The organism is Arthrobacter sp. UYEF21 (genome assembly GCF_040546085.1).
Lineage (GTDB): Bacteria > Actinomycetota > Actinomycetes > Actinomycetales > Micrococcaceae > Arthrobacter.
This window is the reverse complement of record NZ_JBEPNF010000018.1, coordinates 1-55,895: the sequence shown is the minus strand read 5'-3', so window position 1 is coordinate 55,895 and position 55,895 is coordinate 1. Positions and strand designations below refer to the sequence as shown.

The 55,895-nt window shown below is 65.1% G+C and carries 53 protein-coding genes and 5 pseudogenes (1 of these 58 running past the window's edge); 21 read left to right on the top strand and 37 right to left on the bottom strand.

Annotated elements, in window-relative coordinates:
• The 3 genes from ABIB27_RS16525 to ABIB27_RS16515 all read left to right on the top strand — a co-directional run.
• Positions 1-754, top strand: the 3' portion of a protein-coding gene (locus tag ABIB27_RS16525) for a DEAD/DEAH box helicase (protein WP_354217013.1). The gene continues 1,790 nt to the left of window position 1, outside the view; the window shows 754 of its 2,544 coding nt (coding positions 1,791-2,544); the start codon falls outside the window, past its left edge; its stop codon occupies positions 752-754.
• Between the two features lie 21 nt (positions 755-775).
• Positions 776-1,276, top strand: coding sequence for a GNAT family N-acetyltransferase (locus ABIB27_RS16520; RefSeq protein WP_354217014.1), 501 nt, complete (start codon positions 776-778; stop codon positions 1,274-1,276).
• A gap of 79 nt (positions 1,277-1,355) precedes the next feature.
• Positions 1,356-2,654, top strand: coding sequence for an alpha/beta fold hydrolase (locus ABIB27_RS16515; RefSeq protein WP_354217078.1), 1,299 nt, complete (start codon positions 1,356-1,358; stop codon positions 2,652-2,654).
• Here ABIB27_RS16515 and ABIB27_RS16510 read toward each other — a convergent pair.
• From ABIB27_RS16510 to coaE, 4 genes are all read right to left on the bottom strand, one after another.
• Positions 2,640-4,058, bottom strand: a complete 1,419-nt coding sequence (locus tag ABIB27_RS16510) for an MFS transporter (RefSeq protein WP_354217015.1) — start codon at positions 4,056-4,058, stop codon at positions 2,640-2,642. The two genes, ABIB27_RS16515 and ABIB27_RS16510, sit on opposite strands and share 15 nt — an antisense overlap.
• A 99-nt stretch (positions 4,059-4,157) precedes the next feature.
• Positions 4,158-5,186, bottom strand: a complete 1,029-nt coding sequence (locus ABIB27_RS16505; RefSeq protein WP_354217016.1) for a TerC family protein — start codon at positions 5,184-5,186, stop codon at positions 4,158-4,160.
• Between the two features lie 172 nt (positions 5,187-5,358).
• Complete coding sequence (gene uvrB, locus ABIB27_RS16500) at positions 5,359-7,458, bottom strand: excinuclease ABC subunit UvrB (protein WP_354254291.1); 2,100 nt, start codon at positions 7,456-7,458, stop codon at positions 5,359-5,361.
• A gap of 79 nt (positions 7,459-7,537) precedes the next feature.
• Positions 7,538-8,752, bottom strand: a complete 1,215-nt coding sequence (gene coaE / locus ABIB27_RS16495) for a dephospho-CoA kinase (RefSeq protein ID WP_354217018.1) — start codon at positions 8,750-8,752, stop codon at positions 7,538-7,540.
• A gap of 33 nt (positions 8,753-8,785) precedes the next feature.
• Here coaE and ABIB27_RS16490 point away from each other — a divergent pair, with 33 nt between their 5' ends.
• Positions 8,786-9,475, top strand: a complete 690-nt coding sequence (locus tag ABIB27_RS16490; RefSeq protein ID WP_354217019.1) for an IMPACT family protein — start codon at positions 8,786-8,788, stop codon at positions 9,473-9,475.
• Entirely contained in the window at positions 9,459-9,971 is a 513-nt protein-coding gene (locus ABIB27_RS16485; protein ID WP_354217020.1) for a GNAT family N-acetyltransferase, read from the top strand. Before ABIB27_RS16490 ends, ABIB27_RS16485 begins: the two co-directional genes overlap by 17 nt.
• Before the next feature lie 121 nt (positions 9,972-10,092).
• On the opposite strand, the gene rpsA is transcribed toward ABIB27_RS16485, so the two are convergent.
• The 4 genes from rpsA to polA form a co-directional block, all read right to left on the bottom strand.
• Entirely contained in the window at positions 10,093-11,571 is a 1,479-nt protein-coding gene (rpsA, locus tag ABIB27_RS16480; protein WP_050687814.1) for a 30S ribosomal protein S1, read from the bottom strand.
• A gap of 198 nt (positions 11,572-11,769) precedes the next feature.
• Positions 11,770-12,609 carry a polysaccharide deacetylase family protein gene (locus ABIB27_RS16475; RefSeq protein ID WP_354254289.1) on the bottom strand — a complete coding sequence of 280 codons (840 nt, stop codon included), beginning with the start codon at positions 12,607-12,609 and terminating at the stop codon, positions 11,770-11,772.
• Between the two features lie 118 nt (positions 12,610-12,727).
• A complete protein-coding gene (locus ABIB27_RS16470; RefSeq protein WP_354217080.1) occupies positions 12,728-14,017 on the bottom strand; it encodes a GNAT family N-acetyltransferase in 1,290 nt (429 codons plus the stop codon).
• Between the two features lie 74 nt (positions 14,018-14,091).
• On the bottom strand, positions 14,092-16,911 hold the full coding sequence (gene polA, locus ABIB27_RS16465; RefSeq protein ID WP_354217022.1) for a DNA polymerase I: 2,820 nt from the start codon (positions 16,909-16,911) through the stop codon (positions 14,092-14,094).
• A gap of 19 nt (positions 16,912-16,930) precedes the next feature.
• Between polA and ABIB27_RS16460 the strand changes: the two genes are divergently transcribed.
• Entirely contained in the window at positions 16,931-17,410 is a 480-nt protein-coding gene (locus ABIB27_RS16460) for a hotdog fold thioesterase (RefSeq protein WP_354217081.1), read from the top strand.
• 16 nt (positions 17,411-17,426) lie between these two features.
• Here ABIB27_RS16460 and ABIB27_RS16455 read toward each other — a convergent pair whose 3' ends face one another.
• The 7 genes and pseudogenes from ABIB27_RS16455 to ABIB27_RS16425 form a co-directional block, all read right to left on the bottom strand.
• Positions 17,427-17,984, bottom strand: coding sequence for a dihydrofolate reductase family protein (locus tag ABIB27_RS16455; RefSeq protein ID WP_354217023.1), 558 nt, complete (start codon positions 17,982-17,984; stop codon positions 17,427-17,429).
• A gap of 23 nt (positions 17,985-18,007) precedes the next feature.
• Positions 18,008-18,229 (bottom strand): hypothetical protein, encoded by a 222-nt coding sequence (locus tag ABIB27_RS16450; protein ID WP_354217024.1) that lies wholly within the window; start codon positions 18,227-18,229, stop codon positions 18,008-18,010.
• Positions 18,226-19,485: an inorganic phosphate transporter gene (locus tag ABIB27_RS16445; protein WP_354217025.1), complete on the bottom strand. Its 1,260-nt coding sequence runs from the start codon at positions 19,483-19,485 to the stop codon at positions 18,226-18,228. The genes ABIB27_RS16450 and ABIB27_RS16445 overlap by 4 nt, the downstream gene beginning before the upstream one ends.
• A 153-nt stretch (positions 19,486-19,638) precedes the next feature.
• The gene (locus tag ABIB27_RS16440; protein ID WP_354217026.1) at positions 19,639-20,154 is read right to left on the bottom strand and encodes an HAD domain-containing protein; all 516 of its coding nucleotides are present in this window, start codon (positions 20,152-20,154) and stop codon (positions 19,639-19,641) included.
• A gap of 128 nt (positions 20,155-20,282) precedes the next feature.
• Positions 20,283-20,720 (bottom strand): annotated as a pseudogene (locus ABIB27_RS16435) (FAD-dependent monooxygenase); the annotation flags it as partial.
• Between the two features lie 13 nt (positions 20,721-20,733).
• A complete protein-coding gene (locus tag ABIB27_RS16430; RefSeq protein WP_354217027.1) occupies positions 20,734-21,159 on the bottom strand; it encodes a VOC family protein in 426 nt (141 codons plus the stop codon).
• Positions 21,160-21,231: 72 nt separating this feature from the next.
• Positions 21,232-21,711 (bottom strand): hypothetical protein, encoded by a 480-nt coding sequence (locus ABIB27_RS16425; RefSeq protein ID WP_354254287.1) that lies wholly within the window; start codon positions 21,709-21,711, stop codon positions 21,232-21,234.
• Between ABIB27_RS16425 and ABIB27_RS16420 the strand changes: the two genes are divergently transcribed.
• Positions 21,688-22,308: an L-threonylcarbamoyladenylate synthase gene (locus tag ABIB27_RS16420; RefSeq protein WP_354217029.1), complete on the top strand. Its 621-nt coding sequence runs from the start codon at positions 21,688-21,690 to the stop codon at positions 22,306-22,308. The two genes, ABIB27_RS16425 and ABIB27_RS16420, sit on opposite strands and share 24 nt — an antisense overlap.
• A 6-nt stretch (positions 22,309-22,314) precedes the next feature.
• Here the strand turns inward: ABIB27_RS16420 and ligD are convergent, their stop codons facing one another.
• Positions 22,315-23,337 (bottom strand): non-homologous end-joining DNA ligase, encoded by a 1,023-nt coding sequence (gene ligD / locus ABIB27_RS16415; RefSeq protein ID WP_354217030.1) that lies wholly within the window; start codon positions 23,335-23,337, stop codon positions 22,315-22,317.
• A gap of 77 nt (positions 23,338-23,414) precedes the next feature.
• Here ligD and ABIB27_RS16410 point away from each other — a divergent pair, with 77 nt between their 5' ends.
• Complete coding sequence (locus tag ABIB27_RS16410; protein ID WP_354254285.1) at positions 23,415-24,092, top strand: alpha/beta hydrolase family protein; 678 nt, start codon at positions 23,415-23,417, stop codon at positions 24,090-24,092.
• 340 nt (positions 24,093-24,432) lie between these two features.
• Here ABIB27_RS16410 and hrpB read toward each other — a convergent pair whose 3' ends face one another.
• Positions 24,433-27,153 (bottom strand): ATP-dependent helicase HrpB, encoded by a 2,721-nt coding sequence (gene hrpB / locus ABIB27_RS16405; protein WP_354254283.1) that lies wholly within the window; start codon positions 27,151-27,153, stop codon positions 24,433-24,435.
• Between the two features lie 94 nt (positions 27,154-27,247).
• Here hrpB and ABIB27_RS16400 point away from each other — a divergent pair, with 94 nt between their 5' ends.
• Positions 27,248-27,508, top strand: a complete 261-nt coding sequence (locus tag ABIB27_RS16400) for a hypothetical protein (RefSeq protein WP_354217033.1) — start codon at positions 27,248-27,250, stop codon at positions 27,506-27,508.
• A gap of 6 nt (positions 27,509-27,514) precedes the next feature.
• Here ABIB27_RS16400 and ABIB27_RS16395 read toward each other — a convergent pair whose 3' ends face one another.
• The 4 genes from ABIB27_RS16395 to ABIB27_RS16380 all read right to left on the bottom strand — a co-directional run bounded on the left by ABIB27_RS16395 (position 27,515) and on the right by ABIB27_RS16380 (position 33,983).
• Positions 27,515-29,368, bottom strand: a complete 1,854-nt coding sequence (locus ABIB27_RS16395; protein WP_354217034.1) for a gamma-glutamyltransferase family protein — start codon at positions 29,366-29,368, stop codon at positions 27,515-27,517.
• A gap of 197 nt (positions 29,369-29,565) precedes the next feature.
• Entirely contained in the window at positions 29,566-30,321 is a 756-nt protein-coding gene (locus tag ABIB27_RS16390) for a polysaccharide deacetylase family protein (protein ID WP_354217035.1), read from the bottom strand.
• Between the two features lie 235 nt (positions 30,322-30,556).
• Entirely contained in the window at positions 30,557-31,813 is a 1,257-nt protein-coding gene (locus ABIB27_RS16385) for an MFS transporter (RefSeq protein WP_354217036.1), read from the bottom strand.
• A gap of 13 nt (positions 31,814-31,826) precedes the next feature.
• Positions 31,827-33,983, bottom strand: a complete 2,157-nt coding sequence (locus ABIB27_RS16380) for an elongation factor G-like protein EF-G2 (RefSeq protein ID WP_354217037.1) — start codon at positions 33,981-33,983, stop codon at positions 31,827-31,829.
• 150 nt (positions 33,984-34,133) lie between these two features.
• Between ABIB27_RS16380 and ABIB27_RS16375 the strand changes: the two genes are divergently transcribed.
• Complete coding sequence (locus tag ABIB27_RS16375; protein ID WP_354217038.1) at positions 34,134-34,715, top strand: hypothetical protein; 582 nt, start codon at positions 34,134-34,136, stop codon at positions 34,713-34,715.
• Positions 34,716-34,837: 122 nt separating this feature from the next.
• Positions 34,838-35,017, top strand: coding sequence for a DUF1540 domain-containing protein (locus ABIB27_RS16370; RefSeq protein WP_354217039.1), 180 nt, complete (start codon positions 34,838-34,840; stop codon positions 35,015-35,017).
• A gap of 100 nt (positions 35,018-35,117) precedes the next feature.
• Here ABIB27_RS16370 and ABIB27_RS16365 read toward each other — a convergent pair whose 3' ends face one another.
• A complete protein-coding gene (locus tag ABIB27_RS16365; RefSeq protein WP_354217040.1) occupies positions 35,118-36,056 on the bottom strand; it encodes a 5'-3' exonuclease in 939 nt (312 codons plus the stop codon).
• A 311-nt stretch (positions 36,057-36,367) separates the two neighbouring features.
• Here ABIB27_RS16365 and ABIB27_RS16360 point away from each other — a divergent pair, with 311 nt between their 5' ends.
• A complete protein-coding gene (locus ABIB27_RS16360; RefSeq protein ID WP_354217041.1) occupies positions 36,368-36,493 on the top strand; it encodes a hypothetical protein in 126 nt (41 codons plus the stop codon).
• Between the two features lie 99 nt (positions 36,494-36,592).
• Here ABIB27_RS16360 and ABIB27_RS16355 read toward each other — a convergent pair whose 3' ends face one another.
• The 5 genes and pseudogenes from ABIB27_RS16355 to ABIB27_RS16335 form a co-directional block, all read right to left on the bottom strand.
• Positions 36,593-36,898, bottom strand: a complete 306-nt coding sequence (locus tag ABIB27_RS16355; RefSeq protein WP_354217042.1) for a putative quinol monooxygenase — start codon at positions 36,896-36,898, stop codon at positions 36,593-36,595.
• Positions 36,899-37,010: 112 nt separating this feature from the next.
• Positions 37,011-37,259: a hypothetical protein gene (locus tag ABIB27_RS16350; protein WP_354217044.1), complete on the bottom strand. Its 249-nt coding sequence runs from the start codon at positions 37,257-37,259 to the stop codon at positions 37,011-37,013.
• 330 nt (positions 37,260-37,589) lie between these two features.
• Positions 37,590-38,435 (bottom strand): anti-sigma factor domain-containing protein, encoded by an 846-nt coding sequence (locus tag ABIB27_RS16345; protein WP_354217045.1) that lies wholly within the window; start codon positions 38,433-38,435, stop codon positions 37,590-37,592.
• Positions 38,422-39,000 (bottom strand): RNA polymerase sigma factor, encoded by a 579-nt coding sequence (locus ABIB27_RS16340; RefSeq protein ID WP_354217046.1) that lies wholly within the window; start codon positions 38,998-39,000, stop codon positions 38,422-38,424. The genes ABIB27_RS16345 and ABIB27_RS16340 overlap by 14 nt, the downstream gene beginning before the upstream one ends.
• 457 nt (positions 39,001-39,457) lie before the next feature.
• Positions 39,458-39,974, bottom strand: a pseudogene (locus tag ABIB27_RS16335) (ZIP family metal transporter); the annotation flags it as partial.
• Positions 39,975-40,090: 116 nt separating this feature from the next.
• Between ABIB27_RS16335 and arfB the strand changes: the two are divergent.
• Entirely contained in the window at positions 40,091-40,513 is a 423-nt protein-coding gene (arfB, locus tag ABIB27_RS16330; RefSeq protein WP_354217047.1) for an alternative ribosome rescue aminoacyl-tRNA hydrolase ArfB, read from the top strand.
• A 27-nt stretch (positions 40,514-40,540) separates the two neighbouring features.
• The gene (locus ABIB27_RS16325) at positions 40,541-41,041 is read left to right on the top strand and encodes a DUF5129 domain-containing protein (protein WP_354217048.1); all 501 of its coding nucleotides are present in this window, start codon (positions 40,541-40,543) and stop codon (positions 41,039-41,041) included.
• Positions 41,042-41,062: 21 nt separating this feature from the next.
• On the opposite strand, the gene ABIB27_RS16320 is transcribed toward ABIB27_RS16325, so the two are convergent.
• The 3 genes from ABIB27_RS16320 to ABIB27_RS16310 all read right to left on the bottom strand — a co-directional run bounded on the left by ABIB27_RS16320 (position 41,063) and on the right by ABIB27_RS16310 (position 42,644).
• Positions 41,063-41,596, bottom strand: coding sequence for a hypothetical protein (locus tag ABIB27_RS16320; protein ID WP_354217049.1), 534 nt, complete (start codon positions 41,594-41,596; stop codon positions 41,063-41,065).
• 230 nt (positions 41,597-41,826) lie between these two features.
• Positions 41,827-42,273: a MarR family winged helix-turn-helix transcriptional regulator gene (locus tag ABIB27_RS16315; protein WP_354217050.1), complete on the bottom strand. Its 447-nt coding sequence runs from the start codon at positions 42,271-42,273 to the stop codon at positions 41,827-41,829.
• Positions 42,270-42,644: an SDR family NAD(P)-dependent oxidoreductase gene (locus ABIB27_RS16310; RefSeq protein WP_354217051.1), complete on the bottom strand. Its 375-nt coding sequence runs from the start codon at positions 42,642-42,644 to the stop codon at positions 42,270-42,272. Before ABIB27_RS16310 ends, ABIB27_RS16315 begins: the two co-directional genes overlap by 4 nt.
• Positions 42,645-42,702: 58 nt before the next feature.
• Here ABIB27_RS16310 and ABIB27_RS16305 point away from each other — a divergent pair, with 58 nt between their 5' ends.
• Both ABIB27_RS16305 and ABIB27_RS16300 read left to right on the top strand, forming a co-directional pair.
• Positions 42,703-43,713 (top strand): DUF4158 domain-containing protein, encoded by a 1,011-nt coding sequence (locus ABIB27_RS16305; protein ID WP_354217052.1) that lies wholly within the window; start codon positions 42,703-42,705, stop codon positions 43,711-43,713.
• 52 nt (positions 43,714-43,765) lie between these two features.
• Positions 43,766-43,930, top strand: a complete 165-nt coding sequence (locus tag ABIB27_RS16300) for a hypothetical protein (protein ID WP_354254281.1) — start codon at positions 43,766-43,768, stop codon at positions 43,928-43,930.
• A gap of 656 nt (positions 43,931-44,586) precedes the next feature.
• On the opposite strand, the gene ABIB27_RS16290 is transcribed toward ABIB27_RS16300, so the two are convergent.
• The gene (locus ABIB27_RS16290; protein WP_354217053.1) at positions 44,587-44,733 is read right to left on the bottom strand and encodes a hypothetical protein; all 147 of its coding nucleotides are present in this window, start codon (positions 44,731-44,733) and stop codon (positions 44,587-44,589) included.
• Positions 44,734-44,791: 58 nt separating this feature from the next.
• Here ABIB27_RS16290 and ABIB27_RS16285 point away from each other — a divergent pair, with 58 nt between their 5' ends.
• Both ABIB27_RS16285 and ABIB27_RS16280 read left to right on the top strand, forming a co-directional pair.
• Entirely contained in the window at positions 44,792-45,016 is a 225-nt protein-coding gene (locus tag ABIB27_RS16285) for a hypothetical protein (RefSeq protein ID WP_354217054.1), read from the top strand.
• Positions 45,017-45,224: 208 nt separating this feature from the next.
• The gene (locus ABIB27_RS16280) at positions 45,225-45,476 is read left to right on the top strand and encodes a hypothetical protein (RefSeq protein WP_354217055.1); all 252 of its coding nucleotides are present in this window, start codon (positions 45,225-45,227) and stop codon (positions 45,474-45,476) included.
• A 26-nt stretch (positions 45,477-45,502) separates the two neighbouring features.
• On the opposite strand, the gene ABIB27_RS16275 is transcribed toward ABIB27_RS16280, so the two are convergent.
• Positions 45,503-46,000, bottom strand: a complete 498-nt coding sequence (locus ABIB27_RS16275) for a bacterial transcriptional activator domain-containing protein (RefSeq protein WP_354217056.1) — start codon at positions 45,998-46,000, stop codon at positions 45,503-45,505.
• Positions 46,001-46,694: 694 nt separating this feature from the next.
• On the opposite strand from ABIB27_RS16275, the gene ABIB27_RS16270 reads away from it, so the two are divergent.
• Positions 46,695-46,886 carry a Rossmann-fold NAD(P)-binding domain-containing protein gene (locus ABIB27_RS16270; RefSeq protein ID WP_354217057.1) on the top strand — a complete coding sequence of 64 codons (192 nt, stop codon included), beginning with the start codon at positions 46,695-46,697 and terminating at the stop codon, positions 46,884-46,886.
• 358 nt (positions 46,887-47,244) lie between these two features.
• On the opposite strand, the pseudogene ABIB27_RS16265 reads toward ABIB27_RS16270, so the two are convergent.
• The 3 genes and pseudogenes from ABIB27_RS16265 to ABIB27_RS16255 form a co-directional block, all read right to left on the bottom strand.
• Positions 47,245-47,624: pseudogene (locus ABIB27_RS16265) on the bottom strand (VOC family protein).
• Positions 47,625-48,029: 405 nt separating this feature from the next.
• A pseudogene (locus tag ABIB27_RS16260) lies at positions 48,030-49,720 on the bottom strand (UvrA family protein); the annotation flags it as partial.
• A gap of 478 nt (positions 49,721-50,198) precedes the next feature.
• On the bottom strand, positions 50,199-50,663 hold the full coding sequence (locus ABIB27_RS16255) for a DUF8821 family protein (RefSeq protein ID WP_354217058.1): 465 nt from the start codon (positions 50,661-50,663) through the stop codon (positions 50,199-50,201).
• Between the two features lie 170 nt (positions 50,664-50,833).
• Here ABIB27_RS16255 and ABIB27_RS16250 point away from each other — a divergent pair, with 170 nt between their 5' ends.
• Positions 50,834-51,376, top strand: a complete 543-nt coding sequence (locus ABIB27_RS16250) for a PadR family transcriptional regulator (protein ID WP_354217059.1) — start codon at positions 50,834-50,836, stop codon at positions 51,374-51,376.
• A gap of 5 nt (positions 51,377-51,381) precedes the next feature.
• Positions 51,382-53,094 (top strand): ABC1 kinase family protein, encoded by a 1,713-nt coding sequence (locus tag ABIB27_RS16245; protein ID WP_354217060.1) that lies wholly within the window; start codon positions 51,382-51,384, stop codon positions 53,092-53,094.
• A 282-nt stretch (positions 53,095-53,376) separates the two neighbouring features.
• Here the strand turns inward: ABIB27_RS16245 and ABIB27_RS16240 are convergent, their stop codons facing one another.
• Together ABIB27_RS16240 and ABIB27_RS16235 are read right to left on the bottom strand one after the other, a co-directional pair.
• On the bottom strand, positions 53,377-54,450 hold the full coding sequence (locus ABIB27_RS16240) for a DNA polymerase IV (RefSeq protein ID WP_502909250.1): 1,074 nt from the start codon (positions 54,448-54,450) through the stop codon (positions 53,377-53,379).
• 443 nt (positions 54,451-54,893) lie between these two features.
• Positions 54,894-55,555, bottom strand: a pseudogene (locus tag ABIB27_RS16235) (DUF4397 domain-containing protein).
• Positions 55,556-55,895 lie beyond the last annotated feature (340 nt).

Here is a 55,895-nt window from a genome sequence, read left to right as displayed (position 1 = left end):
AACGTACCCGCAGCCGCTCGCGGAGCTGCTGGGCGAAGCATTCGAGGTCTACCGCAAGGCGGCGCCCTGGGTGGGCGACTTTGAACTGGCGCCCAAGTCAGTGGTCCGGGACATGTACGAGCGTGCCATGAACTTCGGCGAGTTCGTCCAGTTCTACGGACTGGCCCGCTCTGAAGGCATCGTGCTGCGGTACCTGGCAGACTGCTTTAAAGCACTGCGCCAGACGGTGCCGCAGGACATGCTCCGGGAGGACCTTGAGGACCTCATCGCCTGGCTCGGCGAGCTGGTGCGGCAGGTGGACTCCAGCCTCCTGGACGAATGGGAGGAGCTGACGTCCGGCGCGGCACCCACGCCGCACGACGCCCCGCCTCCCCCGCCGCCGTCGCTGACGGCCAACATCCGGGCCTTCCGCGTGATGGTCCGCAACGAGATGTTCCGCCGGGTGGAGCTGTTCGCCGACGAAAATGCGGCAGCGCTGGGAGAGCTCGACGGCGGTGCGGGCTGGGATTCCGATCGTTGGGAAGACGTCCTGGACGACTACTTCGATGAACACAACGACATCGGCACCGGCCCCGACGCCCGCGGTCCAGGGCTCCTCATCATCACCGAAGATCCGGGGCTTTGGAAGGTCCGGCAGATCTTCGATGATCCGGCGCGCAACCATGACTGGGGGATCTCCGCCGAAGTGGATCTGGCGGCCTCGGACGAAACCGGCACGGCAGTTGTCCGGGTCACCGACGTCAACCGCCTCTAAGGGCCCCTGTAAACTCGAGCCATGAGTGTAATCCGCCCCGCCACCCGGCAAGACGTCCCCGCCATCCTGCAGATGATCCACGAACTGGCCATCTACGAGAAGGAACCTGAGGCCGTCCGCAACACCCCGGAGATGCTGGCTGAGGTCCTCTTTGACGATAATCCTCGGGTGTTTGCCACCATGGCGGAAAATGCCGTGGGCGAGGTCCAGGGGTTCGCGCTCTGGTTCCTGAACTACTCCACATGGGAAGGCGTCCATGGCCTCTACCTGGAGGACCTCTACGTCAGCCCGCACGCCCGCGGCGAAGGCCACGGCAAGGCGCTCCTGAAGCACCTGGCCGCCACCGCCGTCGAAAACGGCTACGCCCGGGTGGAATGGAGCGTTTTGGACTGGAACGAACCGTCCATCAACTTCTACCGGAGCCTCGGCGCCCGTCCCATGGACGGCTGGTCAACGTTCCGGCTGACCGGCGATGCGCTGGCGGCCTTTGGCGCTGACATCCCGGCAGCGGCCCGTGCCTGAGCAGGCGACATCCCTCGAAGCCGCCCGAACGCAACACCCTGTCCGGCATACGGTCAAGGCCCGCCACGAATTCCGGGGCATGCGGACGGCCGAGCACTACTTCACCGTGCCGCTGGACCACTTTGCCCCGGCGTCAGCCGGCAGCAGCACCGCGCCGGACACCATCACTGTGTTCGCCCGTGAATATGTCTCGTCAGATCACACCGAGGCTGAGGCCCAGGACCTCCCCTGGCTGCTGTACTTACAGGGCGGCCCGGGCGGCCGCGGCAACAGGCTGGCGACGCTGGGCGGCTGGAGCAAGGCAGCGGCCAGGGGCTTCCGGATCCTGATGCTGGACCAGCGCGGCACCGGCCTGTCCACCCCCATCGACCGGAACACCCTTCCGTCGCTGGGGACGGCGGAGGCACAGGCCGCCTACCTTGAACACTTCCGTGCGGATTCCATCGTGGCCGACGCGGAACTCGTCCGGTCAGCGCTCGGCTCCCGCCCGTGGAGCATCTACGGGCAAAGCTACGGCGGATTCTGCGCCCTGACTTACCTGTCCTTCGCCCCCGCAGGGGTGAAGGAAGCCCTCATCACCGGCGGTCTGGCGCCGCTCGCAGGTCATGCCGACGACGTCTACCGCGCCACCTTCGCCCGTGTCGCGGCACGCAATACCGAGTACTTCGCGTGGTATCCGGAGGACCGCCGGACGGTGGACCGGATCGCCAAGCACCTTCGGCAGACAGAAGAGTTCCTGCCCGACGGCGGCCGGCTCACTGTGGAACGGTTCCAGATGGTGGGCGCGTTCCTGGGCGGAAACACCCGGGTGGACGGCCTGCACTACCTGCTCGAAGACGCCTTCACCGGCACTCCGCAGGGGACCCGGCTCTCCGATGCCTTCCTGGCGCAGGTTCAGGGAATCGTGTCCCGCCTGGCCAACCCGCTGTATGCCCTGATGCACGAGTCGATCTACGGCCAGGGTCAGGCGAGCAACTGGGCTGCCTGGCGCGTCCTGGCCGAATACCCGGAGTTCCGTCCGGCGGCCGAGCCGCTGCTGTTGACCGGCGAGATGGTGTATCCGTGGTACTTCGAGCAGGATCCCGCGTTGAGACCGCTGCAGGGGGTAGCTCAGCTGCTCGCTGCCAAGACCGACTGGAAGCCGCTGTACGACGCTGTGCAGCTGGCCGCCAACAGCGTGCCCGTTGCCGCTGCCGTCTACCGGGACGACATCTACGTGGACCGCGATCTGTCCCTGGAAACGGCGGCTTCCGTCCGGGGACTCCAGGTCTGGGAGACTGCGGACTTCCATCATGACGGAATAGCCGACGACGGCGAGGCAATTTTTGGCCGTCTGCTGGGGATGGTGCGCTCTGCCGGCAGTTCAGCCGCCAACTGAGCCAGCGGATTCACTGCGCCGCCGTGCCACCAGGGCCACGAATGCAACGGTCAGTACGACGGCTCCCACGAGGGCTCCTGCCATGTTCAGCCCCAGGTAACCGGCCCAGCTGAGGATCAGCCCGGCGCTGGCTCCGCCAACCGCCCCGGCTGCGCCCATCAGCATGTCCGACACGCCCTGGACCACCACGCGGGACTCCTGGCCTACGCTCTCCGCCAGTAGGGTAGAGGCGGAAATCGTGGCCGCGGACCAGCCCATGCCCAGCAGGACCAGTCCCACAGCTACGGCTACGGTGGATGCCTGGCCAAATCCTGCGACGGCAACAGCGGCGAGCAGCGTGGAGAAGCCGATCATAATGGTCTCCGTCCGGCCTGCCTTGTCCGTCAGCCAGCCCATGACCGGTGACAGGGCGAACATGCCCGCGATATGCAGTGAAATAGTAAAACCGATGATCACCAGTACATCGCCGGAGGCAGCATGCCCGGCATGGGTGGCGCCGGGCCCGGCGACCAGCTCCTGCAGATGCAGCGGGGTCATGGACATCACCCCCACCATTACCGCATTCGCTCCGACGACGGCGGCTAACGCCAGGAGCGCCGGTTTAGACTGGCGGACCGCCCGCAGCCCGCGCACCAGCGTCCCCCCGCGCGCACTGCGGGGGGTCATGCCCTGATGAGCGACTGCGGTGGCCGGAGTCCCCTGATCGGCTCCGGCTGGCTGGCCGGCGAGGTCCCCCGCAGCCAGTCCCCCACCAGCCAGGTCCATGGCGGCGATCTCCCGGGCGAACAGAAGGGGGTCCGGCCTGAGGCCGGTGAAGATCAGCACGATGGCCAGCAGGAGACCGGCCGCGGAGATCACGAATGGTCCGGCAACGGGCGGCAGTCCGAGAGCCTGCCCTACGACCGTGCCGGGCTGAATCAGGTTGGGTCCCGCTACGGCGCCTACCGTCACAGCCCACACGACGGCGGACAATGCCCTGCCGCGGTGTTCGGCGTCCGCAAGGTCAACAGCGGCAAAGCGCGCCTGCAGGCTGGCCGCGGTGCCCACTCCGATGCCCAACGCCCCGAGCACCAGCAGCACGAATAAGCCGGAGACCACGGCCAGCACGATCAGCACCGTGCCCGCCAAGGCAGCGGAAAGCCCCGTGACCTGGCCGATCCGGCGGCCGCGGCGGTCTGCCAGCGACGCCAGTGGCAGGGCGGCCAGGGCGGCGCCCAAAGTCATGAGAGTGGCCACGGCCCCCGCCCAGACACCGGAACCTGAGAGCTCCACGGCCAGGATCGAACCGATGGATACGGTGGCTCCGGTTCCGATGCCACCGAAGATCTGGGCCACACTCAGCAGCACAATGGTGCGCCGCTGCACCTGGCGTACGCCGCTGTCCGTCATGAGGATGCGGGTCATGGTCCGAGCATAGTCCCCCGCTCCCGGAGGGGGAATTAAGCCCAGCAATCCCGGCCACTGCGGCCGGGATTGCTGGGACAAACAGGGTTTAGCGAACGCCTACTCGCTTTCGCTGAAGCTCTTCTTGGCGTCTTCCTCGAGGCGGGTGTCCAGGTGGGCCGTCTGTGCCTTGGAGCTCATGAGGCTGGCGATCACGGCGACGATGATGGTACCCACAATCACGGCCAGGGAGACGAAGGTCGGAATCTCCGGGGCCCATTCAATGTGGTTGCCACCGTTGATGAACGGCAGTTCGTTGACGTGCATGGCGTGCAGCACCAGCTTCACCCCGATGAACGCCAGGATGAAGGACAGCGCATGCTTCAAGTAGATGAGGCGGTTCATGAGGCCGCCCAGCAGGAAGTACAGCTGGCGCAGGCCCATGAGGGCGAACAGGTTGGCGGTGAACACGATGAACGGGCTCTGCGTCAGGCCGAAGATGGCTGGAATCGAGTCAACTGCGAAGAGGAGGTCCGTCAGGCCGATGGTGATGAACACGATCAGCATGGGCGTGAAGACCTTTTTGCCGTTCAGGGTGGTGCGCAGCTTGCCCTCATCGAACTTCTCCGACATGGGGATGATCTTGCGGATGCGAGCGATCAGCGGGTTTTCCTTGTCCTCTTCGTCCTCACCTTCATCCTGGGCCTGCTTCCACGCAGTCCAGAGCAGGAACGCGCCGAAGATGTAGAACACCCAGCTGAACTGCTCGATCACGATGGCGCCGAGCAGGATGAAGATGCCGCGCAGGATCAGCGCGATGATGATGCCCACCATGAGGACTTCCTGCTGATACTTCCGCGGTACGGAGAACCTGGCCATGATGATGATGAAGACAAACAGGTTGTCGATGCTCAGGCTGTATTCCGTCACCCAGCCGGCGACGAACTGGCCACCGAATTCAGGACCGGTGAAGGCAAACATGGCACCGGCGAACACCAGGGCGAGGGTCACGTAGAACGCCACCCACAAGCCGGCTTCCTTCATGGAAGGTTCGTGGGGGCGTCGGACAACCATCAGAAGGTCGAGGAGAATTATCAGGCCGAGGACGACAAGGGAGCCGACCTCGAACCACACGGGCAAATCGAGCACGGGGTAACCTTTCGCAGGGCACAGAGAAGTGGTGTAAGTCTCTCCGGCCAGCCTGCGCACTTGGTGCTGAATTGGCGACCCGCTACGCCCGGCCAGGCAACTGTGCCTGGCGTGTTGACGATCGTAGCGCTTGGGATACTCCCCTACGTGACATTAACTGTACAGCAGGCAGCTAAGCGTGCCCGGCCGCCTGCATCTGGCGGAGTTCCTTCTTGAGTTCGCCGACTTCGTCGCGGATCCTCGCGGCCACCTCGAACTGCAGCTCGGCGGCTGCGCCGTGCATCTGTTCGGTGAGCTGTTCGATAAGACCTACCAGGTCTTCCGCCGGCGCCGCCGCGAGGCCGTCCTTGCGCACCTGTGCTGCGCCCTTGGCCGCCGACTTGCCACGCTTGCCGCCCTTCGCCAGCCGGTTGTTGTTCAGCAGCTCCTGGGTGTCGGCATCTTCTTTGGCCAGCTGGTCGGTAATGTCAGCAATCTTCTTCCGCAACGGTTGCGGATCAATGCCCTTTTCCGTGTTGTAAGCCACCTGGATGGCTCGGCGCCGGTTGGTTTCATCGATGGCGTGGGCCATCGAATCTGTGATGCGGTCGGCATACATGTGAACCTGTCCCGAGACGTTCCGGGCCGCGCGGCCGATGGTCTGGATCAGCGAGGTGGAAGACCGCAGGAAGCCTTCCTTGTCCGCATCCAGGATGCTCACCAGTGAGACTTCGGGGAGGTCAAGGCCCTCGCGGAGCAGGTTAATGCCTACCAGGACATCAAAGACACCCATCCGGAGTTCACGGAGGAGTTCCACCCGGCGGAGGGTGTCGACGTCGGAATGCAGGTACTCCACCTTGATGCCGTGGCCCACGAGGTAGTCGGTGAGGTCCTCCGCCATCCGCTTGGTGAGCGTGGTGACCAGGACGCGTTCGTTCTTCGCTGACCGTGTCTTGATCTCACCCAGGAGGTCATCGATCTGGCCCTTGGTGGGCTTGACCACCACTTCGGGGTCGATCAGGCCGGTGGGCCGGATGATCTGCTGCACGAAGCCGTCGGCCTTGCCCAGTTCGTACTTGCCGGGCGTGGCCGACAGGTAGACGGTCTGGCCCGTGCGGTCGAGGAATTCGTCCCATTTGAGCGGGCGGTTGTCCATGGCCGACGGCAGGCGGAAGCCGAAGTCCACCAGGTTGCGCTTGCGGGACATATCTCCCTCGTACATGGCGCCGATCTGCGGCACGGTGACGTGGGATTCATCGATCACCAGCAGGAAGTCGTCCGGGAAGTAGTCAATGAGGCAGTGCGGGGCGGTCCCCAGTGCACGGCCGTCAATGTGCGACGAGTAGTTCTCGATGCCGTTGCAGAAGCCCATCTGCTGCATCATTTCAAGGTCGTAGGTGGTGCGCATCCGGAGCCGCTGGGCTTCCACCAGCTTGTTCTGGCTTTCCAGGACCTGCAGCCGTTCGGCCAGTTCGTCCTCGATCCGCTTGATGGCCCGGGCCATCCGCTCGGGGCCGGCCACATAGTGCGAGGCCGGGAAGACGTACATTTCCTCTTCGTCCCGGATCACCTCGCCGGTCAGCGGGTGGAGAGTATGGATGTTCTCAATCTCATCCCCAAAGAACTCGATCCGGATGGCAAGCTCCTCGTACATCGGGATGATTTCCACGGTGTCGCCGCGGACCCGGAACGTCCCGCGGTGAAAGTCCATGTCGTTTCTCGCATATTGCATGGAGACGAATTTCCGGAGCAGGTCATCGCGGTTCATCTCCGCCCCCTTGCGGAGCGTGACCATCCCGGCAATGTACTCTTCAGGGGTGCCCAGGCCGTAGATGCAGGACACCGTGGCGACGACGATGACGTCCCGCCTTGTCAGCAGGGCGTTGGTGGCGGAGTGGCGGAGCCTTTCGACTTCCTCGTTGATGGAGGAGTCCTTCTCTATGAAGGTGTCCGTCTGAGCCACGTACGCTTCGGGCTGGTAGTAGTCGTAGTAGGAGACGAAGTACTCCACCGCGTTGTTGGGCAGCAGCTCACGGAATTCGTTGGCGAGCTGGGCTGCCAGGGTCTTGTTCTGGACCATGACCAGGGTGGGCCGCTGGATCTGTTCTATCAGCCAGGCGGTAGTGGCGCTCTTGCCGGTGCCCGTGGCACCCAGCAGGACTACGTCTTTTTCGCCGTTCCTGATGCGCTCCGTCAGTTCGGCGATGGCAGCTGGCTGGTCACCGGCGGGCTGGAATTCACTAATGACCTCGAAGGGCGCGACTACACGGTTGATATCCTGCGCAAGGCTCATGCATCTAATCTACAACCGGGGACCGACAGTCCGGCCGGTATCCGTTACCGGCGAACAGTCCCGCCCACGGATGGCGGGATCAAGGGACGTACGACGGCGGCTGCCAGCCCGTGCGCGCCGCCCAGCCGTCCATGCGTGGCCAGGCGACGTCGGTGAACCATGGCTCTTTCGCTTCCGCATACGCCCGGGTGCCCCGGGTGCCGGCAAACTGTTCGGTCAAAGCGCGCTTATGGTCCGCATACAAGGTGGCGGCTTCCGGGTCCTTCCTGAGCCAGTCGCGGAACAGCAGCGCGTAGCGCCAACCGGCCGATCCGGCTGACCGGACGTGCACGTTCACATCACGGCCAGGGTCCGCGTTGGCGTGGAAGCGCTTCTGCCACTGCGTCGGGTCGGGGTCCGTCGGTTTCGGGGTGTCGAAGCCGGCGCCCGGCACCACTGGGAAGCCCGCGGCCGCTAACTGCAATGCAATCCTGTCCGCGGCATTAAGGTCCGCCACCGTGACCTGGAGGTCTATTACGTCTTTTGCTGCGAGGCCGGGCACTGCGGTGGACCCAATGTGGTCTACTGCCAGAACGTCACCAGGTACTGCGGCGCAGATCCGGGAGCCCAGCCGGGCGGCCTGCGCCGCCCAGTCCTCCCGCGGCGCCGACAAGACTGCGGTGCCTCCCCTGGCCGCTCTCACGCCACGCCGGATATTGTCCGCAAAAGGCACCAGCCGGCCAGCCCAGAGCCGGTTTACCTGCGCCAGCAGCGAGTCCATGGACCCGGAATTGTCCAGGACCACGTCCGCCGCGGCCAGCCGGTCGGCACGTGCGGCCTGCGCCGCCATGCGTGACGCCGCTTCCTCCCGCGTCATCCCGCGGTGGATGAGCATGCGGGCGATCCGGACGTCGTCGGGTGCGTCCACCACCAGCACCAGATGGAAGTTGCCGGCCTGCCCCGTCTCCACCAGCAACGGGATGTCCTGCACCACGACGGCGCCGTCCGGAGCCTGCGCGATGATCCCGGCCGCCGCTTCGCGGACCAGCGGATGCACAATGCCATTGAGCACAGCCAGCTGGGTGGGATTGCCAAACACCACCGCGCCCAGCCTGGCGCGATCCAGCCGGCCGCCGGCGTCAAGCACGTCCACCCCAAACGCTGCCACCACGCTGGCCAGTCCGGGCGTGCCGGGCTCAACTACCTCCCGCGCCAGTGCGTCGGCGTCCACCAGCACCGCACCGAGCTCCCTCAGGCGTGAAGCAACCACGGACTTCCCTGAGGCGATGCCGCCCGTCAAACCGATTTTCAGCACCCCACCAGCCTAGTCCGGCAATAGACTTGGGCGGTGCAAGAGCAAGAGAGCCGGGCCACGTCCTACACCACGCTCGCGGCAGGACCGGACTTCCGCCACGAGATGGAGATCAAACGGTCCAGGTTCATCACGGTGCTTCGCCGTGCCGACAGTGAGGAGACCGCACGAGATCTTGTGTCCGGTCTGCGGCGCGAGTTCCACGACGCACGCCACCACTGCTCGGCCTTCGTCATCGGGCCTGACCGGCACAGTCAGCGTTCCAATGACGACGGCGAACCCTCAGGCACCGCCGGCATTCCCATGCTGGAGGCGATCCTTAAACGGGAGGCCGTAGCAGGAGTGACGGACCTCAGCGACGTCAGCGCCGTCGTCGTACGCTATTTCGGCGGCATCCTGCTGGGCGCGGGTGGATTGGTGCGCGCTTATTCGGAATCGGTGTCCGCCGCCCTCGAACGCGCACCGCTGGTCCGGCGCCGCCGGCTGCGGATCTTTGAGGCGGCCGTTCCGCATGGCGCCGCCGGCCGGCTCGAAAATGACCTCCGCGCGGCCGGCTTTGTGATGGCGGAAACCAGCTACGGCGCACAGGAGACGGTCCTCCGCGTTGCCATCCCGGATGATCCTGCCGAGATCAGCGCTGCCTCGGACCGCGTCCTGTCCCTGACAGCCGGGAAGGCAGGGCTCAGGCCCGGAGCAACGGAGTGGGTCGATGTCGCAATCCCCTGAGATCACCCTCGCTGACGTGCACGAAACACTGCTGGGACCGCTCCTCGTACTGGCCATGAGTGACGCCGCCGCTGACGAAGTCACGCCGCCGCTTGGCAGCGTGCCGGGCTGGAACTCCGAACGCCTCAACTGGTTCCGCGCCTACCACCGGGCAGCCTCCTCCGGCCTGCGCGGGCCGGCCGGGGAGAAAAGCTGGGTGGTGCTGTGCGATGGAAGTCCGGCTGGTTCGGTCAGGCTGAAACTCACGGCGGACAACCGGACGGCGGAGACGGGCATCTGGCTGGCCCACAGCTTTCGGCGATGCGGCATCGGCACAGCGGCCATGGCATTGGTTTTGGCGGCGGCCCGCCGGGCCGGGCTGCGGGCGGTCACAGCCCAAACTACCGCCGGCAACTCTGCCGCCCAGCGCCTCCTCCGCGCTGCGGGTGCCGTCCTGACGCACGACGGCGACGGCGGGGTGAGTGCCGTCGTCGTGCTTTCAGCTGACTTCCAGTAAGCGCGCCGAAACGTACGGGTGAAGGCGATTATTGCCCCCAGGTGGGCCTGTTAACGCCAGAGGGCCCCTGCCTTCGCAGGGGCCCACTGGGTTGGCCCGGGAAGTTCCGGGCCGGTGGCAATTAGTTGCCGGTCAGCTTTTCGCGCAGAGCGGCGAGAGCCTCGTCGGATGCAAGCGTTCCTGCACCGGCGTTGGACTCGGCAGCGGGCTCCGAAGAGTAGCTGGTGGTGCCGGAATCGCTGTCACCCGACGTTGCAGCTGCAGCGTCGTCGGCAGCGTGTTGGGTAACCTGCTTCTTGTGGGCTTCCCAACGGGTCTGGGCGTCAGCGTACTGCTGCTCCCAGGCGGCGCGCTGGTTCTCGTAGCCTTCAAGCCACTCGTTGGACTCCGGATCGAAGCCCTCGGGGTACTTGTAGTTGCCCTCTTCGTCGTACTCGGCGGCCATGCCGTAGAGAGCCGGATCGAATTCGGTGCTGTCGGCGTCGACGCCCTCGTTGGCCTGCTTGAGGGACAGCGAGATGCGGCGGCGTTCCAGGTCGATGTCGATGACCTTGACGAACAGCTCGTCGCCAACGGAGACAACCTGCTCGGCCAGCTCCACGTGGCGGACTGCCAGCTCGGAGATGTGGACCAGGCCTTCGATGCCGTCTTCGACGCGGACAAACGCACCGAACGGAACCAGCTTGGTGACCTTACCCGGAACAACCTGGCCAAGGGCGTGGGTGCGGGCGAAGGTCTGCCACGGATCTTCCTGCGTAGCCTTGAGCGACAGGGAAACACGCTCGCGGTCCAGGTCCACCTCGAGAACCTCGACGGTGACTTCCTGGCCAACTTCGACAACCTCGGACGGGTGGTCGATGTGCTTCCAGGACAGCTCGGAAACGTGAACCAGGCCGTCTACGCCGCCCAGGTCCACGAAGGCACCGAAGTTGACGATGGAGGAAACAACGCCGGGACGGACCTGGCCCTTTTCCAGCTTGTTGAGGAACGTGGAGCGGACCTCGGACTGGGTCTGCTCGAGCCATGCACGGCGGGACAGCACAACGTTGTTGCGGTTCTTGTCCAGCTCGATGATCTTGGCTTCGATCTGCTGACCGATGTACGGAGCAAGGTCGCGCACACGGCGCATCTCGACGAGGGATGCGGGCAGGAAGCCGCGCAGACCGATGTCGAGGATAAGACCACCCTTGACAACCTCGATGACGGTACCGGTGACGACACCGTCTTCTTCCTTGACCTTCTCGATGTCGCCCCAGGCACGCTCGTACTGAGCACGCTTCTTGGAGAGGATCAGGCGGCCTTCTTTGTCTTCCTTGGTGAGCACCAGGGCTTCGACCTGATCGCCAACGGAGACAACGTCTCCGGGATCAACATCGTGCTTGATGGACAGCTCGCGGGAGGGGATGACACCTTCGGTCTTGTAACCGATGTCGAGCAGAACTTCATCGCGGTCGACCTTGACGACGGTACCTTCGACGAGGTCTCCGTCGTTGAAGTACTTGATGGTGGCGTCGACTGCTGCGAGGAAGTCCTCAGCGGTACCGATGTCGTTAATCGCGACTACGGGGGTACCGGGCTTCTCGGTGGAGGTGATGGTCATGTAGTAGGGGCTCCGTTGTGGATAGTATGTCGGTCAGGCAAACCGCCGCACGCGCGTTATGGAACGCACACGCAGGTGACGGCAGATCAAAGGGATCCGCCGGGCCATCCTGATTCTGTGGATTTTAGAGAACATGCACGTAGTACATGCCCGTTTAGTCTAGTCGCAGCGGCCAACAAGGGTCAAAGTCAGGGCAGTTCATAAAGGCAGGACCGCCCCCAGTTTTCCAAACGTTGCACCCTGCCCCAGGAGCCGGGGCAGGGCCTGGGCAAGCCCGGCGGCCGTGGCGCTGCCGGGCTTGTTGAAGTGGGCAATCACAATATCCCCGTTTCGCGCCTTGCCGACCTCGGCCGCCACGGTGGACGGTGCAAACGTGGCACCGCCGTCACCATTGATCGTGAAATTTACCGGCAAAAGACCCAGGCGGCGCGTAATGGCGGCCGCGACGTCGTCGAAGTACGCCGTTCCGGGCCGGAAGAACCCCGGAACATGGCCGATGATGTCCTGAAGGACAGCCTGGTTCCCCATGACCTCGTCATAGACCTGGCTTATGTCAGCTGTTCCTGCGATGCCATAGGCAGATTTCCCGCTGACGGACAATGGACGATGCAGGAATCCGTGGTTGGCGAGCTCAAAAAGGGGGTCGCGGGCCAACTCAGCCGTCAGTGCCGGGTTTGCCTGGATCCACCGTTCGTTGAGGAACAAAGTGGCCGGCACATTGAGCTTCCGCAACGTCGTCAGCAGTTGCTGGTCGCACGCCGTGCCGCCCGGGCCTCCGCAGGCATCCAGCGTCAGCGCAATCTGCCCGGCAGCGGACCTGGTGACCACTCCTGTGACATGCAACCCCCACTCCTGTGGCTTCCGTGCACTGAATTCAGCGATGATCTGTTGCTTAGTGGGTGGCGCAGGACGGTGGGGCTCATCCGTAGGGGCTTCCGCCGGGGCCGTACGTGAGGGAGCGGGAGCGGCAGGATCCACCAGGAGCGTTGCCTCCGGTGTTGAGAGCTCTTCCTGTTGCCCCGCGTCGGCGGTTGCCATGCACCCCGAGAGTGCTACGGACGTCAAACCAGCCATTCCGAGCAGCAAGGACCGGCGGTCTGGCATTTCCGGCGCTTGGGTATTCGCCACAGATAGTCCTTTGATGACGCAGGGGCTCCTAGAAATGGGTCAGGCAGTGGGCGGCGCGCTCCACGGCGAACAACCCACGAGCCTGGAGCGACGCGCCATGCTTGCGTTCGCGGATCCGCCCAGCCGCCGTCAGTGTAACCGGACAGACCGCACCCAGATAAATTGATGACAGGGCGGAGACATCCAGTGTCAGGTCCGGATCCGCCCCCGTCTTAACTCGTTCGACGGCGGCCTCACCGCCACTGACTGCGAGGGTAAAGGTGCCAGCAGTCAGGCCAAGAGGGTCAATAACTTCTAGCACGAGCCGGCCATCCGCCGGGTAATGCCGCGCTTCCAACGCCTGGACCACGTCCAGGATGCGGAGCCACAGCATGTCCCTGCTGTCCGAGGAGTCGATGCAGCGGGGATCGGCCAATGCCCATGTGAGAGGGTCATCCAGCGGTGCTTCCTCCCAAGTGATGCGTTCGACGAGATCGATGGCGGCGAGGAACTGCCAGAGCTCCAGGTAGGCCTCGTGGGTGGCGGCTACGAGGTCCACCACATGCATGGTGTGAGGCTCGGTGTCCCAGCCCAGGAATTTGTAGGACACGTAGCCGTCCACGTCTCCGTCCGGACCGTAGTGCAGGGCCACTTTGATGGCGGGGTCATCCTTGCCGTCGCGGGCCAGGGAACCTGAAGCCAGTTGGCGGTACCAGTCCTGGCGGCCGATCGATCCCGGGGTCACGCGATGCACTCGGTCAAAAACTTCCAGCGCGATGTCCAGAAGCACTCTCGGGTCCGCAATGTCCACGCTGCCGATGGGCTGGTGGTTGAGCCGGAACCGGGCGGTGGTGTCCACCTTCACCGTACGTTCAAAGCTGGCCACACCGTAGCCGAAGCGTCCGTAGATAGACCCCTCCGATGCCGTCAGGGCTGCCATCGCCAGGCCGCCACCCTTGGCCAGTGCCAGGTCCTCGGACATCATGCGTCGGAGCAGGCCGCGGCGCCGGTGCGAGGTCCGCACTGTCACGGCGGTGACCAGCTGGGTTTCGAGCATCCGGCCGAAGCCGATGTTGAGTGTTTTGCGGAGGGTGCCGAAGGTGGCCACCGGCACGTCCGCGGGGAGGGACCCGGGCGCCACCTCCCGGGTCTGGTACGCGCCGGTGAGGACTCGCCGGTCGGCCCGGTAGGTCGCCAGGGACTGGGCCACATGATCCGCGGTGCGCGTAGATTCGTGGAAGCCGAACGCGACGGCCTTGACCCACCTTTCCGCTTCGGGATAGCCGGACTCGCCCTGGGCTGCCGCGTCGAAGCGCCGGATTTCGTAGTCATCTCGCAGTTTAGCCACAGGGCCGAGCCTAACCAATGACGCCGGGACCTGGCCAGCGACAACACGCACCCCGCGCCTGGCGGCTAGTGGCCGGCGCCGTACCAGCTGGGGCCGGCGCCGATCTGGACATCCAGCGGTACGCTGAGGTCCGCTGCGGAGCCCATCTGTTCAGTGACGATCCGCTCAACGGTTTCCCGTTCACCGGCGGCGACTTCAAGCACCAGTTCGTCGTGGACCTGCAGCAGCATGCGCGATTTGAGGCCCTGGGCCGCCAGTTCATCCTGCACCCCGAGCATTGCGCGCTTGATGATATCCGCGGCCGATCCCTGGATGGGCGAGTTCAACGCAATGCGTTCTGCGTTTTCGCGCAGCTGCCGGTCCGTGCTGGTGAGATCCGGGAGGTAGCGGCGGCGGCCTTCGATGGTGGCCGTGTAGCCATCGATCCGGGCCTGGTCGACTACGCCGCGAAGGTAGTCACGGACGGCACCGAACCGGTCGAAGTAGTCCTTCATCAGGGTACGCGCCTCATCCACCGAAATTTCCAGCTGCTTGGACAACCCAAAGGAGGTCAGACCGTAGGCGAGGCCGTAGGACATCGCCTTAACCTTCGAGCGCATGGCGCTGGTGACCTCGTCTATGGGTACGTGGAAGATGTTGGACCCCACAAACCGGTGCAGGTCCTCGCCGTCCTTGTAGGCCTGGATCAGGCCGGCGTCGCCCGACAGGTGCGCCATGATGCGCATTTCGATCTGCGAGTAGTCCGCAGACAGGAGGCACTCATAGCCGTCGCTGACCACAAAGACTCCGCGGACGCGCCGGCCTTCCTCGCTGCGGATGGGGATGTTCTGCAGGTTCGGGTTGTTGGAGGAGATCCGGCCCGTGGCCGCCACGTTCTGCGCATAGGTGGTGTGGATCCGGCCGTCCTCGGTGACGGACTTCTTCAGGGACTCGATCATCTGGCGCAGTTTGGCCGATTCGCGGTGTGCCATCAGCTGGACCAGGAATTCATGCCCGGTCTTCTCCAGCAGGTTCTTCAGTGAGGCGGCATCGGTGGTGTAGCCCGACTTGATCTTTTTGGTCTTCGGCAGCTGGAGTTCTTCGAAGAGCACCGTTTGCAGCTGTTTGGGCGAGCCCAGGTTGACCTCGTGGCCGATGGCGGCGAAGGCGAGCTCCTGGGCGTTGTCGATCACCTTGGACAAGTCAGCGAGCTGCTCGTCCATGCGCTGCATGTCGACGGCGATTCCCGCGGTTTCCATGACGGCAAGGACCCGGCTGACGGGCAGCTCAAGGGTGGTGAGGAGGTCAGCGGCCTTGCGCTCGGTCAGTTCGGTTTCGAAGTGGCGGCTGAGCGCCTGGACCACCGCAGCCGCCTGGACAAGGGCACCGGCTTTGGCGGCGTCATCGCCGTCGAACGCCAGTTCGAGCTGGCCCGCCTTGGACGTTGCGGACGAGATGGTGATGTTGAGGTGGTGCTGGGCCAATTCGGCGAGTTCATAAGTGCGGCGGTCCGGCTCGATCAGGTAACCCGAGATGGACGTGTCATCCACGACGCCTTCCAAGTCCAGGCCGCGGCTGGCGAGGGCCTTCAGTGAAGCCTTGTAGCCGTGCATGACCTTCGGGGCAGCTGTGTCCCGCAACCAGTCCGCCAGGACGTTTTCGGCGCCGGCATCCTGTGCCGCGAGGTCGATGTAAACGGCTGCATCGTCACGGACGATGGCCAGTGCGGCGGCGTCCTCGCCGATGCGGCCCGGCACCAGGTCGATGGCGACAGCTGAGCGCTGCCCGTCCCCGGCCGCTAGGAAAAGGCTGAGGTCTGCTGCCCCTGCAGGAGTCACGAAGTCAGGCGTGTCGAGGGTTTCCCGCTCCGCGGCGGGGGTGTCCTCTTCGCCGTACAGGGCGAAGAGGCGGGTGCGGATCGTCTTGAATTCCAGCTCGTCGAAGAGGTTCTCGAGTGCCGCCTGGTCCGGCCGGGGCTCATAGAGGTCGTCCAGGGTGACGGGAAGCTCCAGGTCCGTGTGGAGACGGTTCAACCGGCGGTTGCGTTTCACGCCTTCGACGTTCGCGCGGAGGGCATCGCCCACCTTCCCGCCGATTGCGTCCAGGTGCTCGAGCACGCCCTCGAGTCCGCCGTACAGGTTGATCCATTTTGCGGCGGTTTTAGGACCGACGCCGGGAACTCCCGGGAGGTTATCGGCTGTCTCCCCTACCAGGGCCGCCAGGTCCGAGTACTGGGCGGGGGTGACGAAGTACTTTTCCTGGATGGCGGCGGCGTCCATCCGGGGTATGTCACTGACACCCTTCTTGGGATACAGCACGAATACGTTATCGGTGATGAGCTGGAAAGCATCGCGGTCGCCGGAAACCAGCAGCACCTCAAAGCCCGCCTTGTCTCCCATGGCGGCGAGCGTGGCCAGGATGTCGTCCGCTTCGAAGCCGGGCAATTTGATGGTCTTGATGCCCCAGGCCTGCATCACTTTATCGATGAGGTCGATCTGGCCGCTCATCTCGCGGGGAGTTTCGTTGCGGCCGCCCTTGTACTCGCTGTACTCGGCCTTGCGGTGCGTGGTCTCATCCGAGACGTCGAAGGCCACCGCAATGTGGGTGGGCTTCTGCTCCTTGATCAGGTTGATCAGCATGGAGGTGAAACCGTGGATCGCGTTGGTGTGCTGGCCGTTGGCCGTGGAGAACTTGTCCGCCGGCAGGGCGAAGAAAGCACGGAAAGCCATGGAGTGCCCGTCGAGTACCAGCAGGCGTGGCTGGCCGGTGAGCGGGATGACGGGTGCTTCGGTGGCCGAAGCCCGGCCCCCGGCCGACGGCGGGACCGTGATGTCCTGCAGCGCGGCGTCTGCGTTGGGTACAGCGGTTTCAGACGGGAAGGGGGCCGGTTTGGTAGTTTCACTCACAGGTGCCAGCCTAGTTCCCATGATGGACAATTTCACGCCTGGGTCATTCACTGAGGAATTGATCACAGCAGGCATCCCGGAGCACCTCCACGACTGGCTCGGCCCGTTCGGCATCGGCGCCCTGGTGGTAAAGATGGGCATCCGCTTCCTGGAGATGAGCCCGGAACGGACGGTGGCCACCATGCCCGTGGAAGGCAACACCCAGGTGGCGGGCATCCTGCACGGCGGCGCCCACGTGGTCCTGGCTGAAACGCTGGGGTCCTTCGCCGCCGGGATGCACGCCGGAGCGGGCCGCCATGCCCTGGGCATCGAGGTCAGCGCGACGCACCACCGTGCGGTTGCGGCAGGCACCGTGACAGGTACCTGCACCGCGATCCATCTGGGACGGACGCTGACCACGCATGAGATCGTGATGACCGACGAAAAGGGCCTGCGCCTGTCCACGGCCCGCATCACCAACATGCTGCGGGACAACTCGCCGGCCGAGGCCGAGGCCTAGGCGCGCTGCGCGGACGTCAGCGGACCGCTTCAGCGGAGTTGACGTTGTAACGCAGCTCGACGATCCCGCGCCCCAGGGTGCGGGACGCCGTCAACTCCAGCGGCGGCGTCGGGCCTTCCAGCGGCAGCAGCCGCTTGCCGTCACCCAGCACTACCGGGATGACCGAAAGGATGATTTCGTCGAGGCTGCCGGCGGCTGAGAACTGCGCTGCCAGGTTTCCGCCGCCCACCACCCACACGTTCTTCGTGCCGGCGTCGGCCATAAAGTCCGGGATGAATTCCTGCACCGGACCGCGGACGAACGTCACGTCCGAACCGGGCGGGGCAGCGTGCTCGTGGTGGGTGAAGATGTAGCAGGGCGTGGTGGGATACGGCCAGTTGCCGGGCTCGTGGTCCATCAGCCAGGCGAACGTTTCGCCGCCCATCACAATGCAGCCCACGCCCTCCATAAAGGACTCGTAGCTTTCCTTGCCACCCTCGAAACCGTCAAACTCAAACAACCAGGCGAGGTCGTCTTTGGCGGTGGCGATGAAGCCGTCGAGGGAGGCTGCGACAAAATACTGGAACCTGGGCATGGACCCAGCGTAGCCAGCGGCGGCTACGCGGAGAAGTACGGAATAATCAGGTAGAGCCCGAAGAGGACCGCCAGCCCGCAGAGGCCAAAGCAGACATAGGCGAGCGAACGCTTCAACCTGGGCGATGCCTGCTGGGCGTCGCCGGCAATGGCCGTAAGCCGCACGCCAAGCGAGTACAGGCCCACCACAGTCACGGCAGCGACGAGCGTGGCGCCTCCCACGGTCAGTAGTTCCAACCATTTCATCGCTGGGTATCCTTCGTGTTGCTGGCCCCGGTTGCTGCGTCTGCTGAGGCGTCTGCCGCGGCCTTCGCCCTGGCGCGGGCCCGGGCGAGGGCTTTCTTCTTGGCGAAGCGGACGGCCTGCCCGGCTTCCTCGACCTCCACAGCGTTGTGGTGGCCCACTGTGGCCTTGCGTGAGTAGGAGAACATCAACATCACTGCGGCAGTGCCCGCGACGGCGGCAATCACCACGCCCGCTACGCCCGTCTTCACCAGCAGCGCCGTCAGGGCCCCGACAATGCCGGCCGCAGGCAGGGTGAACAGCCAGCCCAAAGCGATTTTGCCCACCATGTTCCAGCGCACGGTGGTGCCCCTGCGGCCCATGCCGGAGCCGATCACAGAGCCTGAGGCGACCTGCGTGGTGGAGAGCGCAAAGCCCAGGTGGGAGGACGCCAGGATCGCCGCCGCCGTGCTGGTCTCGGCAGCGAAGCCCTGTGCCGGCTTGACCTCTGTCAGGCCGGATCCCATGGTCCGGATGATGCGCCAGCCGCCTGAATAGGTGCCGAGGGCGATAGCCAGGGCACAGGCGGCGATGACCCAGAGTTGCGGGCCGGAGCCCGGGGCCTGCGTGCCGGCAGAGATCAGCACCAGGGTGATGATGCCCATGGTCTTCTGGGCGTCATTGGTGCCGTGGGCCAGCGCCACCAGGCTGGAGGTGAACACCTGGCCGGTGCGGAAACCGCCGCGCTTCTGGGTGAGCTTGCTGCCCGTCTCGGGGTCGTGGCGGGCGGTCAATCCATAAGCGAGCCTGGTGCAGAGATAGGCCACGATCCCGGCAATGAGGGGGGCGAAGATGGCTGGCAGGATGACCTTTTGAAGCAGGGTCTCCAGATTCACGGAGCTGAAGCCGATCCCGGCGATGGCTGCGCCGATCAGTCCGCCGAACAGGGCATGGGAGGAGCTCGACGGCAGGCCCTTCAGCCACGTGATCATGTTCCACAGAATGGCACCCATCAGGCCGGCGAAAATGATCTCGGGAGTGATCAGGACGCCGTCGGAACCTTCCCGGATAATGCCGCCGGAGACGGTCTTGGCCACTTCCGTTGAAAGGAAGGCACCCACCAGGTTCAGGATTGCAGCGAGCGTCACCGCCGTCTTTGGCTTGATAGCACCAGTGGCGATGGGCGTGGCCATCGCGTTGGCAGTGTCATGAAAGCCGTTTGTGAAGTCGAAAAAGAGTGCCAGTGCGATGACCAGCACCACCATAAAGGTGATATCCACCTGTTGCCCAATCTGCAGAGTCGACGTTCAGCAGTTCCGTTGCCCCCACCTGCCCTGCACAGCATAATTCACGTGAAGTTCACGTGAAATGACCTGCGGCGTTAACAGAACCGGCTTGAAACCCTATCGATCGTACGCGCCTCCCGGATGAGGTCAAAACAGCGGCCCGGTGACAAAGGCCGTGACGGCAGCCAGCTCGGCAGGCGAGATTCCCCGGCGCGGATCGGGCGAGAGAACGAGGATCCGCGCGCCCAGAATTTCGGCCCACGCCTGGGCCTCCTGTTCGTACCGGAGCTGGTCGTCAATCCACACGATCCCGGCCGGGGTGGTAGTGGCCACGTCCTCCTGCAGGGCGGCAAGCTTCCACCAGCTCTCACCTGCACCTGCACCTGCACCGGCGGCCGTCAGCCAGGGCCACCGGCCGCCCGCAAAGCCGATGGCGGGGCAGAGGTATTGGGGAGCCATGTCCTCCCAGCTGGTCAGCCACACGCAGCGCAGGCCGGGCAGCCGGGCCAGCCCGTTCAGCCCGTCCACCAACTCCCCCGCGTAGGCCACTTCGAGCATGCCGGCGTTCGCGAGGCTCCAGTCGGAACCCCACGGCGTCCGGCCGGTCGCCCCGAAGGGGCACACCACGCCGTCGACATCCAAGTAAAGGTTGACGTTCCGCAAACGGGTTCTCCGTCAGGCCCGCAGACCCGGCTCGGCACTTAAATGAAGAAGGGGCTGCACGCATCAATGGTCGCATTGCGTGCAGCCCCTTCTCAAGGACTCGTGGCCGTCAGGCCGAACCCGCTAGACCCGGCGACCCAGTTCTCGATCGGGTCGCGGTCGTACATGGGCCAGCGGATGCCCGTGGCCAGGTTCTTCAACGCCTACTGAACGGCGGGGAACCAGTCCTTGCAGGCTGCTTCGAGCTCGTCGACGCCGCCGTACTGCTGTTCGCCGTGTTCGAAAGAGGCGGACTTGAAGACGGCCACGGTGTTGAGCAGCTCGCCTTTGCGCAGCGGGTACTGCACGAGGTGGCAGTCCGGTCCGAGCCAGATGATGACGTCTTCGAGGTCGGCCTTGGGGGTGTCTTCGGTGATCGGGACCGTGCCGCGGTAGGCGACGTTGGCCGAGGGAACCGGCTCATCGCTGGCCACGAGCGGACGCAGCGTGGACTTGAGTCCGTCAGCGCCGATGATGACATCAGCCTCGTAGTCCACGCCGGCGGCGGTGTGCGCCATGCCGCGCCCCGGTAAGGGGAACCTAGGAGGCAGGCGCCGCACCGTTGACGTTGACCAGCCAGGCGGTTCCGAACCGGTCCGTGCACATCCCGAAAATGTCTCCCCACGGTGCCGGTTCCAGCGGGACGGTCACAGTGCCGCCGTCGCCGGACAGCTTGTCCCAGTAACCGCGCAGTTCAGATTCGTCGTCGCCGCTGAGCGAGATCGAGATGGAACTTCCGGACGGGACTTCCATCCCATTGGGCGTGTCCGCCCCCATCAGGGCCAGGCCGTTGGCGTTGGTCAGCATGCCGTGCATGATCTTGTCTGCTTCGGCAGGATCTTCGCTGGCGTGGAACTCACCGAAGGTGCTGAGAGCCAGTTCCCCGCCGAAGACGGAGAGGTAGAACGTCAAGGCCTCCCGGGCGTTGTCCCGGAAGCCGAGATACGGGTTGAGGGTCGTAGGCATGGCGGGTTCTCCTTGAAGACTGAACGAAAGGGTCTTGGAACAGTCACTATCCTGCCGCAATTCCAGCCCGCTTCATAGGGTGTCCGGCGGCCGCACGGACAATAGCAGGCGGCGCCACGAACGGTCCTGGGTGAGGTGCCATGCCTGGCGCGGACCGTCCCACTCGCGGCCCGCATCTGCGAGCCACAATGTGCTGCCGGGGTCCCAGCCGGCAACGACTGTTGCCGTGTCGGGATCAACTCCGAGTGCGCGGCCAGCCGCGCTGAGGTAGCAGCGGACCGTCAGGTGTGCCGCATCCCAGCGGTCCGCAACGCGTTCCCAACCAGGGATCACCCAGCGTCCGTGCCGGCCGGTGGCGCGGAACCAGTCGTGCCGCCGGGATGCCGTGACCTCCAGCGGAAATTCCCGGCACAGGGATGTCCAGTCCTCCGGTGCCCGCACCTCCTGATCGCGTTCGTGCCGCGTCCACTGGGCAAGCGTGGCGTACCGGTGATGCACTAACCGGTGCCGGGCCGTAGGCTCGGGAGCATGGCCAGATACTTTGATGTTCATCCCCACGATCCCCAGCCCCGTGCCATAGCGCAAGCCGTCCGCATGGTGCTCGACGGCGGCCTGATCGCCTACCCCACGGACTCCTGCTACGCGCTGGGCGCGCAGATGGGCAACAAGGACGCGCTGGACCGGATCCGCACTATCCGCAAACTCAATGACAAGCACCATTTCACCCTGGTCTGCAAGGACTTCGCCCAGCTGGGCCAGTTCGTGAACATCGGCAACGACGTCTTCCGCAGCATCAAGGCCGTCACGCCCGGGAGTTATACCTTCATCCTGCCGGCCACCAAGGAAGTACCCCGCAGGCTGCTGCACCCTAAGAAGAAGACTGTCGGCGTCCGGATCCCGGACAACCGGGTGGTGCAGGCGCTGCTGGCCGAGCTCGGCGAACCAATACTGTCCAGCACCCTGCTGCTCCCTGACGAAGAGGATCCGCTGACCCAGGGATGGGAGATCAAAGAGCGGCTGGACCACGAAGTGGATGCCGTAATCGATGCGGGCGACTGCGGGTCCGAGCCCACCACGGTGGTGGACTTCTCCAGCGGCGTGGCTGAGGTGGTCCGGCGTGGCACCGGAGACCCGTCGCGCTTCGAGTAACCGGGCCTAGTCCTGCTTGCGGGCCCGGCTGGGCTGAACGCGGGGCGGTTCGCCCGGCATCTTCGGGTAGTCCGGCGGGAAGGGCAGCTCACCGAGTCCGGACGTAGTGTCGCGGTCCCACCAGCCCAGCAGTTTATCGATGGTGCCGGGGTTTGCGTTCATGCCTGCCCAGGGATCGCCCACCGTTTTCAGCCGGTCCGGGACGGTCAGGATGGTGAAGTCTTTCGGGCTGACGCTTTCCAGCTCCTCCCAGGTGATGGGGCAGGAGACGGGCGCGTGCGGAAGGGCGCGGGGACTGTACGCGCCGGCGATGGTCCGGTCGCGGTTGGCCTGGTTGAAGTCCAGGAACACCTTCGCGCCGCGTTCCTCTTTCCACCAGGCCGTGGTGACCTTGTCCGGCATGCGCCGTTCCATCTCGCGCGCCGCAGCGATCACCGCATGCCGCACATCCAGGAACTCATGGGTCGGCTTGATCGGTGCGTACACGTGAAGGCCGCGGTTCCCCGAGGTCTTGATGAAGCATTCCAGGCCTGCCTCCGCCAGCACTTCCTTCAGCGCCAGCGCGGCCGGAACGGCGTCGTCGAAGTCCGTCCCCGGCTGCGGGTCCAGGTCGATGCGGAGCTGGTCCGGGTTATCCGTGTTCTCCGCGCGCGAGGGCCAAGGGTGGAACACCACGGTGTTCATCTGCACGGCCCAGACCGCGGCGGCCGGCTCGTCCAAGACCAGCATGGGATGTGAGCGTGCGCTCGGAAACACCACCTTCACCGTCCGGATGAACTCCGGGGTTCCCTTGGGCGGGTTCTTGGAGAAGAACTGCTCACCGTCGACGTTGTCTGAGTACCGCTGCAGGGCCACAGGCCGGTCGCCGTTGGCTGCAAGGAATGCCTCCCCCACGTCAACCGTGTAGCGCGCCAGATCCAGCTTGGTCAGTCCCAATTCCGGCCACAGGATCCTGCTGGGACTGGAAATACGCATCTCCCGATCGCCCTTGGGTCCCCGGACGGTGATGGTGGTCTGTTCGCTCGCCATGGGGACAACCTACCCTGCACCGTCAGCCGCGTCAGCACCCGGCGCGCACGGCGCCTGTGATCCGGCATCATGGATCTATGCCCGCAGCTGAATCCCCTGTCATCATCCCGGTCGGCGACCTTGAGGTCTCCGGCGTTTATGCCCGCCCGGACCACCCCTTCGCGACGCTGGTGCTGGCGCACGGGGCAGGCGCAGGCATGGAGCACCCGTTCATGAGCGGTTTCACCCGCGGACTGAACGACGACGGCGTTGCCACCTTGCGCTTCAACTTCCCCTACCGTGAGGCGGGTCGGAAGTTCCCGGACCGGCCACCGGCGGCCATCGCCACCTGGCGTGCGGCCATGGACGAAGCCGCACGCCAGAGACTGGCACACGGAGGCAGCGGGCCGGTCTGGGCAGCCGGCAAATCGTTTGGTGGCCGGATGGCGTCCATGGCCGTTGCGGAGGGAATGGAGGCCGCCGGACTCGTCTACCTCGGGTATCCGCTCCACCCACCGGGCAAACCTGAAAAGCTTCGGGACGGGCACCTCTACGGCCTCACGCTGCCCATGCTGTTCTTGCAGGGGTCCCGCGACACCTTCGCCACGCCGGAGTTGCTGGAAGGTGTGGTGTCCCGGATCGGCCCGTCAGCGGTGCTGGAGTGGATCCAGGGCGGGGACCATTCCTTTGCTGTGGCCGGGACCAAGAGGGACGCCGCGGAGATCGGCGCGTCGCTTGCCCCCGCCGTGGCGGAGTTCATGCGGACCCGCCTCTGAAGCCGGACACCAGGCACCTCCGGGTACCCCGGACCCGGCCGCTAGGATGCGTCTTCGTGCCACCAGCCTTCCCAAGCGGTGGCGCTCAATTGGCTGGCGGGGAAATCGGTCATCCCGTTCCCGCCATGATGGGGGCGGCTATCCTCGCCCCGGCCGGAGTCAAGCAGGAGGTTCAGGCTACTCAAAAGCAACATTCGTACGTCCCTTCATGTTGTGTCTGGACCACGTTGTCCAAGTAGGAACGAGCCTAACGGCGTGGTGTTTCAGGGGGTCGACGCAACGTTTCGGCTGCGTATCGGACATCTCACCCCGGGCAACGGGGGAACGTCAGCCACCAACATCACATCCTGGCTTTGGTCCGCGCGGTCGCCTTGGCAGTCCAGGGGTCCTCGGGCCACGGGTGCCTGGGATAGCGGCCCCGCATCTCGGCCCGCACCTGCGCATACGGACCGGACCAGAACGAGGCCAGGTCATCGGTCACAGCCAGCGGCCGCCTCGCCGGCGACAGCAGATGAAACAGGACCGGCACCCTGCCGTCCACCAGCCGCGGGGTCTCGGCCCAGCCGAAGCACTCCTGCAGCTTGACCGCCACAACCGGCCGCCCGCCGTCGTCCGCGCGTGCCCCTGCACTTTCCGGCACGGCGTCCGCCGGCACCGCGTTCTCCGGCTCTGCATACTCCAACACGTCGGGGTAGTCGATCCGCACCATTGACCCGCTCGGTACCTTCAGCGTTTCCGGTGCCAGTTCGGCCAGTCGGACCGCCGCCGGCCAGGGCAGCAACCTCCGCAAGGGATCGGTGAGGTCAATAGTGCTGGTGGCCGCCCCGCCGGACAGCTTCTCGAGCTCCGGACCCAACCACGCGTCCAGGTCCGCGAGGAGCGCCCGATCCGAAACGTCCGGCCAGGGCGCGCCCAGCTCTCGGTGCAGCAGGGCGAGCCGGCGGCGCAGCGCGTCTGCCGCCGTCGACCATCCGATGGTTCCAAGCCCCTCCGCCGACAGTGCGCGGGCGACGGCGGCGCGTCCGTCGGCGGGAGAGGGCCGGACGGGGGTGGAGGACAGGCTGATGGCGCCCAGCCGCCGTTCCCGGCGGGCCATGACCCGGCCGCGGCTGAACCCTGCTTGAACGGTATCGGTCAGCAACTGCGCGGCGGCTACCTGCGCGAGATCCGCCGTCAGCGGAGCGGCGGAGCGGATCACGGCGCCCGTTCCGGCCGCATCCATGCCGGCCGCGCGCGACACCTCCGCGACGGCCAGCCATTCGTACCCGGAGAGTGGGCTGCCCGCCGGCAGTCCCGCACGCGTTCCGGAGGACAGCAGATAGCGCGACTGACCTTCCCCCGGCACACGCCGCGCCACCCGGTCCGGGAACGCCAGCGCGACGACGACGCCCAGCGCCTCAGCGGCGGTCACGGGAGCAGTGATAACAGAAGGCCCGACGGCAGCGCCTTCCTTCCGCGCGATCGTTTCCAGCCGACGGACGTCCTCCGCCCAGCGCCGGGAAGCGGGCTCCTTACCGGCGCGCAGGGTGGCAAGAAGGACTGTGAGGTCGGCACCCGGGGCACGCTGGTCCCCCGCCACCAGGGCAACTGCTTCAGCGGCCCTGTGATGTCCCACGGCCGCGGCACCGTCCAGGAGCGCGCGGGCAAGCCGCGGATCAGCAGGGACCCTCGCCAGGGTCCTGCCCAGACTGGTGGCGTGCCCGTCACCCCCGACGGCGCCAAGCTCCTTCAGCACCTCGACGGCCTCAGCCATGGCCGCCACCGGTGGTGCATCCGGAAGCGCCAGCCCCTGGCCGCCGGGCGATCCCCAGCAGGCCAGGGTTAACGCCGCGCCGGTCAGATCCGCGACAGCGATCTCCGGGGTCACATGCGCCGGAGCGGCACCGAAGCTTCTTTGGTCGTAGCAGCGCACCACCTGTCCGGGCCCCTGCCGCGCGGCCCGGCCGGCACGCTGTTCCGCCGAGGCCCGCGAGCAGGACACTGTCACCAGCCCGGACATGCCGCGGTTGGCGTCCCGGCGCGGTTCACGGGTCAGTCCGGAATCGATAACCAGCCGCACGCCCGGCACTGTCAGGGAGGATTCCGCCAGATCCGTGGTCACGATAATCCGCGCCGGACTGCCGGGCCGGCGACCGGAAACGGTACGGTCCTGTTCGGCCGGGCTGACCTGCCCGTGAAGCTCCAGGACCTCTGTTCCGGAGACGGCCCGGCCGCGAAGCCGGGCTGCCACGTACCCCACTTCCCAGGCGCCAGGCACAAACACCAAGGCATCGGTGCCGCCATCCCGCGACAACGCACCAGAGTGGGACTCCGCTGCTGTATCTGCCACGTGGTCCAGGAACCCTCGCGCCACTCCACGGCCGTCGAGCCGGGCCGTGGCCGCTGGAACCCATTGAACCTCCAGGGGGTAGAGCGCTGACGGGCAGTCGACGACGGGAGCCGGGCCGCCGCCGTCGTCCCCTGTTCCTCCGATCAGGGCGGCGAAACGGGGTGCGTCCAGCGTGGCGGACATCGCCACGAGGGTGAAGTCTCCGCGGAGCTGGCGGACTTCGCTGAGCATGCCCAGCAGCAGATCGGTTTCGAGGCCGCGTTCGTGGACCTCGTCCACGATGACCGCACCGATGGTCTCCAGGCCCGGGTCAGCAAGGAGCCGGCGCAGCAGAATGCCGGGAGTGACGAACTCCACCAGCGTATCCGGGCCGGCCTGCCGCTCGCCGCGGACCGTGTACCCCACGCGGTTCCCTACCTGGCTGCCATCGAGGGCAGCCAGACGCCGGGCGGCTGCACGCGCGGCGACGCGCCGGGGCTGGGTGACCACCACGCGCGGTCCCCCCTGAACCGACGCGAGGTTGGCGAGCAGCGGCGGGACCAGTGTTGTTTTGCCGGTTCCGGGGGGCGCCTGCACTACGGCTGTCCCTGCTGTACCGCCCGCGCGCAGCACCGTGGCCAGTTCCGCGAGCGACGCCGCGAACGCCAGGCCGGTACTGATGGCCCCGAGGTCAAAGGCACCCGATACAAGCCGGACAGCAGGGGCGGCGTCGGGGCTGTTCGATGAAGTCACCCGTCCATTGTCGCCGCAATCCGGTGGGCTCCGTCAGGGCGCGTCCCGCCTGATAGGTCAGACTGGTAGTCAACCTTCACGAAAGCAGGACCCCTTGATACACCTCCAGCAGGATTCCGAAGGCTTCATCCGCATGAAGAAGCACTTTCCGGCCAGCACTCCCGTGACCATCATCTTCAGCGACGGCTCCAACGAGGAGTTCTCCGGCGGCAGGCTCAACGATATCTACGACGACGCACTCGCGGAGTACCGGGCGCAGAACCATCTCGATGCCAAAGGATTCTCGCGGGGCCCGGCGAAAAAAGTGCAGACTGGAATCGAGTTCGTTGCTGTTCGCCCGGGGATGGGGCAGTAACTTAAATTACCGCGACGGGGTGACCACCATCGCCGAGCCTCCGCCGCGCCGCACGGGTTCGGCTGCGGCGACCATGCGTCCGTTACGGTCGAACTCGATGGCCGTCGCGGCCCCTATCTCGGCCGCTGAGGTAAACGCGTCGCCGGCCTTCACCAGTTTATGGCCGTAGGGTGCCAGCGAGGCTCCGTAGGCCGTGATGAACTCCGGCTCGGCTGTGACAGTAGCGGTATTCCGCTGCGCGGCACGCGGAGCGGCGATCGCGTCACTGACGCTCATGCCGAGGTCCACCCGGTTGAGGATCGTCTGCAGGACGGTGGTGATGATGGTCGATCCGCCGGGTGACCCGAGGGCCAGGAACGGCTTTTCGTCCTCAAGGATGATGGTGGGCGACATCGACGAACGCGGGCGCTTGCCTGGTTCGACCCGGTTCGGGTCCTCCGGGTTCGTCGAATCGTAGGAGAAGTCTGTCAGCTCGTTGTTGAGGAGGAAGCCGCGGCCGGGTACCACCATGCCCGAACCGCCGGTCTGCTCGATGGTGAGCGTGTACTCCACCACGTTGCCCCACTTGTCTGCGACCGTCAGGTTCGTCGTCGAAATGTTTTCGGTGTCCGCTTCGTCGGCGGCCGCTGCAGGTGCAACCGGACACACGCCGTCGTACGACTCCACGTTCCCCGCAGCAACCGGCTTCCCAGCCGCCCGAGTCGGATTGATCGCGCAGGACCGTTCCTTGCCGAACAGTGGGTCGGTGAGCGCATCAGTGGGAACGTCAACAAATGCCGGGTCACCCAGATACTTGGCGCGGTCCGCAAAGGCGAGGGCGCTCGCTTCGAGGTAGTGGTGCAGCGCGGCCGGAGTCGAGACCTCAGACAGGTTGAACGGTTCCAGGATGTTCAGCGCCTCACCCACTGTGGTGCCGCCGCTGCTGGACGGTGCCATGCCGTAGACGTCGTAGCCCCGGTACTCAACATGTGTGGGGTCCTGGTCCAGTGTCCTGTAGGCGGCGAGATCCTCCGTGGTCAGGTAGCCGGGGAAGGCCGGGATGCTGGTATTGGGAGCGGTGGCCGGCGGCACCCAGGTGGGATCCCTCGGCGGAGCCTGCACGGTGGCCGCCATCTCCTCGGCCAGTTGGCCACCGTAGAAAGCGTCAATGCCCTTCTTCGCGATGAGTCGGTACGTGTCCGCGAGGTCGGGGTTGCGGAAGATGCTTCCGACGGCGGGCGCATCGCCACCGGGCAGGAAGAGTCTGCTTGTGGGGGTGAAGGCGGAGAACCGGACCTTGTTGTCGAGGGTCTGCTGGCGGAACGTATCATCCACAACAAAGCCGTCCTGGGCCACGTGGATGGCCGGATCGAGGACGGCATCGAGGTCCCGGGTACCCCACCGCTTCAGGGCCCGTTCCCACGTGGCGAGCGAGCCGGGGACTCCCACGGAGACACCGCTGGAGACGAGCTGCGCGAAGGGGTATGCCTTTTTGGTCGCCGGGTTGATGAACGCGTCGGTGGGCATCTTCGCCGGGGCCGTTTCACGGCCGTCGATGGTCTCCACCTCACCGGTCTTCGCATCGTAGAACACGAAGTAGCCGCCGCCGCCGATCCCGGCGCTGTAAGGCTCCGTCACGCCCAGGGTCGCGGCCGCGGCGACGGCGGCATCCGCTGCGTTGCCGCCGTCGCGCAGGACCTGGATGGCTGCTGCCGAAGCGTCCAGGTCAACGGTACTCACAGCTCCGCCGTAACCGGTGGCCACGGCGCTCTTGTGATCATGCCTCGGGTCCGCCAAAGCGGGAGTGGTCACGGCGCCTGCCGTCACGCTTAGTGCCAACACTGCCGTGACGGCAGCCACTTGACGTCGCAAAGTAGGCATGATGCTCCCTCGTCAGAGTCTTGCGAAGTGTGGTTTTCGCCACCATACTCCGGAGGTTTGCGACTCTCAAGGACTGAATGCGGCCGAACAAAGCAATTGCTGGAGCAGCAGGCGGAACTGGGGCCGCCGCGGTACCGGAAATGGAGCCCCGGTTCGGCGGCCACCAGTGCGCTGGGCGGCCTGGCTTGCCTCGGGTACTACGCCGGCGGCTGGACGCCGGCGGGCGCGACCACGACGGCTGGCGAGCCCTGGTTGAGCGGGTCGGCCGTGGCGGAGGGTGCGACCACTCCGAACTCGTAGCCTTCGGCCCGCAGTGCGTCGATGGTGGCGGCCAAGTAGGTCCACTGCGACGAGGAGCAGGACAAGACGTCCTCAGCGTCGTGGAGCAGGATGATCGCGCCGGGCGCCGCCTCCGCCATCACATACTTCTGGACCCCGTCCGCACCGGGGCACTCAAAGTCGCCGGGATTGCCGACGTCCCAGCGCCAGAGAACTCCGCCGCTCATACCGATGGTCCTGAGGTAGCCCGCCGCGTAAGTGGTGCTGTTGCCGAACGGGAAGCGCATGAGCTCGGGCACCTCACCGGTGATGGCCTTGATGGCGTCGTTGGTGCGGTCGATCTGCTGCTTCTGCTCCGCCTGGCTGGTGTCGGGGAAATTGGCATGGTCCCACGAATGGTTGCCGATCACGTGCCCCTCAGCGCGGATCCGGCGGACGAGGTCGGGGTACTGCTCCGCGTGGGAGCCCTCCAGGAAGAACGTCGCCTTCACGCCCTTCTCCTTGAGGACGTCAAGGACGAACGCGGTGCGCTCGGGCGAGGGCCCGTCGTCGAAGGTCAGGCCGATCAGCGGCTCGTCGGCGGCCTGGGCCGTCGCGGTGGGGCCGCCAGCCAGCAGGGCCACGACCAAGCTCGCGGCGGCCAGAGCAACGACAGAAAACTTGCTCTTTTTCATGATGCTCATCTTCCGTTCTCAAGGTCGTCTTCGACCTTGCTAGATGAGCACCATACGGCCGCCGCTGAGGCGCTGTAAACAGCTCGCACAAACTCAGGGGAGACCCCCGAGTGGCCGGCTACGTTGCCTCACCTGAGAACCTACGAAAGGAAGCCCCTCCCTCCCTGACTGCCGGGAGGTGCTGTGGGCTTCGAAGATTTCTGCTCACGCTCACCGTGCCGGAAATAGCCTCAGGTCAAAGGGATGTGTCGGTCGGAACTGAGGCGGTGTCTGCCGGCGAGCGCCGGCGGCGGCTTGCCAGCAGGAAAGGTACCGCGAAGAGCTCGATTACCCCGCTTAGGGCCAGCGAAAGAGGGTAGCCGTAGATGTCCGCTGCCCGCCCCATGAGGGGCTGCACCACGATGCCGCCGCTCGATCCCATCAGTGAATCGAAACTCAGCACAGTTGCCCGCTGCCTGGACGCGATCATGTCGTTGAGATAGGCCTGCCGGACCGGGGTGGCGGCGGCGGAGACCAAGGCCCAGAGCACCAGCAGCAGCAACGCTACCCAAAATACGCCGGTAAAGCCCAGCGCCACCAGAATCAGTGCGCCCAGGCCGCTGGCAACGATCAGCACTGTGGTGCGTTTTCTGACCAGGCGCCGGACGGTCGGCGCCAGCCAGCCGCCCACCACCTGGGCGCCGGCCACTATACCTGCCGCGAGTCCTGCGACTGAGTAAGCGTGCGGGTCACCGAAGAGTTCCAGCAGGTACGGTTGCAGCGCGTAGAACACGTAGATTCCGACGCCGGCACTGAAGGGCGCGGCAAGCATGATGTACCGCACGGGCGGGTTCTTGAGACCCCCTTCAATGGACGCAGTCAGGACGGCCCGGGTTGCCTTGAGCGGATGCTGTGAGCGCTCCGGTGTGAACCCCACATCCCGCATCAGCAAAAAGGCCACACCGAACATTGCCAGCAGTACTCCCACCCGCAACAGGAACGGCACGCCCAGGTCAGTGACCTGCGCGATCACACCGCCAGCGGTCGAGCCAACGAGCATGGCGATGCCGGCGACCATCTGCGCCCGTCCGAAGACTGTCTCAAGCTCACCATCAAAACCGGCGAAATGCAGCGCGTCCACAAGCCACGCCTCGACGGCCCCGGAGAAGAACGTGAAACCCAGGCCCAGCAGGACGGACACCACCGCCCAGCCCCAGAAGGGTGCGGACAGCTGCCACAGAAGATAGTAGAGGTAGGTGGAGCCGGCCAGGGTCACCGTTCCGAGGAGAAACGACGTCCGGCGGCCCCACCCGTCGGCGATGACCCCGGTGGGTACCTCGAACAGGACCATGCCCGCGGTGAAAAACGCGTTGGCCGCGAAGGCTTCCAGGTTGCTGAGCCCGGCGTCGAGCAGGAAAAGCGTATTGATTCCCCAGATGAACGAGGCCGCCAGCGTGTTGCCCAGCGTCAGGGTGAGGTAGATGCGTTGGATCTTGCGGGCGAGGGCATTCATGGGGTGGCACCCGTCAACTGCTGGGCACCGGCTCGTGCCGCAGGTAGCGGCGGCTGAACCGCCCGGTACCGGCAGTCAGAGCCCGCAACTCGACGGCGTAGCGCAGGAGTTCCTGGTCCGGAACATCAGCATTGATTTCCGTCACCTCCCCCTCGGCGGAGGCTGTACCGGTGAGGCGGCCCCGGCGCCCGGACAAATCGCTCATCACGGCCCCCACGTGCTCGTCCGACACGGTGATGCTGACCGAGGACACGGGCTCGAGCAACTGGATGCGCCCCGCCGCTGCAGCCTCCCGGAGGGCCAGGGCGCCGGCTGCCTGGAAGGCGGCGTCGGACGAGTCAACGCTGTGGGCCTTTCCACCCACCAGCGTCACGCGCAGGTCCACCACCGGGAACCCTGCGGCCAGACCCTTCTGCATCTGGGTCCGGACCCCTTTCTCCACCGAGGAGATGAACGTCCCGGGGATCACCCCACCCACCGTCTTGTCCACAAACTCGAAACCACCGCCCCGCGACAGCGGTTCAACGTTGATGTCGCAGACCGCGTATTGCCCGTGGCCCCCGGACTGCTTAACGTGCCGGCCATGGCCCGCGGCCGGGCCGGCAAAGGTTTCCCGCAGGGGCGTCACTACGTCCTGGGTGTGCAGTTTCACGCCTTGGTCGCGCAGCCTGTCCAGCACGACGTCGGCGTGGGCCTCGCCCATGCACCACAGGATCAACTGGTGCGTTTCGGCGTTCCGTTCCACCCGGAGTGTGGGATCCCCTGCGGCCACCTTGGCCAGGCTCCGGGACAGGGCATCTTCGTCGCTGCGCGAGTCCGCCTCGACGGCTACCGGCATCAGCGGTTCGGGCATCTCCCAGGTGGACAGCAGCACCGGCTGGTCCCTGGCAGAGATGGTGTCACCGGTCTCGGCGCTTCCCAGTTTGGCCAGGGCGCAGATATCGCCGGCAACGCATTGCGCCACCAGCCGGAGGTTTGCGCCCAGCGGGGAATACAGATGGGTGACGCGCTCGTCGGCGTCATGGTCCTGGTGGCCGCGGTCCGCCAGTCCGTGGCCGGCGACATGAACGGGCGTGTCCTCCCGCAGCGTGCCTGAAAACACCCGGACCAGGCAGACGCGGCCCAGGAAAGGATCCACCGTGGTGCGGACCACCTCCGCAGCCAGCGGCCCGTCGGGGTCAGAGGAAAAGCCTCGCACCGGAATGCCGGAAAGGTCGGTCACCGCCGGAAGTCCGCGCTCCAGAGGAGACGGGAAAGCCCGGGTCAGGACTTCCATCAGTTCGGCAGCGCCGAGCCCGGTGACCGCGGAAGTAGGCAGGACCGGGAAAAACGAACCGCGTGCGACGGCGGTTTCCAGGTCCGTGACCAAAACATCAGTATCGATGTCCTCACCTTCCACGTAGCGGTCCATCAGGGTCTCGTCCTCGCTTTCGGCGATGATCCCTTCGATGAGCCGGCCACGTGCCGCCTCGAATCCTGCAAGCTCTTCGGGGCCCGCGGCCCGGGGCGGTCTGGACGAGTCCGTTTCGGAATAGTCAGAGACCGTCCCCTGCAGCAATCCGAGCAGGCCGGTGATCCCGCCGTCGGCCCGCAGAGGGACATAGAGCGGCACCACGGCGTCACCGAAAGCCTGCCGGCAGGAGGCAAGGACGCCGTCGTAATCCGCCCTGGGGTGGTCAACACGGGTGATGACCACGGCACGCGGCATCGCCACGTGTTCGCATTCACCCCACAGTGCGGTGGTGGTGGCATCGATGCCGTCCACGGCCGAGACAACAAACAGGGCCGCGTCCGCCGCCCGCAGTCCTGCCCGCAATTCGCCAATGAAGTCCGGATAGCCCGGCGTGTCCAGCAGGTTCACTTTGATGTTGTTGATGAGCAGCGGAACCACGGCCAATCCCACCGAGCGCTGCTGCCGGACGGCAGCGGCGTCCGAGTCGCTGACAGTGGTTCCTTCGGCGATGGAACCCTTGCGGGAAACCATGCCTTGCGCGGCGAGCAACGCCTCGATCAACAAGGTTTTCCCCGCCCCCGAATGCCCGATGAGCGCCACATTCCGCACTTGGGCCGGACCGTCTGCAGCAATGCCGGCAGCGGCGTCTCCCCGCCGCGCCTCCGGCCCGCCCCGTCCCGGTATCCGTGCTGCGTCCTTTGCGCCTTTCACTGACATGGGAACCTCCTGGCGTCGTGCCGTGTGCACCGGGCCGAATCGTGTCCTTTGATTCGACACCCTGACGGTCTGAACGGCAAGGGTGCCACCTGCGGCGGTGGTTCGTACCGGAGGATAATGGCAGCGAAACACCGGTCTGAGGAGGTCCGCATGCAAGCGCCACCGCGCATCACCGTGGAGGTTCCCGTCATCACGGTGGGGTCCGGCTTGGCTGACTACCAGGCGCTGGGCAGCCTCGTGCAGTCGTTGCGCCGGCCGCAGGGTCTCCATCTGACCCTGCTGCATGTGGGCATCCTGGCAGACTTCGCCCAGGATATTGCAGACTGGACCAAGGGCATCACGCCTCCCGGCAAGGCCGTCCGGGCGACAGTGCGCTGGCTCCAAACGCTGCCGGAAATGGAAGGCTTCGCCGGCACCTCGGAGCGCCTGATCGTGCTGGGCGGCGGCAGCACCGCCGGGCTCGAAGTGGTGGTGCCGCAGCACGTGCAGGACTACCAGGTTTCCTTGGTGGAGGGTTTGCGCGTCCTGCTGGACGGGCTGCTTGTGGACAACGTGGACGACTTCATCCTCAGCTCGGGGGCCCTCGGCTTCAGGTATCCCCATTGGGTTCCCCACGTAGCGGTTGGCCGGCCGCCGTCCCGCGAGCGCGGGCCGTGGGATATTTCCCCGCTGGCCGTTCAGTGCGGACCGTCACGGATCCGGAACGGCCGGTTCCTGCCTGCCGTCCCGTGACGGCCCCGGCAGTCCTGCCGGCAGAATTAGGTCACATGGTTGGGCCTTTTGATCCATCAGGGCGGCGTTAGCGTGGGCAGAGGGATCCGCCCGTCCGGGCAGCCTTAACACGGAGGACTCCCATGGCCACGCACGTCGCAGACTGCAGCGTTTCCAATTGTTCCTTTAACGACCACTCCAATTGCAATCCCGCCGCGATCACGGTGGGCGGCGCCCACGACCATTTGATGTGCAAAGCCCCGGAGGTCCATGTAGGCCCCGGCCGCGACAACGCGGACCGCCTCACGTACGCCCACACGTAAAGACCACCACGCAAGGCGAGAGGACGACGGCGGGACGTTCCCCGCCGTCGTCCTCTCGCGTTCTGGCCTGTTCTTGCCTGCTCTTGGCGGTCCCCGTCCGTTACTGACGAAGGTCGAGGGCGGCGAGAAGCCGGGTCACCGAGCCACCCAGGTTCCATTCGCCGGCGAGCCGCTTGAGCTCGGCCCGCGGCTCGCCCGCGACCGGGTGCAGCTGGGCGCCGGCTTCCTCGAGCGTCGGCAGCTTCAGGTCACGAACCACCCTCACCACCACGGGTGCAACCTTGAGGTAGTCGCCCGCCGCGGCGAGTTTGGACCGCACGGACGCAGACAACCCGCTTGCAGGATCCGATGCCGCCTCGAGCAGCGCGTCGAGGGTGCCGTATTCGCCAAGCAGCGCCGCCGCCGTTTTCTCGCCGATGCCTGCGACGCCGGGCAGCCCGTCCGAGGCGTCGCCGCGAAGGGTCGCATAGTCGGCGTACTGCTGAGGCAGCACCCTGTATTTCCCGACCACGACGGCGTCGGTCAGGACTTCGAGGTTCCGCATCCCGCGCGCCGTGTAGATCACCCGCGCCTGGCGGTCGTCGTTGACGAGCTGGAAGAGATCCCGGTCTCCGGTGACCACATCGACGGGGAGCTCCGCCTGGCTGGCGTAAGTGCCCACTACGTCGTCAGCCTCATGGTCAGCAGCCCCCACGACGGCGATCCCGGCGAGCCCCAGGACCCGTCGGATCATGGGAAGCTGCAATTCGAGCGCGTCCGGCACCACTTCCACGTCCGGGGCATTGGCCACCACCTCCCCCACCCGATGTGCCTTGTAGGTCGGAATGAGGTCCACGCGCCACTGCGGACGCCAGTCGTCGTCCCAGCACGCAACCAGATGCGTGGCCCCATAATCGGTGGTGAGCCGCGCGATCATGTCCAGAAGGCCACGGACCGCGTTCACCGGAGTACCGTCGGCGCGGCGGATGGTATCCGGCAGGCCGTAGAAGGCGCGGAAGTACAGGGAAGCGGTGTCGAGCAGCATCAGGCGTTGGGACATAACTGATCCTGACACGGATGCTGCTGACTGTGTGAGATCTTCGAGCCGGCTGCTAGCTGGTCCAGGCGGACGGTACTTGATCCGGTCGGCTGTCCGCATGCCGACGGATTCGATGTATTCCCTTCCTTCGGTCCTCCGGGTTGCTGATCAGCCTCGACCAGGTCTCCGGGGTGTAGCTGAACTTCGAGAGATACAGAGGCATGGCCGGATCCTTCCGTTGTTGCAAGAACTGCGGAGCCACCCAGAATGGCAGCCCCGTGACAGGTCAGCAACGGCTGCGGGGCGAGGGGGCTTGAGCTGCGCTCGCGGGCATGAGCGTCCCAGCCTTCGCCTGCATGCCCGATCTGTTCCCGGATCTGACGGCCGCCGAGATCGAACGCCGGGACGTCAGCGAATGGGCCGCCACGCACGACATCGCGCCGTCCCACACAACGTGATTTGTGGCCGGGTTGCGAACTGCGGATTTGCGGCGGCTACGCACAGCAACAGGCTCACGGGCAGCCGCGGCCCGGTCCCGGCCGGGGTAGAGGACGGAACTAGGCATCCCCCGTGGCTTCGAAGGTTTGAATGGTGCGGCGCTCCAACCGCGGGATGATCTGCGCAGCGCCGATGGTTTGAATATGGTCGTAGTCGCGGTGGGCCGCAAAGCCGGCGGCATCCGTGTACCGCTCCAAAATCACGATCTGGGCAGGGTCCTCCACGCTCTGGAAGAACTCGTAGGACAGATTCGCTTTCTCCGCGCGGGTGGCTGCGGCCATCTCGCCCAACAGCCGGAGAACGTTTTCCGTCTCCTCGGGCTTCACCGTGTAGCGGACAACTACCTGGAAATATGACTCTGCCATATCACCGTTCCTTGCTCTTGGGTATTGCGGCCGGGTTGGACCGGCCGCCACATCATCGTAGCCGGCCGGTGAGTCTTCGGGCGGGAACCACCACGGCGGAGTTTTGCCGGGCTTATTTGCCGAACGAGACCCCGCTGCCGAAGCGACAGCTGGCGTTGAGGGCATCTTCGGCGATTCCGGTCATGTACCCCTCCAGTGCATGGGTGCCGTTGATCAGCGGCGACGGCGTGCATGCCACCGCAAGGGCGATCCGCCGTCTCCTGTCCGTGCTGGCCGTCACAAGGGTTCCGTAGCCAGGGATGCCGCCGACATAGCCGATGTAGAAGCCGTTCGTGCAGGGGTCCTTGACTGTCGTGCTCATGCTGTGCCTTTGGCTCGCGGCCGGGGAACGACGGCATTCGGGGCGGGGCAGCCGGGCGGGTGCCGCCGGCTCCCGGAAGTCTGTTTCTTAAGTGCATCCGCCCAGCACCAGGCCGGCTGAAGCCAGGACGGCAGAGGCTCCACCCCGGCTCGACGATGCTGCACCGAGCGCGGACATCGGACACCCACTGCCTGTCGATTCTCAGCCTGCCTTTGAGCGGCGCCGTCCCGACACTTCGTATGCTTCCATGGCCGGTGCGGTAGTCAATACCCGGCTCCGTCCGGCTACCTGTTGCGTAGGGGTGCCTCTGACTAAAGCACCGAGCTCAACTCAGGAATTGAGCGTGCCCCTGACGATGCTGTTGCTGGAGTGCCCTGGATTTCCGTCAACAGGTTCGTCGGAAACGTCGACGATGGGGAAATCTGCGAGCTCCACGCCGGCGGGAACCGCGAAAGTTCCCACGTCAGAGTTCATGATGCCCAGGCTGATCAGACGCGAGAGGTCGGGGGCGATTAGCCAGACTTCCTGGTATCCCCGGGCTTCGTCCTTACTGAGCTTCACTACCAGTAAGCGCGTCCCGTCAGCGGCCCTGACCACCTTCGCAGAGCCAGTGGCGGAATGCTGGGCCACCGGCGTCAGCTCGGCCTGGGCTACCGGTGCGGGAGCCGGGTTCAGGGTCCACACGGTGGCACCGGCCACAAGCAGCGTTGGCGCTGCGGCGGCCAGCCAGGACCCAGGACGCTGCCACCAGGCTGCGGGCCTCCGCGGGTAACCGGCGGCCCGCATCCGTTCCCGCAACTGCGTCGGCTCCGGCGGGTGGGTGCGTTCCGGCTGCCGGGTCGGCTCCAGCGGCTGGGAGTGTTCCGGCTGCCGGGTCGGCTCCAGCGCCGGGACCGGTGGCGGGACTGGGGCCTGTTTCCGGACAGTGGCCAGGGGATCTGCCTGCAGGGCCTGGGACAGGCGCAGTTGCCGGTGGATGCAGGCCCACACCTGCGGGCCCGGGATCTCCAGGCTCTGGGCGTCCGGTGTGGTTTTTACTGCGTCCACGGCGCGGCGCAGCGCCGCGTAGTCTGCCGCGCATTCACCGCACATGCCCACGTGTTCCCTGCCCTCGGCGTCCAGCCTGCCGTCATACAGCGCGAGGAGGCTCAACCGTTCCGGATCAAGATGCGGCATGGTCTACCTCCAATCGGTTTCTTAGGTGGGACAAACTGCGGCGGATATGGCTCTTGACCGTACCAAGCGGAAGGTCAAGTTTCCGGGAAATCTGCTCATGCGTCATGTCTTCAAAAAAGGCGAGCTTCATGATGGAGCCCTGGGGTTCGCCGAGCCTGTCAAGCTCCCCGTCAAGGAGCAGCCTGTCGGCCAGGATCTCGGCTGCTTCCAGCTCTGGTCCCGTTTCGCCCGGCCCACGGACGCCGGCGACAGCCAGGACCTTGCGGATCTCCCGGGCAGAGGAGGATTGGGCGTCAGAGATCACGTTCCGTGTGATCCCCACAATCCAGGCGGGGAGCCGTGCCACCCGAGGGTTGAAGGCGCTCCGGGAGCGCCATACCCGGATGAATACATCCTGCGTGACATCGTCAGCCGCGGAGCGGTCCCGCAGGGAGCGGAGGGCCAGCGCGTGCACCAGAGGGGCAAACTCCCGGTAGGCCGCTGCCAGGGCACGCTCATCCCCTGCCACGAATGAGGAGGTCAACCCGTCCTCCCACCCGTGAGACGCCTGGTCAGGTGGTGCCAAGCTGGATTCCTTCCCGGCATCGACGAGAATCACGGCTGGATCACCGCTCACTCAAGGACCGCGGTGACAATCACATTCTCGCTTTAGTCCATTCGTTCGTCCAGCCACCGGCCGCCGCAGGTGACCACTTTAGTTCGTGCGGACCACCACGGCGGAACAGTGAATCACCGTCAAAGCTGTCCTTGGCCACGAGTTCCACGGAGAGCACACGATAGTTCAGTGCAGGGGCGTCCTGCCGTCCCGCCTGCACAACTGTCCCCGCCGCCAGTACCTTAACTGGGAAACCTGTCCGCTCGGACATGGTTTCCCAGTGGCCGGCAATGACGGCAGTGCCTGCAGCTGCTCCCGGCTCCGGACCGAACCGGTACCATCCGGCCTGGTCAAAGGCCTCCGGTATCTCCATGGCTGCGCCGGCTGCCGCACCCACCGGCACAACGCTCATGTTGATTGACGTTCCAGCAATGACGGTCCAGGTCCCAAAAACGTAGGCCGGACCCCTGCCGGCTTTCTTCATCCCTGCGGTACTGGACAGCCCCTCGGGGACGTTGGAGATGAAAACGGCGGCGAGCATGGGCGGGCTGACTGTTCCGGCCGATACCAGTCCAAGGCCGAGAACCACCGATTCGGGACACCGTCGATCAAAGCGCCGACTGCGATGGCGGTTCCGCTGCCGGGCACGTCATTTTCTGAGGCGTGCGTCCCTGACCGTTCCCGGTGCTTCGCCCCGCACGGGCAAGCAGGACATTGGAGCAGACGAAGATCACCGCCGGCCAGGAAGCCGGCCACTGTGGGGATCAGTCAGCCGCCCTCGGCGGCGTCCTGGACCAGCTCCAATGCCAAGGCCGAGATCAGGACGCCGGCCCCGAACGCCATCACCGTGGACACCAACTTGGGCGGAATTTTCCATAACCAGGCGATACCGGAGCCCCGCCGGCAACCGTCCCCCACATCAGAGCCTGCAACCACATGGACATGGTTCATTCCCCTCCCGCTCTCTCGGCTGCTTGGTTCACCCCAGACGATGGTAGTCCGACGCGGGCTTGGTCTACTGGAGGCTTTGATCGCGACCATCCTGTGCAACGCTGGTTCCATGGATCTGGAGGTGTCACCCGCGCTGACTATTCCCTCGTCGGAACTCGGTTGGCGTTTCTCGCGCTCGTCGGGACCGGGAGGCCAACACGTCAACACGTCGGACAGCCGTGTCGAACTCTTATGGAACGCCGGCGACTCTGCGGTGCTCTCGGACGTCCAGCGGCTGAGGCTGCTGACGCGCATCGAAGGCCGTTTCATTGCCGGGGTCATCACCGTAACCGCCTCCGAACAGCGCTCCCAGCTGCGCAACCGTGAGATCGCCCTGGCGAAGCTCGCCGGCCTCATAGCGGCGGCCCTTGCGCCTGATGCTCCCCGCCGCCGGGCCACCAAACCAACCCGCGGGTCAAACCGGCGACACCTCGCTGCAAAACAACAGCGGTCAGCGACGAAACAGCAACGACGCCGGCCCACCAGCGAATAGCTCCCGGCGCCACCTGGCTGACGGTGGGTGCGGTTACATGGGCGGCCAGCCGTCACGGAACTGAATGCCGGCGCCATCCCGGAACGCGCCCGTTACTGCAGCAGCGTCCTGGAGAAACACCGGACCTTCCTCAGCAAAAGTCACGGGCAAGGAGGCTCCGCTACCGCAGCGGCGCTCAGGTCCTCCAGGGATGAGAGCCTGCGCGAGATGGAACGCTGGACGGCCGGGCTCGCAGACGGTGCGCTCACTCCGGAGGATGCCCTGGATCGGCTGCGCGACGCCAGGAGCCACCTGTCAGGTCTCCTGAAAAGCCACGGAGAAACCGTGATCGAGGGCTTTGCCAAAACGGAACGGGAAGCAAAGCCGATGCGCAGGAAAATGGAGGATGCACAGGAAGGCCCGGACCGCCACAATCGGCGGCTTATGAGCCCAGCATCCTCGGAACCGTCTTCCTGTCCTCTATTTCTTCTCGATTCCTTCCTTCAGCTCAGGGCTCAACAGCGGCGTCGGCAGCGTCAGCTCTGCTAGGGGCGGCGGCGGAACCACAGGCTAAGGGGTGAAGACCGAGTACAGCGAATCAATCTGGTTCCTGGTGCTCATCAGGGGCAACAACATGGCAATCCACGGTGGATAGAACATCAACGGCTGCAGAAGTGCGCCGGACGCGGAAATGATCAGCAGCGCCTTGGGACGGAGTGCAGCAGGCAGGTCCCGCCGAAGGCTGGCCAAGGCCCCCGCCAGTGCCCAGAAGGCAAGCGTGAAGATTCCCGTGTACACCAGGTAGAGCCCGTTGTACGCCCAGTCAATGACGTAGATCCCGTAGGCATAGAAGTGGTAGCCCGGCAGGCCAAGGGCAAGGACGTGCCCCTTGGGCCGGCCCGGTCCGGCCCACACGGCGAGGAAGATCAGCGCTGCGGCGGCCGCAGCAGAGATCAAATCCTGGGAATAGGCGCCGGGGATCAGTGTAGGCGCCACGATGCCCCAGTAGGCTCCGGGATCGGAGCTCCCCGTGGCAGCTGCAACGAGGGCCAGCACACCCGTGGCTGCCCAGAGTGCCCTGTGATATCGACGGTTCCTGATCACGGTTTGGCGCCCTTCCAGCTTTGCCTTCGCGGCGGACGCCCGGACTTCCCCGGCCCACAGGCAGGTCAGTTCGACGCTGTGCGCGCAATCAACTGAAGCGCCGCTGGCTCTGACCCGGCAGGGGCTTTAGTCCCTTGGAGTTGGCCCGCGAGCAACAACGAGAGTGCTGACTACCGACCGCTGAATACTGTGGTCGCCTAGTCAAGCAGCTGGAGCCGGCCGTCGAAGGTCTACAAGACCGTGGCCGTAATGCTCGACTTGGGCGTTCGCACGTTCAAGGGCCCTGACGTTGCCCGGGCCGTGGCGTCCCGGCCTCCACATGCAGGGAGCAGGGTGCGCAGCAGCGTGGCCAGTTCGTCCCGCTCGGGTCCGGAGAGGCGGGAGATGACACTATCCTCGTATTCCGCAACGGACCGGAGCACGGGAAGGATGAGGTCGCTGCCCGCGCCGGTCATCCTGATGAATGCGCCGCGTCCGTCCCGGGGGTTGCTTTCCCTGGTGACCAGTCCGGGGTCGAGGAGTTTGTTGATCCTCTTGATGGTTCCGGCAGGCGTCGTTATCAGGTCACCAGATAGCTCCGTGATGAACTTCTTCACGGACTGGCTGGCCATGGCGCTGTCGATTTCTTCCTGGACGGTGCGGCCGGAGACGGCGGCGCAGCCTTCGAATACGCTCATGATCCGGGGACCGTCCACCCGCGCCTGGGTGGATGGTGTTCGAGGTGATGCCGAACGGGCCAAGTTCCGTGGCGAGGGGTCTTGGCGAAACCGACCAGGCCCCATTTGGTGGTGGCGTAGGCCACGCGGTTCGGGTAGCCGAAGCGGCCCGCCACGGAGGACATCGTCACGATCGAGTTGGCGTCGGATTCGTTCAGCAGCGGAATGGCCTGCTGGGTGACGTTGAAGGTGCCCTGGAGGTGGACGCCGACGACGGCGGCGAAAGCTCCGGCGTCGTACTCATCGACGGGGGCGGTGGGGCCCGCGATGCCGGCATTGTTCACCAGTACGTCGAGGCCGCCGAGGTGTGCTTTATGGCCCGGTACGCCCATAGCTGTCCCTAGGTGACAAGTAGCATGGCCTGACAGGGGTGCGAATCGGGAGCAATCGATGGATCAGCTGGTGGGGACTTGGACACTTATCGGCGACGACTGGGATTTACTCGGCAACAAGTCGGGGGCGACAGGGCTGGGTTTTGCTCTGCTGCTGAAGTTCTTTGAGCTTGAGGCCCGCTTTCCGGGGGCTGGATCGGATTTTCCTCATGGTGCGGTGGAGTACGTTGCAGACCAGATCAAAGTCGATGCAACGGCCATCGATGATTACGAGTGGTCCAGCAGAACAGCAAAGCGCCATCGGACCCAGATCCGGACGGCCTTCGGATTCCGGGAATTCTCCCGCAGCGATGAAGAGAAGATTGCCGAGTGGCTGGCCCGCGAGGTGTGCCCGGTTGAACAGCGGGACGAACAGTTACGCGAAGCCATACTTCTCCGGTGCCGGACTCAGCAGATTGAGCCGCCAGGGCGGATTGAGCGCATCCTTGGCTCCGCCCGGGCAGCGTCCGAGAAGGACTTCTGCGACCCAACCGTCGCCCGTCGGGGTGCGGCGTGTGCGGAACGGCTAGAGGGTCTGGCTACTGATGGAGCCGATATCGTGTCGCTGGCAGAGTTGAAGGCTGATCCCGGTCAGGTGGGCTTGGAAACCCTGTTTGAAGGAAGTCGGCAAGCTCGCCGCGATCCGGGCCCTGGGGTTGCCTGCTGGGCTGTTCGCGTCTACGCCGGCCAAACTTGTGGAGGCCTGGCGGTCGCGGGCGGCCCGGGCCTACCCCTCGGACCTGAGGGCGATGCCGGCACCTGTACGGTAACGCTGTTGGCGGCGTTGTGCTGGCAGCGGCCTGCGGAGATCACAGACGCCCTAGTCGATTTGCTGATCGCCTTGGTGCTGAAAATCAATACCCGGGCTGATCGGCGGGTCGAGCGGGAGCTGACGGAGGATCTGCGCCGGGTTCGGGGCAAGGAAGGGATCCTGTTCCGGATTGCCGAGGCCGCGATCGAGCAACACCCGGATCTGGGGCTGGCCGGCGGAAGCACCCTATGGAGGAGAACTTCCCTACTACTGCGATGACACCGGGGAAGCCTACGGTTTCAGTAGCACTGATTCTGCCCTTTACTGCGACATGACCGGCGGCGCCAGCGGGGGGCCGTGGCTGAAAGACATCATCAATCAGGACCTCGGGTACGCCTTCGCAGTCACATCGCGCAGGACGCTTTTCGGCGAGCCGCTTCTGCTCGCAACTCCGAACACCAGCGACGTGCTGAGCACGTACAACCTGATGTATTAATAGCGGAGCCAAGGAGATCAAGGCCATGAGTCTCATGCACGCAGACACCGGCAAACGGCGCAGAACCACCGCCATCGTGCTGACCGCATTTCTCGTCGCTCTACTCGCGGCCGGAGTGATCATACAAAGAGTAAGCCAGAGCTCTGACGGGAGCGGGGATTCGACGGTCACCACTCCAGGTGTCGAAGAGACCGGTGGCTGGACACCGGAGCGAATGCGAAGCGCAACGCCCCAACCAATGCCCTGAATCCCCTGAACACAAGGAGTGGCCCCGGAAGGATACTGCCGGGGCCACTCCTTCACTCCACCTGAGCGCTGCCGGCGATGGGGGGCCAGCGATGATTGTCTCGACCGCGACCGGCGGTGAGGGCAGGCTGTCGGCAGGTACGCCTCAATGATCCCCGCCTCAGCAATCGGCGCTGCATGATGGGCGGCCTAGTTTGGTGAGGAGCTTTACCCCAGGCCGGGCGAAGTTTCCCAGTCGGCGATAAATGACGGTACAGGGTCTGGCAGGTGGTTCCCAGTTCATGGCATTCTTCGCTGACTTTGGTTCCGGGCTGGCATGGATGCCACGGCGAGCCGAAGTTGCGTGGGGTCATCCGGAAGGGGCGGCCGCCCCTTCCGGGGGTTGAGTAGTAACCGCACAGCCGTTAGCGCTAAGCACCTTCCGGTTTGGCGGCCGAGGTGCGGATATGGCGGTAGATCGTCATTGGCGTGACGTCGCAGGAGTGGGCGATCTCGGCCATGGTGAACTGATTTGAGTCATACATCCGCTGTGCTTTGCTGATGAGCGCTGGCGTCATCTTGGGTGTCCTGTCACCCTTTCGCCCGCGGGAGCGCGCGGCGATCAGTCCGGCGTTGGTGCGTTCTCTGATCAGGGCCGCTTCGTATTCGGCGCGGGCCCTGCTGGGCTATGTGGAAAAGCAGTTCGACGACAAGGACTGCGGCCTCTGGGAAATCCGCGGCACGGCCGAATACTTCACCCATTACCGGGTGAGAGCAGGCATGATGTCCTGGATTACAGGCTGCATCTCCGGGGCAACTGCGGCCCCGGCCCACGCGCACGGCACCTCACGCCAGCGCTAGGAGTGACAGCCCGCCCGGCAGCGACTTTCCAGGTCCAGCCGGTGCGAGCTGCTCGCGCATCAGGGCGGGACGCCTTCATGGGCGGCGATCTTGAGCAAACCTTTCGCAAAGCTAGGCTGATTGCTGATTCTCTTGTTGCAGTATCAAGGCAGGCTCCGCGGGCTTTCACCACATGGACATCCGCTGAATGAGAGTAAGGTACGTTGCCATGACAAAGGATGACCCGCCGTCAGGAATCTCCGACGACGTCCCGTCAGACCCCACGATGCTGTCGATGGGCACCCTGGTCATCCGCACCTGGAACGAGCCGGACCAGACGCCAGGTTTTCGCGCCAGGCTGACCTATAGCCAAGCCCCGGACGCTGAGCCGAGCAGTATCTCTACAGCTGATCCGGATGAGGTCCTCAGTGTGGTGCGCCAATGGCTCAGTACCCGATCGGCGCCTCCCACTGAGATGTAGCTGCTTCCCGCTCCGTACCCCTGCACTCAGGAAATGTCTGCAATGAGGCGCCGGATGGCCTCCGAAGGCCCCAGGCCGATTTCCTCCTTAAGTTTCGACGTGTATTTGCCAAAAGCGCGAAGGGCGGCAGCGTTGTTGCCTCGCCGCCGTTCGGCCTGGATGAGAAGTCCAACGGCGCTTTCATAGAGCGGTTCGAGTTCCAGTGCCGCCTCCGCAGCTTCCAAGGCAGACTCATAGTCACCACGTGCGAGCGACTCCCGGGCAATGATGTGGTAGGCGTGGAGGCGATCCTGCTGCAGCCTGCCCTGCTCGAAGAGCACCCAATCGTCGTACCAGCCCGGAAGTAGGTCGGAGTCCCGTAACTGCTGGAGACATACAGCCACGTTTCCATTGAGTCCAGACCGGCTTAATTCCCGGATCTGGGCGCGAAGCCGGTGCAGGTCCACATCGACAAGTTCACTGAGGGACAGCGTGGTTCCGCCATTGACGATGAGGCCGGGGACTTGCTTCGAGATGAGATGCACGGCAACGCGAAGGCTTTCGAGCCCCCTTGACTCCGGGGCCTCCGGCCACAACAGACCGACAAGGTAGCTTCTGGGACGGGGCCCATTAACAGCCAGCGCAGTAACGAGCCGTTGTTGCCGCACAGCAACGGGCACCACGTCGGTGTCCCGACGAAGTTGCCACGATTGAAGCAGCCTCAACCGAAAACCATAGCCGTCATTGCCCATGGATACCCCCAATCAAGCGTGGGGCCGAAAAGCATGTAATGACCACTTTCCGCAGTGCGCAGTGGGCTGTCAATGGTCTGCATCGTTCTTCAGGGAGCGCTCCACGGTAAGAGTCCGGACCGTATTAAAGGATGCCTGGCAGTACAGCTTTCGGCAGGCACTCCGACACCCGCCCAAAGGCAAGTTGACTGAAGGCAGGCCGGTCGGCCAGGCCCGCCAGGCGCCCCTCGACAAAGGAGACAACATGCATACACGAACTCGGCCGGCCCTTGGCCGAATCAGTGCTCGCCCACGGCCACAACACCGTCGTCACCGCCCGGAACGAAAGTACCCTCCAGGATCTCGCGGCCATACACGGACACAGCCCTGGCCCTCCCGCTCGATGTGACCGACAAAGAGCAGATTAACTCGGCGGTGCAGCGGGCGCACGCCCGGTTCGGCAGCATCGACGTGCGTCAACAATGCCCGCTATGGCTACCGTGCCGACGTGGAGGAAGCCGACGACGCCGACATCCGCCAATTGTTCGACACCAACGTTTTCGGCGCCGTCGACATGATCAACGCGGTCAGGGTCGATTCTGAATATTTCCTCCATCGGTGCGCGTATCTCCCCGCCTGGTCCGGATACTACTCCGCAACCAAAGCCGCCCTCGAAGGCCTTTCGGTTTCCCTTTTATAAGGAACTCCAGCATCTTGGCATCAATGTCACCGTCATCGAACCCGGCGCGCTCCTCACCGACCGCGCCGGCCGTTCGCTCACCCAGTCCGCGACGGCGGTAGAGGACTACACGGAGAAAGCCGGCAAACGCCGCAAAGAGCACAACACCGTCCACGGCACCCAGCCCGGAGACCCCGCGAAAGCCGCGAAGGCCATCCTCACCGTCGCTAGGCCCCGAACCAGCCCGAGCTGCTGGTGCTCGGCCAGGACGCGTTCGGCGCCTTCACCGCAGTCCAGGAGCGACAGCCCGTCGAATTGGACGAATGGCAGGGGCTCAGCCTCAGCACCGGCATCGACGACTAATCAGCCGACTGAAGAATCAGGGCTCGAGCCGTTTGCGCAAGAGGCAAAACTCGTTGCCTTCAGGGTTTCTGCCAGGACGTGCCATTGCTCGTCGCCGGTCTGCCCGACGTCGGCGGGGCGGGCGCCGAGTGCGAGCAACCGTTCCAGCTCGGCGTCCTGGTCCCGGTCGACGGGGTTGACGTCGATGTGCAGTGGGAGCTTTCCGATGCGAGGGTTGCTGCTGGGGCTGAGGAAGATGGTGGGCTGCAGGCCGCCAAACCCGGCATCGGGCGGGCCGATCTCGATCGCACCTTCGTCCCTGTCGAGCTCGACGTAGCCAAGGACCTCGCTCCAGAACCGCGCGAGAAGTTCGGGGTCGGCGCAGTTCAGGACGAGTTCGCTGATACGGGATGCCATGAAACTTAGTGTACGGAGGGCAGCGATGCGAACACAGCAGATATCCGAACCCACTTTGGCGGGCGCCGGATCTTCGAAGGTGACCGCGCCTTCCCCGCCCTCCTGACTAGGTGGTGATCATGCCCAGATGTATTCCTCGGCGATCGCGCCGTCCTTCCACTTGGCCACGGTCACCGTGCGGCCGCCGCCTTCGAACTCGCAGACCACGCAGGTCCACTCGCCGGACCCGAATGCGAATGGGTTCCGCTGCCCTGCGCCATGGTCTGGTCTTGCGTGGAAGCGGTTCCCGACAATAGCCCGGTGGAACCCAATGCAAAAGACCCAATTCACGGGAATGCGGTGACCGCCCCCTGCAAAGCAATCAACCACCGCTGCGCATCCTATTTGCCAGTGACCAGTGGCCCGCAGGTGTGGCGCGGTGGCGGACCTCGCGCTGTCTGCGACCGTCTCAGGTGTTCCCCTCGGAACGACTACCCCGCCCCGGCTCCACCTTCCGGGCCGAAGTCGATGATCCAGTCCGCGGTTTCGATCACGTCAAGGTTGTGTTCGATGGTGACCACCGTGTTCCCTTTATCGACGAGGCTGTGCAGGAGGTGGAGGAGTTTGCCGACGTCGTCGAGGTGGAGTCCCGTGGTGGGTTCGTTAAGGATGTAAATGGTGCGTCCACGGCTGCGCCGTTGGAGCTCTGGGGCGACCTTAACCCGCTACGCCTCGCCAACGGACAGGTGGTCGAGCTATGCCCCAACCGCACATACCCGAGACCGACTTCTCGAGCTGGTCGAGTCCATTGACACGGGTGTGGAGCCCTGGCACTTGAGAGGCGCCGTTGAGGGTGTTCGCCAGCACCTTGTAAAGGATCTCATTGACAAGGGTGGACTTACCCGGACCGCTGACTCCTGTTACGGCAACGAACACGCCCAGCGGCACATCGACGTCGACATTTTGCCGGTTGTTGGCTCGGGCACCAACAATTCCCAGCGTCCGCCCTGAATCGACGGGGCGGCGGTGCTCGGGGACGGCGATTGCTTTCCGGCCAGAGAGGTAGGCGGCGGTAACCGAGGAGCGATGGTCAAGCAGCTGCGCCAACGGCCCGCTGTGCACGATGCTTCCTCCGGCCTCACCGGCTCCCGGACCGACGTCGACGATCCAGTCAGCGCCGGGGATGGTGTCCTCGTCGTGTTCGACCACAACGAGCGTATTACCGAGTGCTTTCAGCCGGTGCAGGGTCGCGATTAGCCGGTCGTTGTCGCGCTGGTGCAGTCCTTTATGCTCGGCTCGTCGAGCACGTACAGCACCCCGGAGAGGCCTGTACCGACCTGAGCGGCGAGGCGGATGCGCTGCGTTTCCCCGCTGGACAGGGTTCCCGCAGCTCGAGAAAGCGAAAGGTAGTTAAGCCCGACATCCAGCAGGTACGTGACGCGCACAAGGATTCTTGGCGAATCTGAGCGCTGATCTGCTGCTCTTGTGGGGTGAGCTCGATCTGCTCGATGAACTGGCCCAGCTCGGAGAGCCGCCACCTCTCCGATGCTCCTGGCGCCGACCGTGACCGCGAGTACTTCCGGTCGCAGGCGGCTCCCGCCGCAGGCCCGGCAAGGGATCTCGCGAAGGTAACGGCTCCACCATTTGCGCAAAGCTGTCTCGATCGAATCCGTGAGGCGGGCAAGCACGCCGGAGCCGGCGACCAGCCTGTCGACGATCGCTGTGATGTCGTGTTTGAGCTGTTTCTGCAGCGGCGCGACGACACTTAGGCGGAGAGCTACGCCGTCGATAAGCACCCGGGAGAAGGCCGCCTGGGTGAGGTCGCCCAGCAGATCGGCATGCTTGCCATTGTTCTGCACTACTACAGGCGCCAGGAGCTGCTACCTCGTGCGCTCCGGCAGTTGCATAAGCTGGTCAGCGATCTGCCGTACAGTCTGCCGTTTCACTGGTTCTCCGCATACTGCGCAGTCGGGAATGCCGATCCGCGCCCAAAGCAGCCGGAGGTGATCCTGGATCTCTGTGATGGTCCGGACCGTAGACCGCGGGTTATGGTTCGTCGATTTCGGATCAATCGCCAGTGCCGGACTGAGACCTTCGATCGACTCGACCTCCGGCCTGGTCCCGGAACATCCGAGCGTACGAGGACAAGGATTCGACGTAGCGCCTCTGCCCTCGGAGAAGATCGTGTCGAATGCCAGCGAGAATTTAGCCGAACCGGAAACCCCTGTAAGGACCACCAGAGCGTCACGGGGGAACTCCACTGAGACATCCCGGAGATTGTGGACGCGGCACCGCGCACCCGGACCTGGATGAGGAAGGCGAATGAACAGATGACGGTATTGATGCAGAAGGCACGAAGCGATTTAACGGGCGTGATCGAAGCGCCGACCCCGACATCCCGATGGACGGCATGCCTTCCGAAGAGGGCGGTCGCGCGAACGACTTCGCTCCGCACGTGCCCAGCGACTCCGCTTGCGAAGCGGCCCTCTATTCTCTCATTTCCGCACCGCAACTGGCCAACGATGCAGGTCCGGTGCGGAATCTGTACTTTGGTGGACCGCCACCCCGAGGGCGCCAGGCCCGGAACATGGCTGTTCAGTAATCTCCCTTGATCACGAAGTAGGAGCCGCGGATCACGCCTGCCAGCTTCGATTTCTGGCGGGCGAACTTAAACCGGGACGCCAGTTCCTCTGGAATCTCCATACCGTCGGCCAGTTTGAATCCGACCGCCCGTTTGCCGCCCGCCTCGATGCTGTACATGACGTTGATCGACAGCCCCGACTCATAGAACACGTAATCCATCCGCAAACCGTCGACCTCGAAGGCGGTTGCTTCGAGCGCGCTGGAGCCGATGACGATGTCGCGTTCTTCCCTCAGGATGCGGCTCACCCTGTCGACCACTTCCGGAACCTCGCCAGCAGGGCTTACGGTGAAGACGTGGTCGTACTTGTTCCGGTAGTAGCGGCCCTCGTTGGCGCGCAACCCGGCGAGTGTCTTGGCTACCGGAGAGGATTCCAGGCCGATAGTGGAGACGTTCTTGAAGTCAACGACGTAAGGCATAGGCCCTCCTGATTAGATGTGCTGGACCAACGATAACGTGACGGCAGGCTTCGCCGTCGTCCGAATGCTCGTGGTTCGGCCCTGGCCCTCAGCGAGTCCCGCACTTCTGGTTTTCCTGTGTATCGGGACGTATCGTTGACTATCGTTCGCGATTCGCTAAGGAGAGCAGCATGCGTAATTCATACCCGGCGGGCGGATTTGGCGGCCCCAACATCGACAGCATGTGGCAGGCCGTGGAGGAGCTGCGTTCTAGGTTTGAGAAGCGTTCGGGCACCCGCGCAGGGCGAGGCGAGGTGCGTTCGGCAGTGCTGGCCCTGCTCGCGGAGCGGTCGATGCACGGCTATCAGATCATCCGCGAAATCGAGGAGCGCAGCGGTGGAAGCTGGAAGCCGAGTGCCGGCTCCGTCTACCCGACGCTGCAACTGCTGGCCGATGAGGGGCTCGTCCGTGCCGAGGAGTCCAACGGCCGCAAGATCTACTCGCTGACCGAAGCGGGCCGGGCGGATGCAGCGCACGGAGATGCTTCAGCGCCATGGGAGTCACCGGGCCCGGCATTCGGCACCGGGTTCGCGGCACTGCCGAAGGCTGGCGTCGAGCTCGCGCAGGCCGCGGCCCAGGTGGGTCGCACTGGCTCGCCGGCGCAGGTGCAGCAGGCGGTGGCGGTGCTCGATGAGGCACGTCGTCGTCTGTATTCAATCCTCGCCCAGGACTGACGGGGGTGACGCCGGTTCGTCGGGGCCGATCAGATCCGGTTCCCGGCGCCGGGAACACCCGTGCCCGTTACCGCCGCATCCTGCGCTTCGCCGCGTGGCATCTGACCGTAACCTGGTGGTTTGAGCTGCTCCTCCCCCGCGTCGGACTCGGCAGAATCGCCGAGCGCACCCGGGCGAAAAGGATGCTGCGGTTCGCGCAGCGATTCCACATGCTCGCGGTGGACCTGGGCGGCCTGATGATCAAGGTCGGTCAGTTCCTGTCGTCCAGGCTCGACGTGCTACCGCCCGAGATCACCAAGGAGCTTGAGGGCCTTCAGGACGAGGTTCCCCCGGTACCGTTCCCCGCAATCCGTGCCCTGGCCCAGGCGGAGCTGGGCTCGCGGCTGGACCAGGTTTTCACCTGGGTCGAGGAGACGCCAATCGCCGCCGCATCCCTCGGGCAGGCGCACCGGGCACGGCTCCTTCCCGCCAACGCCGCCGACGCCGGTCTCGACAACGTGGTGTTGAAGGTGCAACGCCCGGGCATTGGCGCGATTGTCGACGTCGATCTGGCGGCACTGCGGCGCGTGGGCGGCTGGCTAAGCCACCTGCGCCTGGTGTCCAATCGTGCGGACATGCCTGCCCTGGTGGAGGAGTTTGCGCAGACCAGTCTTGAGGAGATCGACTACCTGCATGAGGCGGCTAATTTAGAGCGCTTCGCGGCTGATTTCACCGCCGACGACAGGGTGGGAGTACCCGAGGTCGCATGGGAATGGACTACCCGCCGTGCGCTCACCCTCGCCGACGTCACGGCTATCAAGATCACGGACTCGGAGGCGCTTCGTGCAGCGGGCATTGACCCGGCGCGCGTTGCCCCGGTTTTCGCGTCCGTCATGTTCGACCAGCTGTTCACCAAAGGCTTCTTCCACGCCGATCCTCACCCCGGCAACATCTTTGTCACTCCGGTGACCAATTCATCACCAGGGCGCCCGTGGCAGCTGACGTTCATCGACTTCGGCATGATGGGCGAAGTTCCGCCCAGCACCCGACGCGGCCTGCGGAAGCTTCTGATCGCGGCCGCCGCGAGGGATGGCAAGGGCTTGGTGACCGCGATAAGGGACGTCGGTGTGCTGGTGCCGTCGGCCGATACGGCCGAGCTTGAAAGGGCCATGACTCAGCTCTTCGCCAGGTTTGGTGGGATGGGCTTCGCCGAGCTCCGCGAGGTGGACCAGCAGGAGTTCCTTGTTTTTGCCGTCGAGTTTGGCGACCTGATTCGTTCCCTGCCGTTCCAGTTGCCGGAGAACTTCCTGCTTATCATCCGGGCGATGTCACTGACATCGGGGGTGTGCAGCTCGCTGGACCCCCGGTTCAATCTGTGGGATGCGGTGGAACCCTATGCGGCCCAGCTGCTGCGCGACGAGCGAGGCAACATTGTGCAGGACGTGGCTCAGCAGGCACTCGACGCCGCCGGGGTCGCCGTGCGTCTGCCGAATCGCCTCGATAGGCTTCTCACCCGCATCGAAGACGGTTCATTGTCTGTGTCCAACCCGCGTCTCGAACGGCAGATGGCACGCCTGAACCGCACCGCGCAGCGATCGGCCTCGGCGCTGATATTCGGCGCCCTGCTCATCGCAGGTTCCGTGGTCCGGGCGGACGACACCGTGCTCGGCAGCGTGCTGATGATCGCGTCGGTCGTACCGCTGCTGCACGGGCTGTGGGTGGGGCGCCGCGGCCTCTGAGTGATGTGGTCGCGGCAATGGTTGGTCGACAATAATGGCGACGCCGTTCCGGACGGCGTCGCAACGGCAGTCACCGCCGCAGGGGGGCCCAGCCCACTGGGAGACAGACGACAACGCGCAGCCCGGCCCGATTTACCCCGACGAGGTCGTGGATTGAGTCGAAGAGATGGCCAATGACGAAGACCCACAAGGCTCCGGGTTGGCGGATAACGGCGAGGTTTGACGTGGAAGAATTCACCTGGAGTGTCCAGGAGAGTCGATGCGCTCTAGGGCACTACCGCGTCACCAGCCGCCACGTGTCGGAGTATGTCCCTTCCGTGCATCGTCGGGCATCGACATTTCTGCCCGCAAACCAAGGAGCCGGATGGGCCGGGCCGGCTCGATCCTTGCTGTGAGATCCAGGGCTCGGGCGATGACTTCCTTCCGTTCGAATGTCTCGGGAATCTTCCTTGCGTAGGTCTTGGTGAAGAACGGCGCATAACGGACCTTGAGCGTCAGCCCGACCACCGGCCGCCCTTCAGCTACCACATCCTGAAGTACGCGAGCCGCTAACTCCCTTATAGCGTCGTCCACCTGGGCAGGCTCGGTCAGGTCCCGCTGGAAAGTGGTTTCGCGGCTGTGTCCGCGGGCAACCCACGGGGTGTCGTCCACCATGCTGGCGCCGTCCCCGCGGCCGAGCTCCGCATACCAGGGACCCATCCTGGGGCCGAACTCCGGGACCAGGTCTGGGGGGTCGGTTCCTGCGAGCTCGGCGACTGTGTTGATGCCGAGTTTCGCCAGCCGGCCCGAGACTTTGGTTCCGACGCCCCACAGGTCCCTGGTGGGCCGACTGCCCATAACATCGAGCCAGTTGCCGGCAGTGAGACGGAAGACGCCAGCCGGCTTGCCGAATCCGGTGGCGACCTTGGCTCGGACCATGGTGTCGCCGATGCCCACGCTGCAATGCAAATGCGTTCGCTCCAGGACAGCGGCCTGCACCTGCCGGGCGTAGGATTCCGGGTTCTCGGTCTGGATGCCCAAAAAGGCTTCATCCCAGCCCAGCACCTGCACGGTGGCGCCGGGCTGCGCGCGCAGGGTAGCCATCACCGCGTCCGACGCCGCGAGATAAGCCTCGTGATCGACGGGCAGGATGACGGCGTCTGGCACTTTCCGGGCCGCGATGCGTAAAGGCATTCCTGAACCCACGCCGAACGCCCGGGCTTCGTAGGATGCGGTCGACACCACAGCACGTTCCGTGGGGTCCCCCCGACCGCCGACAATGATCGGCTTGCCCGCGAGCTCGGGCCGGCGGAGTACTTCGACCGCCGCGATGAACTGGTCGAGATCAACGTGCAGCACCCACCGGATTCCGCTCACGCCACCAGTCTGCCCTAATCGTCATGCGAGGAGCACACTTTTTACGCCAGACCCGGCAGGAGGGTGGGATGGGAGTTGCAGGATTTTTTGCGTCCATAAATCAGCGCAGTGCGGCGTGTCTACGGCCCGGCGGAGAATCCTGCCTACAGGTGCCGCCGGCGCCACGCCGACAACCAGGGCGAGCCCGCGGCCCGCGCCCTGGCCGAATACCACCACGCGATCAAACGGGTAGCAGGGTAGGACGAAAATCAATCAAGCTGTCTTACGAACTTGACGGGCGCAGTCCGCCATAGAGCGGGGTGTTGGAACAGCTTGCGTCGGTGGACCGGACACAGACACGACAGCGGGGCGCCCGTCATGCGGCCCCGCTGTCAATGGGGGTATTGGCACACGTCGTTGCTTCGTACGCCGTTAGCGGAGCGGCGACAGTGACGGCCGCGTCCCTAGTTCTCGGAGTCAACAACCTGGACTGCGACGGCCAAGGTGCCGTCAGCCAGGCTGCCCCAGGCGTACACGATCGTGTTTTTGCCGGCCTCGACGGTGATGTCGGCCGGCCCAATCACCGGGTCGGTGGTCCCGGCCGCGGCAACGGACGCCGAATTTGTTCCGGCCTTCAGCTTCAGGGTGGCCTCATCCGGATTGCTGAGCCCTCGATCACTGCCGTTCCGCCAGCCAGGACGTCCACGGCGGGTGCTGCGGCCACGTGCCTGACCGTCAGCTTTCCTTTGTTGTCGTTGCGGGGAGCCTTAGTGTCGTTGGTGAAGAGTGTGGCCGTGGGGGCACCGTCGGCGTCGGGGTGGGCCACCGCGGTGTAGTTGCCGCCGTCGTCGAGTTCAACGGTAACCGGCCCGATCACCGGGTTGTCCGCGCTGGTGGCATCCGAGGCGGTGATGGCGATATGGTAGTCGCCGGCAGCGAGTTCCAGGGGACCGGCCACGGTTCCGGGGGTGAAGTCATCTAGGGTGAGGGTGCCGTTGACCCATACGTCCACAGTCAGGCCGGGCACGGCGTGCAAGACCGAGAGCTTGGCGGTGTCGTGGTGGTGCCAACCGCCGGCCTGCGCTGGAGCCGCGAAGGTCCCCGGCACCTCGCGTTGCTCTGCCATGAACCCGACATCGAGCCGGTCACCCCTGAACTGCTCGAGTACCTCGGCTGTGGTCAGAGGCAGAGATACGCAGCTCGACCCCAGGGTGCCGGCTCCGCACCGTGCTTGTCAGGGAAGACACACCTCGGCTCGCCATGGCACCGACGAAACCGACTCGGACCAATCCGTGTTCGCCGTCACCAGCATTACGCGCCGCGCGCACAGCCGCGTCCGCGCCGGCCAGAGTTTCCTGGCAGCGGGGCAGGCCCTACGTGTCAGGGTTGGGTGAGGCCAGTACCTCATAGCAACTTCGTCTAATTCGTAGGGCGAGAATCAGGATCATCACCAATGTCTGTCTCCA

What these genes read in the sequence shown, in the direction of transcription:
- ABIB27_RS16350 (WP_354217044.1), bottom strand. Translation starts at nt 37,259, where the DNA reads ATGAGCACGACAGTCAAGGACCCCTGCACGAACGGCTTCTACATCGGC.
- ABIB27_RS16360 (WP_354217041.1), top strand. Translation starts at nt 36,368, where the DNA reads ATGAGCGTCCCAGCCTTCGCCTGCATGCCCGATCTGTTCCCGGATCTG.
- ABIB27_RS16520 (WP_354217014.1), top strand. Translation starts at nt 776, where the DNA reads ATGAGTGTAATCCGCCCCGCCACCCGGCAAGACGTCCCCGCCATCCTG.
- ABIB27_RS16315 (WP_354217050.1), bottom strand. Translation starts at nt 42,273, where the DNA reads ATGAGCGTATTCGAAGGCTGCGCCGCCGTCTCCGGCCGCACCGTCCAG.
- uvrB (WP_354254291.1), bottom strand. Translation starts at nt 7,458, where the DNA reads ATGAGCCTTGCGCAGGATATCAACCGTGTAGTCGCGCCCTTCGAGGTC.
- ABIB27_RS16475 (WP_354254289.1), bottom strand. Translation starts at nt 12,609, where the DNA reads ATGGCAACCGCCGACGCGGGGCAACAGGAAGAGCTCTCAACACCGGAG.
- ABIB27_RS16375 (WP_354217038.1), top strand. Translation starts at nt 34,134, where the DNA reads ATGCAAGCGCCACCGCGCATCACCGTGGAGGTTCCCGTCATCACGGTG.
- ABIB27_RS16395 (WP_354217034.1), bottom strand. Translation starts at nt 29,368, where the DNA reads ATGCCTACTTTGCGACGTCAAGTGGCTGCCGTCACGGCAGTGTTGGCA.
- ABIB27_RS16305 (WP_354217052.1), top strand. Translation starts at nt 42,703, where the DNA reads ATGGATCAGCTGGTGGGGACTTGGACACTTATCGGCGACGACTGGGAT.
- ABIB27_RS16280 (WP_354217055.1), top strand. Translation starts at nt 45,225, where the DNA reads ATGACAAAGGATGACCCGCCGTCAGGAATCTCCGACGACGTCCCGTCA.
- ABIB27_RS16370 (WP_354217039.1), top strand. Translation starts at nt 34,838, where the DNA reads ATGGCCACGCACGTCGCAGACTGCAGCGTTTCCAATTGTTCCTTTAAC.
- ABIB27_RS16420 (WP_354217029.1), top strand. Translation starts at nt 21,688, where the DNA reads ATGGCCAGATACTTTGATGTTCATCCCCACGATCCCCAGCCCCGTGCC.
- ABIB27_RS16390 (WP_354217035.1), bottom strand. Translation starts at nt 30,321, where the DNA reads ATGAAAAAGAGCAAGTTTTCTGTCGTTGCTCTGGCCGCCGCGAGCTTG.
- ABIB27_RS16300 (WP_354254281.1), top strand. Translation starts at nt 43,766, where the DNA reads ATGACCGGCGGCGCCAGCGGGGGGCCGTGGCTGAAAGACATCATCAAT.
- arfB (WP_354217047.1), top strand. Translation starts at nt 40,091, where the DNA reads ATGGATCTGGAGGTGTCACCCGCGCTGACTATTCCCTCGTCGGAACTC.
- ABIB27_RS16365 (WP_354217040.1), bottom strand. Translation starts at nt 36,056, where the DNA reads ATGTCCCAACGCCTGATGCTGCTCGACACCGCTTCCCTGTACTTCCGC.
- ABIB27_RS16455 (WP_354217023.1), bottom strand. Translation starts at nt 17,984, where the DNA reads ATGCCCAGGTTCCAGTATTTTGTCGCAGCCTCCCTCGACGGCTTCATC.
- ABIB27_RS16510 (WP_354217015.1), bottom strand. Translation starts at nt 4,058, where the DNA reads ATGACCCGCATCCTCATGACGGACAGCGGCGTACGCCAGGTGCAGCGG.
- ABIB27_RS16355 (WP_354217042.1), bottom strand. Translation starts at nt 36,898, where the DNA reads ATGGCAGAGTCATATTTCCAGGTAGTTGTCCGCTACACGGTGAAGCCC.
- ABIB27_RS16380 (WP_354217037.1), bottom strand. Translation starts at nt 33,983, where the DNA reads ATGTCAGTGAAAGGCGCAAAGGACGCAGCACGGATACCGGGACGGGGC.
- ABIB27_RS16290 (WP_354217053.1), bottom strand. Translation starts at nt 44,733, where the DNA reads ATGACGCCAGCGCTCATCAGCAAAGCACAGCGGATGTATGACTCAAAT.
- ABIB27_RS16410 (WP_354254285.1), top strand. Translation starts at nt 23,415, where the DNA reads ATGCCCGCAGCTGAATCCCCTGTCATCATCCCGGTCGGCGACCTTGAG.
- ABIB27_RS16310 (WP_354217051.1), bottom strand. Translation starts at nt 42,644, where the DNA reads ATGGGCGTACCGGGCCATAAAGCACACCTCGGCGGCCTCGACGTACTG.
- ABIB27_RS16250 (WP_354217059.1), top strand. Translation starts at nt 50,834, where the DNA reads ATGCGTAATTCATACCCGGCGGGCGGATTTGGCGGCCCCAACATCGAC.
- ABIB27_RS16345 (WP_354217045.1), bottom strand. Translation starts at nt 38,435, where the DNA reads ATGCCGCATCTTGATCCGGAACGGTTGAGCCTCCTCGCGCTGTATGAC.
- rpsA (WP_050687814.1), bottom strand. Translation starts at nt 11,571, where the DNA reads ATGACCATCACCTCCACCGAGAAGCCCGGTACCCCCGTAGTCGCGATT.
- ABIB27_RS16515 (WP_354217078.1), top strand. Translation starts at nt 1,356, where the DNA reads ATGCGGACGGCCGAGCACTACTTCACCGTGCCGCTGGACCACTTTGCC.
- ABIB27_RS16255 (WP_354217058.1), bottom strand. Translation starts at nt 50,663, where the DNA reads ATGCCTTACGTCGTTGACTTCAAGAACGTCTCCACTATCGGCCTGGAA.
- ABIB27_RS16430 (WP_354217027.1), bottom strand. Translation starts at nt 21,159, where the DNA reads ATGCCTACGACCCTCAACCCGTATCTCGGCTTCCGGGACAACGCCCGG.
- ligD (WP_354217030.1), bottom strand. Translation starts at nt 23,337, where the DNA reads ATGGCGAGCGAACAGACCACCATCACCGTCCGGGGACCCAAGGGCGAT.
- ABIB27_RS16485 (WP_354217020.1), top strand. Translation starts at nt 9,459, where the DNA reads ATGTCGCAATCCCCTGAGATCACCCTCGCTGACGTGCACGAAACACTG.
- ABIB27_RS16425 (WP_354254287.1), bottom strand. Translation starts at nt 21,711, where the DNA reads ATGAACATCAAAGTATCTGGCCATGCTCCCGAGCCTACGGCCCGGCAC.
- ABIB27_RS16385 (WP_354217036.1), bottom strand. Translation starts at nt 31,813, where the DNA reads ATGAATGCCCTCGCCCGCAAGATCCAACGCATCTACCTCACCCTGACG.
- ABIB27_RS16460 (WP_354217081.1), top strand. Translation starts at nt 16,931, where the DNA reads ATGATGGACAATTTCACGCCTGGGTCATTCACTGAGGAATTGATCACA.
- ABIB27_RS16450 (WP_354217024.1), bottom strand. Translation starts at nt 18,229, where the DNA reads ATGAAATGGTTGGAACTACTGACCGTGGGAGGCGCCACGCTCGTCGCT.